The following is a 51,230-nucleotide window of genomic DNA, read 5'->3' on the forward strand; positions in this document are numbered from 1 at the left end:
GCGGCATCTCGCGCGATGTCGCGGAGGCGACGATCGCCGAGATGCCCGACGACGACGCCGAGCGAGCGTTGGACTTCGCTCGATCGAAGGTGCGGTCGGTGGGCGGCAAAGACTTCGACACCGATCTGCGCCGCCTGGTCGGCCAGCTCGCGCGACGCGGCTACCCCTCGTCGGTGGCGTTGACGGCGGCGCGGACGGCGCTCGACGAGGCCGGACTGGGTCGCAGCCGTTCGACGTTCCGGTCTTCGCCGTCGACGAGCGTTCGTTTCACACCCGACGACTGAGGCCCGCGCGTCGCCGGGCGGGTCCCGGACGCCGGATGTCGGCGGACCCGCTCAGCGCCCCCGGCGCGCCCGCTTACCGCATTCCGGCCTGCTGGCTTGCCGCTTTGCGGCGTACCGGTCACGGCACCGCGGCGTACCCGGTCACCCCACTCCGGCGTGCCGCACCGCGGCGTACCCGCTCCCCGCACTCCGGCGTGCCGGCTCACCGCACCCCGGCGTGCCCGCTCACCGCACCCCGGGCGGCACAGGCACCACGCCGGCGGCCACCATGCGGCCCAGATCGCGTCGACTCGCCGCCCCCACCTTCACGCGCGCCTGGTACACGTGCGATTCGACCGTGCGTACCGACAGGAACAGTCGCGTCGCGATCTCGCGGTTCGTCAAACCCTCGACGACCAGCATGGCGATCTCGTGTTCGCGTCGGGTCAGTTCTTCGCCCGAAGCCAGGGCCGGGGAGTGCGCGGGGAGCCGCTCGATGCCTCCCGGTTCCGCCGACCGCTCGCCGTGATCCGCGGTCCACAGGTTGTGCAAGCGCAACTCGTCGACGGGAGTCGATTCCTCTTCCGCCGAACGGGCCGACAACCGCCGCACCGCCTCGGCGGCGAGGGGGAGGTCTGTGGTGGCGGCGAGCTGGATCAGTTCGTCGGTCTCTTCCCGGGTGGCTGCTCCCAGGGTCGACAGGCGGAAGAGGTCGCGGATCCGCAGCGCTGCGGCGGTCGTCCCGGCCGTCACTTCGGCCGCCGCGCGAGCGGTCGCCCGCGCCTCCTCGTCTCGCCCTTCGGCCGCGAGGATGGTCGTTTCGACGTACCGCATGCCGTGAAGGAGCATCGGGCTGGCTTCCAGGTCGAGACTCGCCAAAGAGGCGCGTGCCTCCTTCGTGCGCCCGCTCATCGCGAGTTCCTCGGCGACGCCCAGCTCGATCATGGCGGCATTCGCGTCCGTGACGGCGAGCGGCTGCCGGCCGAGCGCCGCCTCCAACTCCCGCTGCGACTCCACCGGTCGGCCCTCGCCGGCGAAGGCGATGGAGGCGGCAGCCCCCGCGAGCGTCAGCTCGGCGGCCCCGCCCTCGCGTGCCGCGATGTGCAGCTCTTCGTCGAGCCGCTGGCGCACGTCGTTTCCATCGGCCCCCGCCACCTGGTATCCGGCGAGCATGAACATCACGGCTGACAATCGGTCCTTGGCGGAGATCCCCGTGACCTTCTGGCGGGAATCCAAGAGTCTTTCCGCGGCGCGGTAGTACCGGTAGGCGGCGCTCCACCCGCCGCGAAAGGCCGCCGAGGTTCCGGCGGTGATGAGTGCGCGCAGACGCGCCTCGGACGACGCGGCCTGCACCGCCACGGCTTGAGCCGCGAGGTCGGCGGCCGCAGCCCAGTCGAGGGCGTCGCCCGCTTGGCCGGATCGCACGAGCAAGACTTCGATCCGGGTGTCCGCGTCACCCTCGGCACGCGGGGCTGCGGAGTCCGGGGCGCTCGCGCGCCGTCGCGCGCGCAGCCGGGCGAGTCGCCGAAGGACGTCGCGATCCGACGCGTCGACGCCGGACTCGGAATCGCTCCATCCGCCGCTGGCCAGCACCGCCTCCAGTCGGAGGTCGGGGTGATCGTAGGCGCGCAGGCCCCGTGCGGCGTGTGCGGCCGCGTGAGCGGAATCGCCTCGATCGTTGGCGATCCTCGCCGCGTCGAGCGCGATCCGTGCGCGGACGAGGGGATCGACCTGCGGGGCGTCGGCCGACGAGGAACCGTCACGGTGCCACTTCTCGGCGACGTGGAGCGAGATCGGCAGGCTCCACCATTCGTCTGCCTCGGCCAGCATGCGCTCACAGGCGGCGTCGATGACCGCGCGCACGCACGCCGACCCGAGTTGACGTTCGCCCTCGCGCGCGATGAGATCGTTCGCCGTGAGGCGCCGAGCCGGAGTGCCGTCGGCGTGCATCAGTCCGCCGGCCACCAGACCGTCGACGGTGTCGGACGGGAACAGGCGTGTCGCCACGCTGAGCTCGAGGTGGGGGAGTCGGTGGACGACGGAGAGGCACATGAGGTCGTCGGGGGCGATGTCGGCGACGTGACTCTCGACAGCGACGGCCAGGCGGCTCTGCGGTGCGATGTTCTCGAGCGCGCGGAGGGGATCACGTCCCGCGGCCACGGCCGAGAGGGCCTCGAGAAGGAGGTGCCGCAGAAGCGTGCGGGAGCCGTCGGCGCGCCACACGAGCCCCGCGCGGGTGGCGCTGTCGAGAGCCTCACTCCCGGGGAAGAGGGCCGCGAGTTCCTCGGCGTCGACGGAGATGAGTTCGCCGAGATCGATCCGCTTCGCGAAGCCGTCGTGCCACAGCCCCAGGGCGAGGCGCTGCGCGTCGGATTCTGCGGTGGGGCGGGCTGCCCGTGCACGCGCGGTGCGCACGCCGATGAGGACGGTGACCCGCCGCGCGGCCGCCGCGCGGACGATCGCGGTCGTGGAGGCGGTATCGAGCGCGTCGACGTCGTCGACGATCACGATGGTGCGGGCGGAGTCGGGTGGCGGGCCGTCCCGCAGAGCGGCCGCCCGAGGATCGTCGGTGGCGTCGATCGCGCCGAACGGGATGTCGCTCAGGAGGGTGGACGGACGCAGCACGACGGGCGCAGACCCCCAGCGTTCGAGCTCGGCGGCGACGGTGCGGAGCAGGTAGCTCCGTCCACTTCCTCGTGGCCCCGCCACCACGAGAGAGGTCCCCTCTCGCAGTCGGGATGCCAGCGCGCCGGCATTCCTGTCTGCCCCCACGAGGGCTTTCGCCCACTCCCTCGATCGTTCTTTCCGCATGCCCATCTCCCCCCGGAAAAACCCGCAGGCGGACGGGTTATGGCGTACGACCGAAAGGCTACCTACTGAGCGCAGCATCTTCCGGCCTCTATCCGCAGCGTATTGCGCCTTTTGCGCCGAAGGCGGCAGACAGGTAGTCCCCATCTCTCGAGACCAGTAGTGCCCCCCAGTAGTCTCCGGCGACGAAGGTCGCTCCGATCCTGTCCTCGTGGCGCCGAGATCCCGCCCGAGGCTCGTCCCGCCCCGGCGCTTAGACTTGCTCGCATCATGACGACCCCCGTTTCCTCCCCGACGCTCATCGCTCCCTCTCCCGCCGCACAGGGCGAGACGGGCGCCCGCACCTACGAGGTGCGCACCTTCGGATGCCAGATGAACGTCCACGATTCGGAGCGCCTGTCGGGATCGCTCGAGAGCGCGGGGTACGTCCGCGCCGATGTCGGGTCCGAGGCTGACGTCGTCGTGATCAACACGTGCGCCGTGCGCGACAACGCTGCCGGCAAGCTGTACGGGACGTTGGGGCACCTGAAGTCCCGCAAGGACGCCCACGCGGGCATGCAGATCGCGGTCGGGGGGTGCCTGGCGCAGATGGACAAGGACGCCGTGCAGCAGAAGGCGCCGTGGGTCGATGTCGTCTTCGGCACGCACAACATGGGATCGCTGCCCGGAATGCTCGAGCGCGCCCGCCACAACGGCGAGGCCGAGCTCGAGATCCTCGAGTCGCTCGAGATCTTCCCTTCCACCCTCCCCACCAAGCGCGATTCGGTGCACAGCGGCTGGGTGTCGATCTCGGTGGGATGCAACAACACCTGCACGTTCTGCATCGTGCCGAGCCTGCGCGGCAAAGAGAAGGACCGTCGCCCCGGCGACATCCTGAACGAGATCCGCCTGCTGGTCGACGACGGTGCCATCGAGGTCACCCTCCTGGGCCAGAACGTCAATTCCTACGGCGTCGAATTCGGCGACCGCCTCGCCTTCGGCAAGCTCCTGCGCGCGGCCGGCGAGATCGAGGGCCTCGAGCGCATCCGGTTCACGAGCCCGCACCCCGCCGCGTTCACCGACGACGTCATCGCGGCGATGGCCGAGACGCCCGCCGTCATGCCGCAGTTGCACATGCCGTTGCAGTCCGGGTCCGACCGCGTGCTCAAGGCGATGCGCCGGTCCTATCGGAGCGAGAAGTTCCTCGGCATCCTGGATCGGGTGCGCGAGCGCATGCCGCACGCGGCGATCACCACCGACATCATCGTGGGCTTCCCCGGCGAGACCGAGGAGGACTTCCTCGAGACGTTGCGGGTCGTCGAGGCATCCAGGTTCGCGACCGCCTTCACGTTCCAGTACTCCATCCGCGAGGGGACGCCGGCGGCCACCATGCCCGACCAGGTCCCGAAGGCGGTCGTGCAGGAGCGCTACGAGCGGCTCATGGCGCTGCAGGACCGCATCGCGGCCGAAGAGAACCAGAAGCAGCTCGGGCGCACGCTCGAGGTGCTCGTGTCGGCGGGTGAGGGCAAGAAGGACGCCGCGACGCACCGCCTCACCGGTCGCTCCGAAGACAATCGTCTCGTGCACTTCGAGGTGCCGGCGGGCTCTCCCGTCCCGCGCCCCGGCGACGTGGTCTCGGTCACCGTGACGCACGCCGCGCCCTTCCACCTGCTGGCCGACGCGCCCGATGCCGCCCCCCTGCGCATCCGTCGGACGCGCGCGGGAGATGCCTGGGACCGTTCGCAGGCCGAGTCCTGCGGCGTCCCGGCGCCGGCGGGCGACGCCGCGACCCCGCGCGCGGTCTCGCTCGGTCTGCCGTCCCTGCGCGTCGGAGTGTGAGTTCCGCCGCACCGCGCCTGTGGGCCGTCGTCGGGGCCACGGGCACCGGCAAGACGGGGCTCTCACTCGATCTCGCCGAGGCCCTCGCCGCCCGGGGGCGCGCGGCCGAGATCGTGAACGCCGACGCCATGCAGCTGTACCGGGGCATGGACATCGGGACCGCGAAGCTCCCGGTCGGTGACCGACGCGGCATTGCGCATCACCTCTTCGACGCTCTCGCCGTCACTGACGAGGCGGCGGTGGCCTGGTATCAGGATGCCGCCCGCGCGGCGATCGCCGAGATCCACGGGCGCGGAGCCGACGCGATCCTCGTGGGCGGCTCCGGCCTGTACGTCTCGGGAGTGCTGTGGGACTTCCGGTTCCCCCCGCGCGACGAGGCCGTCCGGGCGCGGCTCGAGGCGGAGCTCGACCGTCTCGGCGCGGGTGCGCTCTACGCGCGGCTGCGCGAGGCCGATCCCGCCGCCGCCGAGCGCATCGATCCGCGCAACGGTCGCCGGGTGGTGCGGGCGCTCGAGGTGCTGGCACAGGGCGGCGAGACGCACGGCGGCGCCCTTCCCTCCGCGCCGGAGTTCTGGCATCCCGATACCCGGATCATCGCGACGACGGTCGACCGCGAACAGCTCGTGCCGCTCCTCGACGCCCGCGTCGAGGGCATGTGGGCGGCCGGGATGCTCGACGAGGTCGAGCGGCTGCGCGGTGACGGGCTCGAGCGCGGCGTCACCGCGGCACGGGCGATCGGGTACGCACAGGCCCTCGCTCAGCTCCGCGGCGACCTGACGCGCGACGACGCCGTGGCCGAGACGCAGGCCCTCACTCGCCGGTACGCGCGGCGACAGGTGTCGTGGTTCCGCCGCTACGCCCAGGCGCGATGGGTCGACGCCCGCACCGTGGATGCCACGACCCTGGTGTCCGCGGGGGAGGCGGGGGAGTGAGCGTCGTCGTGCGGAGCTTCGAGCTCGGCGACGAGGACGCCGTCGTCGCCCTCTGGGAGGAGGCGGGCCTCACGCGACCGTGGAACGACCCCCGAGCCGACATCCGCCGCAAGCTCACGGTGCAGCCGGAGTTGTTCCTCGTGGCCGTCGACGGCGACACCGTGGTCGGCAGCGTCATGTCGGGCTACGACGGCCACCGCGGGTGGCTCTACTACCTGGCCGCGGCGGCGTCGCACCGTGGTCGGGGCGTCGGTCGCCTGCTCGTGGCCGAGGCGGAGCGGCTGCTCGAGGCGCTCGGCTGCCCGAAGGTGCAGCTCATGGTGCGTCCCGACAACACGGGCGCCCGGGGCTTCTACGACGCCCTGGGGTACGAACCGTTCGAGACGTGGGCCACCGGCAAGAGGCTCGTTGTCGACGGACCGGGCGGACCGCCGCCACCCGGCTGAGCGCGGCGGTCAGCTCTCCCGGCGCCGGCTTCACGCGTCGGGCTCACGGCCGATCGCCGACCCGCGCCCGCTCGTGTCAGTCCCGGACGGTGATGCCGCGGTCCGCGGCCAGGAGCGGGGCCAGCTGCTGCACCTGCATCGACGAGATGGTCGCGCCCCGCAGCGCCGACAGACCCGCGAGGCCTTCCAGCTCGGCGCCGCGGAGGTCGGTGTGCTGCAGCGTCGCCTGCTCGACGATGAGCTGCGAGATCCGGGTGCCGTTCGCGGCGAAGCGCGTGAGCTTGGACTGCCCCAGGTCGAGTTCGTCGATCGTGCAGTCGGTGAAGGCGACGTCTTGCAGGTGGGACCCGCGCAGGTTCACGAATCCGAGTCGGCAGTTGACGAAATGCACGCCGTTCCAGGTCGACTCGTAGGCCTCGAGGGATCCCGTACGCGAACCCTCGATCTCGACGTCGCGCCACGTGGTCCGGGCCGACCGCACGATCGGCACGTCCCAGCCCGACAGAGCGGATTCGGACACGTGCGCGTACCGCAGAGTGACCTCGGGCGCGCGGAGGCCCTCGATGCGGCACAGCGTCAGCTCCGCGCTCTCGAGGTCGAGACCGTCGAGCCGCAGATCGCGGAACGACAGCCCCTCCAGGGCCGCCCGAGGAACGAGTGCCGCGGGCTCTCCCGGATCGAGATCGTCCAGCGGAGGGCGATCGAACGAGGGCGCGACCAGGGCGGGGGGCTTCGGCATGGGTCTCCTCGAAACGGAAGGGGCGGAGGGCTGGGACAGCCTAGCGACCGCCTCGAGGAGCGCGCGCCGTCACCCGCGCGGCGCCGTTTCGCGGACGCCCCGGGAAACGACCCCGACGCCCGCTCCTAGACTGGTCGCATGGCGACTCTCGCGTTCACCAAAGGCCACGGCACCGGCAACGATTTCGTGGTCGTGGCCGACCCCGACGGCGAGCTCGACCTGTCCGCCGCGCAGATCGCCACGCTCTGCGACCGCCACTTCGGCATCGGTGCCGACGGCCTGCTGCGCGTGGTGCGCTCCTCGGCGATCGACGAGGGGGCGGATGCCATGGCATCCGGTGCCGAGTGGTTCATGGACTATCGCAACGCCGACGGGTCCGCGGCGGAGATGTGCGGCAACGGCACGCGCGTGTTCGCCCGCTACCTCACCGACACCGGCCTCGCCTCGATCGAGGGAGGTCTGCGCATCGGCACCCGCGCGGGAGTGAAGACCCTCACCCGCAGCGATCGAGGCTTCGAGGTCGATCTGGGGGCCTACGCGATCGAGGCGGAAGAGACACTCGTCCGCGCGAAGGGGCTCCCGGTGGCGCGACCGGGCGTGGGCATCGACGTGGGCAACCCGCACGTCGTCGTCGCGCTGTCGTCCGAGGCCGAGCTCGAGGGTCTCGAGCTCGGCTACCAGCCGGTGCTCGATCCCGCGCCGCGGCACGGCGCGAACGTGGAGTTCGTCGTTCCCGCCGATCCGCTCGTGCGTGACGGCGTCGGCGCGATCCGGCTGCGCGTCTTCGAGCGCGGCGTCGGCGAGACGCTCAGCTGCGGAACCGGCGTCGCGGCCGCCGCCCTGGCCGTGCGGCATTGGGCGGGGGCGGCTGCTCCCGACTCGTGGGTCGTGGACACCCCCGGCGGCACGCTCGGGGTACGGGTCGCCGAGGGGCGCGTGTTCTTGTCGGGGCCGGCGGCGCTGGTGTTCACCGGCGAGGTCGCGCTGGCCTGAGCCCGTCGGTGGGCCGCGGTCCGGTGCGAGCCGAGGAGTCGTGGGCGTCCGGCCGGCGGTCTGGTCGTCCGGTGCGCGCGAACGGCGGCGACTCAGGCGATGATGTCGATCGGCTCGCTCGGCGGCGAGCCGTGACGGCGCACCCGGAGCACGCGGAAACCGCGCCCGGTGGCGGCCCGCTGCACGCTGTAGCCGTTCTCGAACGTCGTGGACAGCCAGCGCTGCAGCGAGTCGGAGCCGAGGTTGCGCTGCACGACGAACCACCCGTCGCTGCGCTCGGTGAGCCGCGGGATCCAGTGCTCGAGCATGCCGTGCAGTTCGCTCTTGCCCACGCGGATCGGCGGGTTCGACCGGATGGTCCGGAACGACACGTCGTCGGGAACATCTTCCGGTCGCACCGCGTTGATGTTCGTGAGGCCGAGGGACTGTGCGTTCCGCCTCACGAGATCGAGAGCACGTTCGTTGACGTCGACCGCCCAGATGGTCGCGTGCGGTGAAGCGAGCGCGAGCGACAACGAGATCGGACCCCACCCGCACCCCAGGTCGAGGAAGTCCCCGCCGGCGGGAGGGGGAGGAGTGTTGTGCAGCAGCACCGAGGTTCCGGCATCCACGTGATCGGGACTGAAGACGCCACCCGCCGTCACGGCCTCGAATTCGCGCCCCGCGAGTGTCACTCGGATACGGCGGAGCTGTTCGGGACTCGACGGCGCCGCGCTGAAGTAGTGCTCGCTCCCCATCCCCACAGAATATCCGACCCGGCCGCGCGACGCCGCGGGCGGCTAAAGTGCGAGAACACCAGGAAAAACCGCGGGAACACCCGCGGACGGAAGGAACACATGACCGAACAGACCACACCCCCGAGCACGGACGCGACGCCGGTCGACCCGGTGGACCGCGTGCTGTCGCGCGCCGAAGCGCACCGCGGGGTCCGGGTCTTCGGTGCAGCGCAGGCGCTCCAAGACGCCTCCACGGCGTACGGCGGCGACGCCGACGGCGACCAGTGGGACCGCGAGGAACGCGCAGCGCTGCGCCGCGTGGCCGGTTTGTCGACCGAGCTCGAAGACGTCACCGAGGTCGAGTACCGCCAGCTGCGCCTCGAGAACGTCGTTCTCGTCGGCGTGCACCCGCAGGGCGAGCAGGCCGATGCCGAGAACTCCCTGCGCGAGCTGTCGGCGCTGGCCGAGACCGCCGGGGCCGTCGTGCTCGACGGCGTTCTGCAGCGTCGTCCCCATCCCGACCCGGCGACGTACGTCGGCCGCGGCAAGGCCGCCGAACTGCGCGACATCGTCGCCGCCGTCGGCGCCGACACCGTGATCGCCGACACCGAGCTCGCCCCCAGCCAGCGTCGCGCGCTCGAGGACGTCGTGAAGGTGAAGGTGATCGACCGCACCACGGTGATCCTCGACATCTTCAGCCAGCACGCCAAGAGCCGCGAGGGCAAGGCGCAGGTCGAGCTCGCGCAGCTCGAATACCTGCTGCCGCGTCTTCGCGGCTGGGGTGACTCGATGTCGCGCCAGGCCGGTGGACAGGTCGGTGCCGGAGGCGCGGGCATGGGCTCGCGCGGTCCGGGTGAGACGAAGATCGAGCTCGATCGTCGTCGCATCCGCACGAAGATGGCTCTGCTGCGCAAGCAGCTGCGCGACTTCGCCCCTGCGCGCGAAGCCAAGCGTGCCGAGCGCAAGCGCCACACCATCCCGTCGGTCGCGATCGCCGGGTACACCAACGCCGGAAAGTCCAGCCTGCTCAACCGCCTCACCAGCGCGGGTGTGCTGGTCGAGAACGCGCTGTTCGCGACCCTGGATGCCACGGTCCGCCGTTCCGAGACGACCGACGGCCGCGTGTACACGCTGACCGACACGGTCGGCTTCGTGCGCAACCTGCCGCACCAGCTCGTCGAGGCGTTCCGCTCGACGTTGGAAGAGGTCGGCGACGCCGACGTCATCCTGCACGTCGTCGACGCGTCGCATCCCGATCCGGCCGCGCAGCTGATGACGGTGCGCGACGTGATGGGCGATGTCGACGCGAACTTCGGTCAGGAGATCGTCGTCTTCAACAAGGCCGACCTCGTGACCGAGGACGAACGCCTGGTGCTGCGCGGCCTCGCCCCGAACGCGAAGTTCGTCTCGTCGCGCACGGGCGAGGGGATCGAGGAGCTTCGCGCCGCCATCGAGGACGCTCTGCCCCTGCCCGCCGTCGAGGTGCAGGCGGTCGTCCCGTACGACCGTGGTGACCTCGTGTCGGCCGTGCACGAGAGCGGACTCATCGTGGCGCAGGAGCACCGCGACACGGGGACGTTCCTGCACGCTCACGTGGGGGCGCGCCTGGCGGCCGAGCTGGAGCAGTTCGCGGCCTGACGGCCGTCGCACGACGGGCCCCCTCCGATCGCGGTGGGGGCCTGTCGGCGTGCGGTTCGGGGGCGCGCACCGTCGACGCCGACCTCGCCCCCGACGCTGTCCCGACGCGCGCGCCGACGCCTCGGCTTCTTCCGCACCGAGAGCCTGCATCGCCCGCTTCAGCCGCGCGACAGCCTCAGCTCAGCTCCAGCGACGGAATACCGGGGGTCTCGAAGCCGAAAACCGCCCCGAGGAAGCCCAGTTCGCGTCGGAGGGAGTCGACTACCGTCTCGGCGCGGCGGAAGCCGTGGCCCTCGCCCTCGTACAGGACGTACGCGTGGGGAATCTCGTGCGCCGCGAGGGCGTCACGGATCGCCTCGGCCTGCGACGGCGGCACGACCCGGTCCTCGCTTCCCTGCAGGATGAGCAGGGGAACGCGGAAGCGCTCGGGATGGCTCAGAGGCGAGCGCTCCACGTACACCGCTTCGGCCTCGGGCAGCGGTCCGATCAGGCCGTCGAGATACCGGGCCTCGAAGTCGTGAGTGTCTTCGGCGAGGGCACGGGCGTCGCCCACGCCGTAGCGCGAGATCCCGGCCGAGAACACGTCGGTGTTCGTCACGGCGGCGAGCACCGTCCATCCGCCGGCGGAGCCCCCGGCGATCGCCAGGCGCTCGCGGTCGGCCAGACCCGCCTCGGCGAGGGCGGAGGCCGCGGCGGCGACGTCATCGACATCGACCACGCCCCACTGACCCTTCAGCCGGTCACGGTAGTCGCGACCGTATCCGGTGGAACCGCCGTAGTTCACGTCGAGCACGCCGATGCCGCGGCTCGTGAAGAACGCCGTCTTGGCTGACGGCGCCGGACCCACGTGCGAGGTGGGGCCACCGTGCACGAGCACGACGTAAGGCGGGCGCTCGTTCTCGGGCGCGGCGACGTCGGGGTTCGTGGGCGCGTAGGCGAAAGCGTGCACGGGTCCGTGCGGCCCCTCGGTCTCGAGGGCACGGGCCGTCGGCATCCATTCGTCGCCCCAGGCCCCGGATCCACCGGTCACCAGGTCGACGGTGCCGGCGTCGAGGTCGACCGCCCACAGCCCCGAGCGGCCGCCGGCGTCGGAGCCCGACACGAGCACGCGGTGCCCGCGCACGTCATCGATCGCCGCGCCGGCCACGACGGGCACGTCCACCGGGCGCACGCCGGACGGCGCGATCTCGACGATCTCGTCGGCACCGTCGGTGCGGACGGCGACGATGCGCCCGTCGTCGGTCGCTCCGAACCACCGCGTCCCGAGCACCCACAGCCCGCCGCCCGTGTCGGCGTCGACCGGCGACACCGGCTGCGGCTCGCCGTCGAGGGGACGGCGGAACAGGTTCCACCGGCCGTCGGGGTCGTCGGCGTACAACAGCTCGTCGTCGCCGAGCCACACGGGCTGGAGCGGGGCGCGGCGCGGGGTGTCGGCGATCTCGCGCACCTCGCCGGTGCCGATCTCGGTCACGCGCAGGGTCGTGGCATCCCAGGGCATGTCGGGGTGGCTCCACGCCACCCACGCGAGAGACCGGCCGTCGGGCGACAGCGCGGGCTGCGCGACGAAGTCGCTGCCCTCGGCGAGCACGTCGACGGCGCCGTCGAGCGAGATGCGCACGATGGCGCGGGCGGGAACGCGGTCACTCCCGTGCGTCTCGCGGACGGCGAGCAGGGTGCCGTGCTCGAACCGCAACCCGCCGTGGCGCACCGTGTCGTCGGCCGGCGTCAGCGCGCGCGCCTCGCCGCCCGGGCGAAGGGCGTAGACGCGCTGGTCGGTCTTCTCGACGTAGAACAGCTCCCCGTCGTCGGAGGCGGTCCAGGCCCCGCCGCCGTATTCGTGAACGGCGGAACGGGCGTTGGCGGGTGCGGGCAGCACCGTCTCGACCGCACCGTCGGTGCGGCGCCGTTTCACCGCGACGCGACCCGCCTCGGCGGGCACGGATTCCGCCCACCACACCTCATCGCCGACGAACAGCGCGCCGTCGATGCGGGGGGAGGACTGCGCCACCGACTCGGGAGTGATCGGGGAGGGCCAGGAACCGTAGGGGAGGGTGTCTGCCATCACTCCAGCGTAGGCCGGGGCTCCGACATCCGTCGGGGTCGGGCACGCCGGACGAGCAGGACGCCCGCGATGCCCGCGACGAAGCCGATGCCCAGAACCGCGCTCGCGGTGCCCACGAGACCGGACGACAGCTGCCGCACCACGGCGTCGATCCCCGCGGCGTCGAAGCCCCGCAGAACGGCGGTGCGGTGCGCCTGCGCCGCGCCCACGGCGACCGCCACGAGCACCGTGGCCGAGCCGACGGCGACCGCGATGCCGGCGCCGATCAGTGCGCGTCGCCGGCGGGGAGCGATGACGACCCCGCCGATCAGGAGCACGACCACGAGCAGGGGTGCCGCCACTCCCGCCGTGGTGGTGGCGGCGTACGCCGACCGCACGGCCTGCAGCGTCGTTCCGTCGCTCAGGACCACGACCCGGTCGATCGGGGGGACGAGGGCGGCCACGGGCGAGCCCTGCAGGTCCAGCTCGGCGACGATCGCCGAGACCACCCCGCCGATCTGCACGCCCAGGCCGTCCGGGGTCTGCACGATGATGCCGCCACCGTCGGAGGTGGCTCCGAAGACGAAGGCGCGGTGCGCGGTGCGCACGACCCCCGACCAGACGTCGGAGAACCGATCGGAGTGCACCACGTCGGTCACCGCCTGCTGCGTGATCGAGCGCAGCGAGTCGGCCGACGGCTGTGCCACCAGGCCGAGGACGCGCGCCGCCTCCTGCGGCACGCCGAGGGCGACGAGACCGTCGACGCCCGCGCCCGCGATCGCCGAGAAATCGACCGACGCCGAGATGGCGCTCGTCGTCTCGGCGATGACGAGGTCTTGCACGGCGGGGTCGGACGAGAGGGGCGCGAGCGTGGCGACGAAGGAGTCCTCATCGACGAGCTGCACGCGCGCCCACGAGGCGACGAGGGCCACCGGCGTGAGCAGGGCCACCACGATCAGCACCACGACGGATGCCGTGACGCGCACCACGGGCGACGGCTTCGCGACGCGTTTCGTCGAGGTCGATGCGGTCGAGGGCGGGCCGACGGTCATGGCGCCATTGTGGCGCGCCCGCCGCCGCGACGCACGGTTCACACCGCGCGCAGCACCGCCACGATGCGCCCGAGCACGACGGCCTCGTCGCCGAGGATGGGCTCGAACGCGCTGTTGCGGGGGAGCAGCCAGGTGTGGCCGTCACGGCGACGGAACGTCTTCACCGTGGCCTCGCCGTCGAGCATCGCGGCCACGATCTCGCCGTTCTCCGCATTCGCCTGCGAACGCACGACCACCCAGTCGCCGTCGCAGATCGCCGCGTCGATCATCGAGTCGCCCGAGACCTTGAGCATGAACAACTCGCCCTTGCCGACGAGCTGGCGGGGGAGGGGGAAGATCTCCTCCACGTGCTGGTCGGCGGTGATGGGCACGCCCGCCGCGATCCGGCCCACCAGGGGCACGAGGGCGGCGTCGCCCACCGCGGGGGCGGAGTCGGCGGGGTTCTCGGCGGCGGTGCCGGGAAGGTCGATCAGCACCTCCATGGCGCGGGTCTTACCCGGGTCGCGGCGCAGGTAGCCGCTGAGCTCGAGCTGGTTCAGCTGATGCGTGACGCTCGACAGCGACTTCAGGCCGACGGCGTCGCCGATCTCGCGCATGCTCGGCGGATAACCGTGCCGCGCGATCGATCGCTGGATGACTTCGAGGATCGCGAGCTGCTTGTCGCTGAGGTTCTTGCGCCGTCGCGTCTGCGGTCGTTCGCGCCCGGAGGCGGTCGTCGCGTCGGTCATCTGTGCTCCCCTCGCGCCGCGGGAAGGGCGGCGGAAATTCGAATGTCGGAGGTTGGTGATGAGGTCTCCGTGTCGAAACCGTATCCGGTAGAGGACACGAATGACACGGAGCCGCACGCGTGTCGCGTTCGATTCTTTTCCGACAACCGGTGTGTTGACACCGTCGCAGTATCGAAGATAGATTCGGAATACAGATTCGCACGCCGCCCTCCCGGCCGAGGGCGGGGTGCGAATCTCTCCCCACCAAGGAGCACACCATGAGCAGCATCACCTCCACCGCCTCGACGACCCGCCTGCGTATCACCGCCCGCGGGCGCCGTGTCGTCGCCTTCGTCGTCGCCCTCCCGCTCGCCGTCGCCCTCGGCGTCGCCGCCGTCGGTGGGGGAGCAGCACTCGCCTCGGGCGACGCCGGCGCACCGGCCGGTTCGTTCACGGAGATCACGGTCATGAGCGGCGAGACCCTGTGGTCGATCGCCGAAGACATCGCCCCCGCGGCCGATCCGCGCGACGTCGTCGCCGAGATCACGCGTCTGAACGCCCTCCAGGGCGGCTCGCTCGCGGCCGGTCAGCGCATCGCGATCCCCACCGAGTACATCCAGGCCGGCTGACCTCCGCGGGTGCGCGATGAGCCGCTCCTCGGCACGCCGCCTACGATGGGTGGGGTGACCGTACGCCTCGATGACCTGCCTCTTCGCGACGATCTGCGGGGGATGACCCCCTACGGAGCCCCGCAGGCCGCCCTGCCCGTGGCTCTCAACGTGAATGAGAACACGCATCCGGTTCCGCCCGAGGTGGCCGATGACATCCTCGACGCCGTGGCTCGGGCCCTGCGCGACGTCAACCGGTATCCCGACCGCGAGTTCACCGCTCTCCGAGAGAGCTTCGCCGCATACCTCGGTCATGGCCTGACGCGCGAGCAGATCTGGGCGGCCAACGGCTCCAACGAGGTGCTCCAGCACATCCTGCAGGCCTTCGGTGGACCGGGCCGGACGGCCATGGGCTTCGCACCCACCTACTCGATGTACCCGATCCTCACCCGCGCGACGGGCGCGCGATGGATCGCCGGGGAACGCGCGCACGACTTCTCGCTGAGCGCCGAGGCCGCCGCGGCCCAGGTGCGTGAGCACCGCCCCGACATCGTCTTCCTCTGCGCGCCGAACAACCCCACGGGTACCCCGCTGCGTCTCGATGTGATCGAGGCCGTGTACGCCGAGACCGATGGCATCGTGATCGTCGACGAGGCCTACCAGGAGTTCGCTCCGCGTGACGAGCCCTCGGCCGTGTCGCTGCTGCCCGGTCGCCCGCGTCTGGTGGTGTCGCGCACCATGAGCAAGGCCTTCGCCTTCGCCGGCGCACGCGTGGGGTACCTGGCCGCCGATCCTGCGCTGGTCGACGCGCTGCGACTCGTCCGTCTTCCGTACCACCTGAGCGCGCTCACGCAGGCCGCCGCGACGGCGGCCCTCGTGCACGCCGAGACGATGCTGTCGATGGTCGACGAGATCGTCGCGCAGCGCGACCGCATCTCGGCCACCGTGGCCGCCCTCGGGTACACCGCCCACGAGTCGTGGACGAACTTCGTGCTCTTCGGCGGCGTCGACGACCCCGCCGCCACGTGGAAGGCGCTGTACGACCGCGGTGTGCTCATCCGCGACGTCGGCATCGCGCACCACCTGCGTGTCACGGCCGGTACCGACGACGAGACCACCGCGTTCCTCGACGCCCTCGCCTCGGTAGGATCGCGGTCATGACCGGCCCCGCCACGCCCCGTACCGCCTCGATCACGCGCGAGACGAGCGAGTCGCGCATCGAACTCGAACTCGACCTCGACGGTCGCGGGGTCAGCGACATCCAGACCACGGTGCCGTTCTTCGACCACATGCTCACGGCCTTCGCCAAGCACTCGCTGACCGATCTGCGGGTGCGCGCGACGGGCGACACCCACATCGACGCCCACCACACGGTCGAGGACACCGCGATCGTGCTCGGTCAGGCGATTCGTCAGGCCCTGGGCGACAAGTCGGGCATCGCCCGCTACGGCGACGCGCTCGTTCCCCTCGACGAGGCGCTGGCCCAGGCGGTCGTCGACATCAGCGGTCGCCCGTACCTCGTGCACACCGGTGAGCCCGTGGGCTTCGAGCACCACCTCATCGGCGGACACTTCACCGGTTCGCTCGTGCGTCACACGTTCGAGGCCATCTCGATCCACGGCGGCCTCACCGTGCACGTGCGCGTTCTGGGTGGGCGCGACCCGCACCACATCGCCGAGGCCGAGTACAAGGCGTTCGCGCGCGCCTTCCGTCAGGCCAAGGCCCTCGACCCGCTGGTCGACGGCATCCCCAGCACCAAGGGTGCGTTGTGACGCGCAAGCCCATCGTCGCGGTCCTCGATTACGGTTCCGGCAACGTCCACTCGGCCGTCAAGGCGCTCATCGAAGCCGGTGCCGATGCGCGACTGACCTCCGACCGCGCGCTGCTCCTCGACGCCGACGGGCTCCTCGTGCCCGGCGTGGGTGCGTACAGCGCGGTCATGGGCGCCCTGAACGCCAGCCGCGGGGGAGAGATCATCGACCGGCGGCTCGCCGGAGGCCGCCCGGTGCTCGGTATCTGCGTCGGCATGCAGGTGATGTTCGAGCGGGGGGTCGAGCGCGGTGCCGACACCCCCGGGCTCGGTGAGTGGCCGGGCACGGTGGACGAGCTCGAAGCACCCGTACTGCCGCACATGGGCTGGAACACCGTGGCGTCCGGAGACGGGTCGCGCCTGTTCCAGGGCATCGAGAAGGAGCGCTTCTACTTCGTGCACTCGTACGCGGCGCAGCAGTGGTCGCTCGAGGTCACGCCGCCGTTCCCGGAGCCCGTTCTGACGTGGTGCACGTATGGTGCGCCGTTTCTCGCGGCGGTCGAGAACGGCCCGCTGTCGGCGACGCAGTTCCACCCCGAGAAGTCGGGCGAAGCCGGCATCCGGCTCCTGGCCAATTGGATCGACGGGCTGCGCACGACTACTGTGTGACCTCGTGCCCAGGCTCGGCGAAGTGCGCTGACGGGTGCGAGGAGCCATGAACGATTTCGCGTCGACGCCCGAACTTGTCCTGCTTCCCGCGGTCGATGTGGCCGACGGCAAGGCCGTCCGCCTGACCCAGGGTGAGGCCGGCACCGAGACCAGCTACGGCGACCCCGTCGACGCCGCCGCGGACTTCGCACGCCAGGGCGCGCAGTGGATCCACCTCGTCGACCTCGACGCCGCCTTCGGTCGCGGCAACAACGCCGCGGTGATGCGCAAGGTCATCAAGCAGGTCAAGGGCGTGCAGGTCGAGCTGTCGGGCGGCATCCGCGACGACCGCTCCCTCGAGGCCGCCCTCGAGAGCGGCGCGAGCCGCATCAACCTCGGCACGGCCGCGCTCGAGAACCCCGAGTGGGCCGCCGATGTCATCAATCGTTACGGCGAGGCGATCGCCGTCGGCCTCGACGTGCGCGGCACCACGCTCGCCGCGCGCGGCTGGACCCGCGACGGCGGCGACCTGTGGACCGTCCTCGACCGGCTCGAAGACGCCGGCTGCAGCCGCTACGTCGTCACCGACGTCACCAAAGACGGCACGCTCCGCGGCCCGAACATCGAACTGCTGCGCGAGATGACGCAGCGCACCCCGAAGCCGATCGTGGCGTCGGGCGGGGTGTCGAGCCTCGACGACATCGCGGCGCTGCGCGACCTGGTACCGCTCGGCGTCGAAGGCGCGATCGTGGGCAAGGCACTGTACGCGGGGCAGTTCACCCTCGCTGAGGCACTGGATGTCGCCGGACACTGACGGTCCGCACGGCCACGGCGCGCACGGGCACGACCAGCGTGCGCACGCTCCGCACACGGACGCCCTCCATTCGGATGCCGCGAACGCGGATTCCGCCGGCGTCCCGTGGGAGGGACGCAGCTTCCAGTCCAACCCGCACTCGGGTGACGACGGATCTGCCGACCCCGCCCTGCTCGCGGCTCTCCTGGCGTTCCGCGCCGGTGAGGGCGACGCGCGTGCGGTGGTCGACGCCTACCGCGAGGCCCGCCTGCTGATCCCGCTCGTCGCCGAGAAGGGCGACCACGGCATCGGCGCGCACGGCCTCGAGGTCGACAAGACGCAGGAGCTGTCGATCGTGACGGTCGCCGCTCCCGACGGCCGCAAGGTCCTGCCGGTATTCACGTCGGTGACGGCGCTGCAGACCTGGGACGCCCTGGCCCGACCGGTTCCCGCCGACGGGCGTCGCACGGCCCTGGCCGCAGCCTCCGAGGACACCGAGCTCATCGTCGTCGATCCGGGTTCGGAGACGGAGTTCGTCATCCGCCGCCCCGCCGTCTGGGCGATCGCACAGGGCGAGGCGTGGGAGCCCGCGCACACGTCTCCCACGATCTTCACCGGCCTGCAGGAGAGCATCTCGGGCGAGCTGGCCGTGCTCGACCTGGCCGTCGAGGCGGGAGACCCGACCGGACGCCTTCGCGGTCCCGAGCTGGTGGTGCATCTGCAGCTGATGTCGGGTCTCGCGCAGGAGGAACTGGATGCCGTGCTCGCCCGCGTCGCCCGCCGCTGGGCCGCCGACGACCGCATCGCCGTGCTCGTCGACTCCCTGACGGTCAAGCTGCACCGCAGCACCGAGGCCTGAGTCCCGCGTTCTTCCGGGAGCCCGCCTGCCGGGAGTGGGCGGCGTCGTCGATCAGCGTAGGGCCGCTGCCCCCCACCTCCCGGGTGTCACGGAGGAGTCGGCCTGCGGCACAGGGCGCAGGGATGCCATCCTCCCGAGGCAATCGGGGAAGGGGCAACGCCTCATACCCCTACGGGTGTCACGGTGGAGTCGGCCTACGGCGCAGGGCGCAGGGATGCCATCCTCCCGAGGCAATCGGGGAAGGGGCCCCGTTCTTGCCTCGGGAGGATGGCATCCCGGAGCCCGGTACCCCCCCAGAACGAACGACCTACGTGACGGGCCCCGTCCACTTCTCGCCCGGCCCCTTACCGATGGGGTCGGGGATCACCGACGCCTCGCGGAACGCGAGCTGCAGGGAGCGGAGGCCGTCGCGCAGGGAGCGGGCGTGCATGTCGCTGATCTCGGGGGCTCCGGCGGTGATGAGGCCGGCGAGGGAGTTGATGAGCTTGCGGGCCTCGTCGAGGTCGAGCTGCTGCGCGGGGTTGTCGGCCAGGCCGGTCTTCACGGCGGCGGCGCTCATGAGGTGCACGGCGGCGGTGGTGATGACTTCGACGGCGGGGACGTCGGCGATGTCGCGGGTGGCGGAGGCGGAGGCGCGCTCCTGCTCTTCCCAGCGGGCGAGGCGCTCGTCTTCGGCTCCGTGGCGGTGTGCGGCGCTGTCGTCGGCGGGCTGGTCGGGGGGGATCGTGTCCACGTGAATCTCTCTGCTAGACTATGGCGGGCTTCGGAGTGCTTCACTCCGGACGAAAGAGGATGACATCCCACCCGCGCTTGCCGCTCCAGGCTACCGGGTTCCCGCACTCCGCTCCGTTTCGCACGGGGTTGTCTGGGTGCAGAAGCCGGTGCTGTTAGCACTGTGCCGGGTGGCGTGTTTCTCCTCTTCGCCCGCGATTCCCTTGGATCGCGGCGGCCGTCATCCGTAGACAAGAGGAGTTCCGCATCAGCGATCCCCGCACCAACGAGCGCATCCGAGTCCCGGAGGTCCGTCTCGTCGGACCCAACGGCGAGCAGGTCGGCATCGTCCGCATCGAAGCTGCGCTGCGCCTGGCCCAGGAAGCGGACCTCGACCTGGTCGAGGTTGCGCCGAGCTCGAAGCCGCCCGTGGTCAAGATCATGGATTACGGCAAGTTCAAGTACGAGGCCGCTCAGAAGGCCAAGGAGACGCGCCGCAACCAGGCCAACACCGTGCTCAAAGAGGTTCGGTTCCGCCTGAAGATCGAAGCGCACGACTACATAACCAAGCTGAAGCGCGCCGAGGGCTTCCTCCAGGCGGGCGACAAGGTCAAGGCCATGATCCTGTTCCGTGGTCGCGAGCAGTCGCGTCCCGACCAGGGCGTGCGTCTGCTCCGCAAGTTCGCGGAAGACGTCGCCGAGTTCGGCACCGTGGAGTCCAGCCCCACGATCGACGGTCGCAACATGGTCATGGTGGTCGCGCCTCACAAGAACAAGTCCGAGGTCAAGACCGAGCAGAACGCGCAGCGCACGGCGAACCGTGAAGCAGCGCGGAGCGCCGCCCGTGGCGACTCGGACTCCGAGGGCGAGCCCACCGCGGCTCCCGCAGACCAGCCCACCTCGGCCCCCGCCGAGTAAGGCCCCCCAGACTCCCGCCCGGCGGGAAACACAACGAAGGAAGAGACATGCCGAAGCAGAAGACCCACTCCGGTGCCAAGAAGCGTTTCAAGTTGACCGGCAGCGGCAAGCTCATGAAGCAGCAGGCCGGCATGCGGCACAACCTCGAGGGCAAGGCGTCCAAGCGCACCCGTCGCCTGAACCAGGAGCAGGTCCTGGCCAAGGGTGACGCCAAGGTCGCCAAGAAGCTCCTCGGCCTCTGAGCGCCGACGCACGTTAGGAAGAAGAAGAAATGGCTAGAGTCAAGCGGGCAGTAAACGCCCACAAGAAGCGTCGCGTCATCCTCGAGCGCGCGTCCGGTTACCGCGGTCAGCGTTCGCGCCTGTACCGCAAGGCCAAGGAGCAGGTCACCCACTCCCTCGTCTACGCGTACCGTGACCGTCGCAAGCGCAAGGGCGACTTCCGTCGTCTGTGGATCCAGCGCATCAACGCGGCGTCCCGCCAGAACGGCATGACGTACAACCGCTTCATCCAGGGCCTCGGCCTCGCGGGTGTGCAGGTCGACCGTCGTATGCTCGCTGAGCTCGCCGTGAACGAGCCGGCCGTGTTCGCCTCGCTCGTCGCGACCGCGAAGGCGGCGCTGCCCAGCGACGTCAACGCCGCGAAGACCGCGTAATACGCAGTTCCTCGTCGAACGGGCGTCCTCTTCGGAGGGCGCCCGTTCGTCGTTCCTGCGCGGCGTCCGGAGCGCATACCGCAGACGCCATACACTGAGGACGTGCTCGAGAACCCCCGTTCGCCCCGGGTGCGCGCCGTGGCAAAACTCAGCAAGCGCGCCGCCCGTCAAGAGACCGGTCTGTTCCTCCTCGAGGGACCGCAGGCGGCCCGCGAGGCGTTGGCGTGGGCACCCGAGACGGTGATCGAGATGTACGCGACCCCGACAGCCCTCGAAAAGCACGGCGATCTGCGCGAGGCCGCCGAGGCCGCGGGCGTCGACCTGCAGTACACGACCGAAGCGGTCCTGGATGCCATGGCCGACACCGTCACGCCGCAGGGCATCGTCGCCGTGGCCCGCCAGTCGCCGACCGCCCTGAAGGACGTTCTGGCAGCGGGCCCCCGCCTCATCGCCATCTGCGAGGAGGTGCGCGACCCCGGCAACCTCGGCACCATCATCCGCGCGGCCGACGCGGCGGGAGCCGACGCGGTGATCCTGACCGGTCGCACGGTCGACCCGTACAACCCCAAGGTGGTCCGCTCGACCACGGGGTCGCTCTTCCACCTGCCCGTCGCCGTCGACCTCGAGCTGGCCGACGTCGTCGCGCGGGTGCACGAGGCGGGGATGCGGGTGGTGGCCGCCGACGTCGAAGGCGGCGACTTCTTGGCATCCCGCGACATGCTCGCCGAACCCACGGCATGGCTGTTCGGGAACGAGGCGCGCGGTCTCGACGACGAGGCGTTGGCGCACGCCGACATCGCGTTGCGGCTGCCGATCTACGGGCGTGCCGAGTCGCTCAACCTCGCCACCGCGGCCAGCGTCTGCCTCTACGAGACGGCGTTCGCGCAGCGCGATCGCTGAACCCCTGCTGTTACAGATCGGTTAAGGCGCGCGCCGGAATGTGGTCGGGCGCCCAGCATCCTCATAGGGTGTTGACATGGCATCCGTTCCCCCGAAGACCGAGCCCCTGGTCGTCGTCAGCGACGTCCAGAAGCACTATGGACAGTTCCAGGCTCTGAAAGACATCGACCTCACCGTCGACCGCGGCGAGGTCGTCGTCGTCATCGGACCCTCGGGTTCGGGCAAGTCGACGCTGTGCCGCACCATCAACCGCCTCGAGACCATCACGAGCGGGACGATCACCATCGACGGCAAGGAGCTTCCCAAAGAGGGGAAGGGCCTGGCCGAGCTGCGCGCCGACGTCGGCATGGTGTTCCAGTCGTTCAACCTGTTCGCCCATCTCACGATCCTCGAGAACGTCACGCTCGGCCCCCTCAAGGTCCGCAAGATGAAGAAGGCGGATGCCGAGAAAGAGGCGCGCGCGCTCCTCGAACGCGTGGGCGTCGGTCACCAGGCCGACAAGCTCCCCGCCCAGCTCTCGGGCGGTCAGCAGCAGCGTGTCGCGATCGCCCGTGCTCTGGCCATGAAGCCCAAGGTCATGCTCTTCGACGAGCCCACCTCGGCGCTCGACCCCGAGATGATCAACGAGGTGCTCGACGTGATGGTCGGTCTCGCCAAGGACGGCATGACGATGATCGTCGTGACGCACGAGATGGGCTTCGCGCGCAAGGCCGCGAACCGCGTGGTGTTCATGGCCGACGGGCAGATCGTCGAGCAGGCGACGCCCGAGCAGTTCTTCACGAAGCCCGAATCCGATCGGGCGAAGGACTTCCTGTCGAAGCTCATCACCCACTGACGCTCTTCCCTTGACGGCGATGAACGAGGAGGTTCTCCCGCCGACCGCATGGTTGCCGTTCCCCCCGGTCTATCTCGCGCGCCGTCACCGACGACCCTTATCCGCACAGCACACGTAACCAAGGAGACATCACATGCGTAAGACACGTTTTCTCGCCGGCGCGAGCATCGTCGCCGCCGGCCTTCTGGCCCTGACGGCCTGTAACAGCGGCACCCCGGGCGCGGCTCCCGGCGCCGACGGCGGCACCGACTCGACGCAGCTGTGGGAGGTCGCCTCCGACGTCTCGCTCGACGGCAGCCCCACCTACGACCGCATGGTCGCCGCCGACAAGGTCATCGTCGGTGTGAAGGAAGACCAGCCCGGTCTCGGCTTCAAGGACCCGGTCAGCAACGAGCGCGGAGGCTTCGACGTCGAGATCGCTCAGTGGATCGCGGCCTCGCTCGGCTTCGACGCGGACCAGATCGAGTACAAGACGATCCCCTCGGCCAACCGCGAGCAGGAGCTCGTGAACGGCAACGTCGACTACTACGTCGGCACCTACTCGATCACCGACAAGCGCAAGGCGCAGATCGACTTCGCCGGCCCCTACCTGATCACCGGTCAGGGCCTGCTCGTCGCCGCCGACAACGAAGACATCACCGGCCCCGACGACCTTGCCGGCAAGATCGTCTGCTCGGTCACCGGTTCGACGCCGCTGCAGCGCATCCGCGACGAGTACGCCCCCGGCGACACCGTCGAGTACGACACCTACACGCAGTGCCTCGAGCAGCTGCGCGCGGGTTCGGTCGACGCGGTGACCACCGACCAGGCGATCCTCGCCGGTTACGTCGCCCAGGAGCCCGACGCGTTCAAGATCGCTGGCGACACCTTCAGCGAGGAGCGCTACGGCGTCGGCCTGCCCAAGGGCGACACCGTCCTGAAGGACCACATCAACACCCTGTTCAACGACGGCGGCGACGTCTGGACGGCGCTGTTCGAGAAGAACCTCGCGCCCGCCGGTATCAAGGGCGACCAGCCCACCGCCGACGAGTGATCCGTTCGGGGGCGGTGCACCGCACCGCCCCCGAACCCCCGACCAAGATAAGGAGCACGCATGGGCGTCATCACCGACAACCTCGACGTGTGGAGCGAGGCGCTCGGCGGAACCCTTCTGCTGTTCTTCGCGGGCGGAGCGCTGGCCCTCGTGCTCGGCCTCATCGTGGGCGCCATGCGCGTCTCGCCCGTGCCGATCGCCCGCGGTGTCGGCACGTTCTATGTGAGCGCGATCCGCAACACCCCCCTCACGCTCGTCTTCTTCGCGTTCGTGTTCGCGCTGCCCCCGCTCCTGGGGCTGCGTCTGACGGGCGACGTCTCGCTGACGCTCGGGATCTGCGCCCTCGGCATCTACACGGCGACGTACGTCGCCGAGGCGATCCGGTCGGGCGTGAACACCGTCCCCGTCGGTCAGGCCGAGGCCGCTCGAGCGCTCGGCCTGGGCTTCGGCCAGGTCATGACGCTCGTCGTGCTGCCGCAGGCGTTCCGTTCCGTGATCCCCCCGATGATGAGCGTGTTCATCGCGCTGCTCAAGAACACGACCGTCGCCGCGGGCTTCTCGATCGTGAACCTGGGTTCGGTCCGCAACTACCTCAGTGAGCGCGGAGAGAACGCGTTCGTCGTCATCCTGTGGGTGATGGTCATCTTCGTCGCGCTCGTCCTGCTGCTGTCATGGCTGCAGCGAACGCTCGAGAACCGATGGAGGGTCGCACGATGAGCAGCGTCCTGTACGACGTCCCCGGTCCCAAGGCCGTCGCCCGCAACCGCGTCCTCGGTGTCGTCACGATCCTGGTCGTGCTCGGCATCATCGGATTCTTCGTCTGGCGTCTCGCCGACACCGGTCAGTTCACTGCCCAGAAGTGGTCGGCGTTCACCTACACGAACGTGTGGGCGCAGATCGGCGAGGCCACGATGCGTACCATCGCCGCCTTCGTCGTGGCCGCCCTCGGTGCGCTGGCCCTGGGCTTCGTGCTCGCGATCGGCCGCCTGTCCGATCACAAGTGGGTGCGCTGGCCGTTCACCGCCGTGATCGAGGTCTTCCGCGCGATCCCGGTGCTCGTGTTCATGTTCCTGCTCTACTACGGCTTCCCCGTCCTCGGCATCCGCATGGAGCCGTACTGGGCCGTCGTCATCGCCCTCATCTGCTACAACGGCTCGGTGCTCGCCGAGGTCATCCGCGCAGGTGTGGAGTCGCTGCCCAGCGGGCAGGCCGAGGCGGGCTACGCCGTCGGCCTGCGCAAGGCCGGGGTCATGCGCCTCGTGCTGCTGCCGCAGGCGATCCGCGCGATGATGCCCGTCATCATCGCCCAGCTCGTCGTGACCCTGAAGGACACGGCTCTCGGCTTCATCATCACGTACCCCGAGCTGTTGTTCTACGCGAAGTACATCGGTGCGCAGCCGAGCGTGGGCTCGCCCATCATCCCGGCGACGATCATCGTCGGTGCGATCTACATCGCGCTCTGCCTGCTGCTGTCGTACGTGGCGACCCTGGTCGAGAAGCGTCTGCGCCGGTCGCCGCGCGTCGGCCAGGTGGCCGCCCCCGTGCAGCCCCCGCAGCAGGGCGGCACCGACACGGCGCTCATCGTCGCCCAGCGAGGCGGTCCGTCGGTCTGATCGAATCCGCCGACGGGCGGGGGAGTGTCCCCGCCCGTCGGTAGACTCTCATCTCGTGTCCGACGCACCCGAGATCACCCCCGAGGCCGTCGCCTCCGCCGTCGAAGCCGCACTCGCGGCCATCGCCGCGGCCGCGACCACCGCCGACCTGAAAGCCGCCCGCTCCGCGCACACGGGGGAGCAATCCTCCCTCGCGCGACTGAACGCCCAGATGCGCGCCGTCGCCCCCGAGCACAAGGCCGCTTTCGGCAAGCTCGTGGGTCAGGCCCGCGGCCAGGTCACTCAGGCGCTCGCCGCCCGCGAGGCCGAGCTGGCCGAAGCCGAGACCGCCGCCCAGCTCGAGGCCGAGCGCATCGACGTCACCGCGCTGCCGCAGCGCGCACGCGTGGGGGCACGGCATCCGATCTCGCTCCTGCAGGAGCAGGTGTCCGACATCTTCGTCGGCATGGGATGGGAGATCGCCGAGGGACCCGAGCTCGAGCACGAGTGGTTCAACTTCGACGCCCTCAACTTCGACGTCGACCACCCGGCGCGCCAGATGCAGGACACGTTCTTCGTCGACCCGGTCGCGCGGCATCTGGTGCTGCGCACGCACACGAGCCCCGTGCAGGTGCGCTCCATGCTCGAGCGCGATCTGCCGATCTATGTGCTCTGCCCCGGCCGCGTGTACCGCACCGACGAGTTCGACGCGACGCATCTGCCGGTGTTCACGCAGTTCGAGGGCCTCGTCATCGACAAGGGCATCACGATGGCCCACCTCAAGGGCACCCTCGACCACGCCGCGCGCGTGCTGTTCGGGCCCGAGGCCAAGACGCGCTTCCGCGCGAACTTCTTCCCGTTCACCGAGCCGAGCGCCGAGCTCGACCTGTGGCACCCCACCTTCAAGGGCGGGGCGCGCTGGATCGAGTGGGGCGGGTGCGGAATGGTGAACCCCAATGTGCTGCGCGCCGCCGGCATCGACCCCGAGGAGTACTCGGGCTTCGCCTTCGGCATGGGCATCGAGCGCACGCTCATGTTCCGCAGCGACGTGCAGGACATGCGCGACATGGCCGAGGGCGATGTGCGCTTCAGCGAGCAGTTCGGAATGGTGGTCTGATGCGCGTCCCTCTCTCCTGGTTGCGCGAGTACGTCGACGTACCCGCGACGGCCACGCCCGAAGACGTCCTCGCGGCGTTGGTCTCGGTCGGATTCGAAGAAGAAGACGTGCACCGCTTCGAGCTGTCGGGCCCGATCGTCGTCGGCGAGGTGAAGGAGTTCACCGCCGAACCGCAGTCCAACGGCAAGACCATCCGCTGGTGCCAGGTCGACGTCGGTGCCGACAACGGGGGAGTGCGCGGCGTCGTCTGCGGTGCCGGCAACTTCTTCGAGGGCGACAAGGTCTTGGTGACCCTGCCCGGTTCGGTGCTGCCCGGCCCGTTCCCCATCGCCGCGCGCAAGACCTACGGCCACGTCTCCGACGGCATGATCGCCTCGGCGAAGGAGCTGGGGCTCGGCAGCGAGCACTCCGGCATCCTGCGTCTGATCGACCTCGGCATCGACGCGCCCGTGGGAACGGATGCCATCGCGCTGCTGGGGCTCGACGACCTCGCGGTCGAGATCAACGTCACCCCCGACCGCGGCTACGCCCTGTCGCTGCGCGGGGTCGCCCGCGAGTACTCGCACGCCACGGGTGCCGACTTCCGTGACCCCGGTGCCGGCCACGACGAGGCCGTCTCGCGCACGCCCTCGGGCTTCGAGATCACCGTCGACGATCAGGCGCCGATCCGTGGTCGTCACGGCGCCACCGAGTTCGTGGCGCGCATCGTGCGCGACGTCGACCCTTCGCGTCCGACTCCGCCGTGGATGATCACGCGGCTCTCGCTCGCCGGTATCCGCTCGCTCGGCGTGCTGGTCGACATCACGAACTACGTCATGCTCGAGCTCGGCCAGCCGATCCACGGCTACGACCTCGACCGCCTGCAGGGCGGCATCACGGTGCGCCGCGCCGCGCCCGGCGAGAAGCTCGAGACCCTCGACGGCCAGGTGCGCACCCTGAACGCCGAAGATCTGCTCATCACCGACGAGTCGGGCCCCATCGGCCTGGCCGGTGTCATGGGCGGTGGCCCCACCGAGATGAGCGACGCCACCCGCAACGTGCTGATCGAGGCGGCGACGTTCGACCAGGTCTCGATCGCGCGTACCGCGCGGCGGCACAAGCTGCCCTCCGAAGCGTCGCGGCGTTTCGAGCGCGGCGTCGACCCGCTCGTGCCGTACGTCGCCGCCGAGCGCGTCGCGTCGCTCATGGTGGAGCTCGCCGGCGGCACGCTCGACACCGAGCTCGGCGGTTCGCTGTCGTCGGAGTACCGTCGCGACGCGATCACCCTGCCGGCCGGGTTCGTCTCGGGCCTGATCGGCGTCGAGTACACCGACGACGAGATCGTCTCGGCGCTCCGGCTCATCGGATGCACCGTCGACGCGCGCGAGTCGGGCTGGTCGGTCGTCGCGCCCTCGTGGCGCCACGACCTCACCGACAAGTGGACACTGGCCGAAGAGGTCGCCCGCATCGAGGGATACCACCGCATCCCCTCGGTGCTGCCGACGCCTCCCTCGGGTCGGGGCCTCACCGCCGCGCAGCAGGGTCGTCGTCGGGTGACGAACGCCCTGGCCGCGGCCGGTTTCGTCGAGACGCCGTCGTTCCCGTTCACCACCGACGAGCAGAACGCCCTGCACGGCTCGCCCTCGGGCGACGCGCTGCCGAGCGTGAAGCTCGCCAATCCGCTCGACGGTCTCGCGCCCTACCTGCGTCGCTCCCTCGTGCCCGCGCTGCTGCAGGTCGCACACCGCAACGTCTCGCGCGGCATCGTCGATCTCGCGCTGTTCGAGATGGGCACCGTCTTCCTGCCGAAGCCGGGCGTGCAGTACGGGACCGCGTCGGTTCCGCCGCTGGCGGTGCGACCGGATGCCGCGACCCTCACCGCTCTGGACGCCTCGATCCCGCCGCAGCGCCGACACGTCGCCGTGCTGCTGGCCGGGAACACCGTCGCCAAGCAGCCCGGGCAGCCGGCCGTCGCGGCCGACCTGGCCGATGCGGTCGACGCCGTGCGCGTGCTGGCCTCGGCGGCGGGCCTCGACATCGAGCTCGTGCAGGCTCAGCGCGCAGCCCTGCACCCCGGCCGCACCGCACGCGTCCTCGCCGCGGGACAGGACATCGGCTACGTCGGCGAGCTGCTGCCCGCCGTCTCGGCCGACGCCGACCTGCCGGGCCGGGTGCTCGTGGCCGAACTCGACCTCGACGCGATGCTCGAGCTGGCGCAGGCGCGCGTGGTCGCGGCATCGCTCTCGGGCTTCCCGGCGGCGACGCAGGACGTCTCGCTGACGGTCCCGGTCGAGGTGTCGGCGGGATCGGTGCGTGCCGCCCTCATCGAGGGTGGAGCCCCGCTGCTCGAGGGGGCGCGTCTGGTCGACGACTACCGCGGCCCCGGGGTGACCGATGGCACGAAGAGCCTGACGTTCGCCCTGCGCTTCCGCGCCGACGACCGCACCCTGACCGCCGCCGAGGCGACGCAGGCCAAGCTCGCCGGCGTCGCGGTGGCCGCGGAGCGCTTCGGCGCGGCCATTCGCGACTGACGCCCTGATCGAACGGAGCGCCGCCGGCTCACGCCGTGCGGCGCTTCGTCGTCTCGGCGGGCTCCGCGAACGCGACGCCTTCGCGCGGCCGGTCATTCGCTACTGTCACGCGGGCGTGCACACGGTCGCTGATTTGCCCTCGCCCGGGCGCGGCGGATAACCTCGCCACATGTCGTCGACCGTCGTGTGCACCGAGGAGCTCTCCGTGAGCCCCGTTGCCGTGCGTCGACGTCGGGTCGCACGCCGAGTTTCGGCGACCTCGTAACCCGCCGACGGTCGGGCATGCGGGCGTCGCCGCCCCGGTTATCGCTGAGTTCAGCACCAGCCCCGACTCCTAAGGTGGACACATGACCCTCTCGGTCGCCGTTTCCGGCGCTTCCGGCTACGCGGGCGGCGAGATCCTCCGTCTGCTGGCCGATCATCCCGACGTCCAGGTGCGAACGGTCACGGCGCACTCCAGTGCCGGCCAGCCCCTCGTCGCCCATCAGCCGCACCTGCGCTCTCTCGCGCATCTCGAACTGAAGCCGACGACACCCGAGGTGCTCGCCGGTCACGACGTCGTCTTCCTCGCCCTCCCGCACGGCCAGTCCGCGCAGTACACCGACGCGCTGGCCGACACCCCGCTCGTCATCGACGCGGGTGCCGACCACCGCCTGACCTCGCCGGACGACTGGGCGGAGTTCTATGGCGGAGCGCACCCCGAGCCGTGGGCCTACGGCGTTCCCGAGCTGCCCGTCGGGCGCCGCAAGCAGCGTGAGCTGCTGCGGGGCGCCGCACGTATCGCCGCTCCGGGATGCAATGCCTCGACCGTCGCCCTCTCGCTCGCGCCGGGGATCGCGGCGGGGGTCATCGAGCCCGGCGACATCGTCTCGGTGCTCGCGGTGGGCCCGAGCGGGGCAGGAAAGTCGGCCAAGACGAACCTCCTCGCGAGCGAGATCCTCGGGACCGCCAACCCATATGCCGTCGGCGGCACACATCGTCACATCCCCGAGATCCGCCAGGCGCTGGCCGCCGCGGGCAGGCCTGCCGCCGGCATCCGCATCTCGTTCACCCCCGTCCTGGTTCCCATGGCGCGCGGGATCCTCGCGACGTCGTCGGCCCCGATCCGTGAGGGGGTCTCGGATGCCGAGATCCGCGCCGCGTGGGAGCAGGCCTATGCCGACGAGCCCTTCGTCGAGCTGCTTCCCGAGGGTGTGTTCCCGCGCACCGCCGACGTGCTCGGCGCCAACGTCGCCTCGCTGGGTCTCGCCATCGACCGCGCCGCGAACCGCGTGGTCGTGGTCGCCGCCGTCGACAACCTCGTCAAGGGCACCGCCGGTGCCGCCGTGCAATCCATGAACATCGCGCTGGGCCTCGCCGAGACCACCGCCCTCCCCTTGAACGGAGTCGCCCCGTGAGCGTGACCGTCCCCGCAGGATTCGAGGCAGCCGGAGTCGCTGTAGGCCTGAAGTCGACCGGTGCGCGCGATGTCGCCGTCGTCGTGAACCGCGGCCCTCTCAAGGTCGGTGCGGCCGTCTTCACGTCGAACCGTGCCAAGGCCAATCCGATCCTCTGGTCGGAGCAGGTCGTGAAGGACGGCGTCATCGAGGCCGTCGTGCTCAACTCGGGCGGGGCCAACTGCTTCACGGGCGCATTCGGGTTCCAGACGACGCACCAGACCGCCGAGCGTGCCGCCGAGCTGCTGGGTGTCGGCGCCGGAGACGTGGTGGTCTGCTCGACCGGGTTGATCGGCACGGGCGACGAGGTCTTCCGCGCCAAGGTGCTCGCCGGTGTCGACACGGGTATCGCCACTCTCTCGACCGACGGGGGAGAAGACGCGTCGCTGGCGATCATGACCACCGACTCCCGCCCCAAGCGCGCCGTGCACGTCGGCGACGGATGGAGCATCGGCGCGATGGCGAAGGGCGCCGGCATGCTGGCTCCGGGCCTCGCCACCATGCTCGTCGTCGTCACCACCGACGTCGTGCTCGACGCCGACGAAGCCGACGCGGCTCTGCGGGCGGCCACGCGCGTGAGCTTCGATCGTCTGGATTCCGACGGCTGCATGTCGACCAACGACCAGGTGACGCTGCTCGCCAGCGGGGCCAGTGGCATCCGTGTGCCCGCCGATCAGTTCGCCACGGCGCTGGCCGCGGTGTGCGACGACCTCGCCGCGCAGCTGCAGGGCGACGCCGAGGGGGCGAGTCACGACATCACGATCCGGGTGACCCAGGCCGCCTCCGAGGACGAGGCCGTCGAGGTGGGCCGCTCCATCGCGCGCAACAACCTGTTCAAGGCCGCCGTGTTCGGCAACGATCCCAACTGGGGGCGGGTCCTCGCGGCGATCGGCACGACCTCGGCCCGGTTCGACCCGTACGACGTCGACGTCTGGATGAACGGCGTGCGCGTGTGCACCGCGGGTGGCCCCGACCGCCCTCGCGAAGACGTCGACCTCACCCCGCGCGCGCTCGACCTCGTCGTCGACCTCCGTGCCGGCTCGGCCGAGGCCACGATCCGCACCAACGACCTGACGCACGATTACGTCCACGAGAACAGCGCCTACTCCTCATGACACACATCGACCTTCAAGACACCGATCCCGCCCAGGCCAGTGACCGGGCGGTCACGCTCGTCGAGTCGCTGCCGTGGGTGCGCAAGTACCGCGACCAGGTCGTGGTGGTGAAGTACGGCGGAAACGCGATGGTCAGCGACGAGCTGCAGGACGCTTTCGCGGCCGACATCGCCTACCTGCGTTACGTCGGGGTGAAGCCGGTCGTCGTGCACGGTGGCGGACCCCAGATCTCGTCGATGCTCGACCGCCTCGACATTCCGAGCGAGTTCCGCGGCGGCTACCGCGTGACCTCCACCGAGGCCATCGGTGTCGTGCGCATGGTGCTGACGGGCCAGATCAACCCGCAGCTCGTCGCGAAGGTCAACGCCCACGGTCCGCTGGCCACGGGGCTGAGCGGTGAAGACGCCGGCCTGTTCGGCGGTCGACGTCGCGGTGTGGTCGTCGACGGCGTCGAGCACGACCTGGGCCGCGTGGGCGATGTCGTCACGGTCGACCCGCAGCCGGGGCTCGACCACCTCGCCGCGGGTCGCGTGCCCATCGTCTCGAGCATCGCGCCCGACCTCGACCACCCCGGCGCGTCGTTGAACGTGAACGCGGATGCCGCGGCCGCGGCGCTTGCGGTGGCGTTGAACGCCAAGAAGCTCGTGGTGCTGACCGACGTGCCCGGCCTGTACGCCGACTGGCCCCACCGCGACTCGCTCGTGTCGCACCTGACCTCGACCGAGCTGCGCGAGATGGTGCCGCGTCTGGAATCGGGCATGATCCCCAAGATGCAGGCCTGCCTCGACGCGGTCGACGGGGGAGTGCCCTCCGCGGCCATCATCGACGGTCGCGTGCCGCACTCGGTGCTCGTCGAACTGTTCACCAGCAAGGGAATCGGAACGGAGGTGGTGGCATGACCACCGCAACCTGGCAAGAAGACGCCGGACGCGACCTCGTCCGCAGCTTCGGCGACCGCATGGCGTTGTTCGTGCGCGGCGAGGGGGCCTACGTCTGGGACGCCGACGACACGAAGTACCTCGACTTCTTGGCCGGAATCGCCGTCAACGCCCTCGGTCACGCCCACCCCACCTTCGTCGAGGCGCTGACCGCCCAGGCATCCACCCTGGCGCACGTGTCGAACTACTTCGCCACGCCGCCGCAGCTCGCGCTCGCCGCGCGTCTGAAGCGTCTCGCGGGCACGGGCGAATCGGGCCGGGTGTACTTCGGCAACTCGGGTGCCGAGGCGAACGAGGCGGCGCTCAAACTCGCGCGTCTGCACGGTCGCGGCACCGAGCGCACCCGCATCCTCACGCTCAAGGGCGGCTTCCACGGGCGCACCATGGGTGCCCTCGCGCTCACCGGCAAGCCCGCGCTGCAGGCCGACTTCCTGCCCATGGTCCCGGGCGTCGAGCACATCGACGCCACGATCGAGGCCCTCGAGAGCGCTGTCGATGACCGTGTCGCAGCCCTGCTCGTCGAGCCCATCCAGGGCGAGGCCGGCGTCGTCGAGCTGCCCGAGGGCTACCTGCAGGCGGCCCGCGAGATCACCGCCCGCCACGGCGCGCTGCTGATCATCGACGAGATCCAGACGGGCGCCGGTCGCACCGGTGCCTGGTTCGGCTTCCAACACTCCGGGATCGTGCCGGATGCCATCACCGTGGCCAAGGGCATCGGCGGCGGCTTCCCGATCGGCGCGCTCATCACCTTCGGGGCGGCCAGCGACCTGTTCTTCCCCGGTACGCACGGCTCGACCTTCGGCGGCAACGCGCTGGGGACCGCCGTCGGCGGCGCCGTGCTGCACGAGATCGAGTCGTCCGGCCTCGTCGAGAACGCCGCCCGCCGCGAGACCGAGCTGCGTGAGGGTATCGCCGGGCTGGGCTCGCCCCTGGTCGCCGGCGTCCGCGGGCGTGGCCTGCTGCTCGGCATCGGTCTCACCAGCCCCGTCGCGAAGGCCGTCGTCGCCGCGGCCCAGCAGCACGGGCTCATCGTCAACGCGGCGAACGACGACACCATCCGCATCGCGCCGCCCCTCACGATCGGCGATGCAGAAGTGGCCGAGTTCCTCTCGCTCTTCGGCGCCGCGCTCGCCACCGTTTCCGACGCCCTCATCCTCGAAGGAGCCCCCGCGTGACCCGCCACCTGCTGCGCGACGACGACCTGAGCCCGGCCGAACAGGCCGAGATCCTCGACCTCGCCATCGAGCTGAAGAAGGACCGCTGGGCGCAGAAGCCGCTCGCCGGCCCCCAGACCGTCGCGGTGATCTTCGACAAGTCGTCGACCCGCACGCGCGTGTCGTTCGCCGTGGGCATCGCCGACCTCGGCGGCTCGCCGCTCATCATCTCGACGGCCAACAGCCAGCTCGGCGGCAAGGAGACCCCCTCCGACACCGCCCGCGTGCTGGAGCGTCAGGTGGCGGCGATCGTCTGGCGCACCTACGCGCAGGCGGGCCTCGAAGAGATGGCGCGCGGCACGCGCGTTCCGGTGGTCAACGCGCTGAGCGACGATTTTCACCCGTGCCAGCTGCTCGCCGACCTGCTGACCATCCGTGAGCACAAGGGCGAGCTCGCGGGGCTGACGCTGTCGTTCTTCGGCGACGGGCAGAGCAACATGGCCCACTCGTACGTGCTCGCCGGCGTCACGGCCGGAATGCACGTCCGTGTCGCAGCTCCCGCCGACTACGCGCCCCGCGCCGACGTCATCGCCGATGCCGAGCGCATCGCCGCCACCACCGGCGGATCGGTGACTCTCACCAGCGACCCCGAGGCCGCGGCATCCGGAGCCGACGTCGTCGTCACCGACACGTGGGTGTCGATGGGCAAAGAAGAGGAGAAGCTCGCGCGCATCCGCGACCTGGGCGACTTCAAGGTCACGAGCGAGCTCATGACGCGCGCCGACGAGGGGGCGATCTTCATCCACTGCCTGCCCGCCGACCGCGGCTACGAGGTCGACGCCGAGGTCATCGACGGTCGCCAGAGCGTGGTGTGGGACGAGGCCGAGAACCGGCTCCACGCCCAGAAGGCGTTGCTGGTGTGGCTTCTGCGCCAGGGCTGACCACGCGGATCGGCCGCACCTGGACCCGCTTCGACGGGCCGGGGCGGCTGATCGGTGTCGACCTGGCCCGGGGCCTCGCGGTCCTGGGCATGCTGGCCGCGCACCTGCTCGACACCGAGGACTTCGTCGCGCGCGACCCGTCGTCGTGGCTCGACGTGGTCAACGGGCGCTCGTCCATCCTCTTCGCGGTGCTGGCGGGCGTGTCGATCGCGCTGGTGACCGGCGGTCCTCGTCCGCTCGAGGGACCCCGGCGCGCTCGCGCGGCCGCGCGATTGGCACTGCGCGGGGCGCTGCTGTGGGTGATCGGCATGCTGCTGGTGTTCACCGGGGTGCCGGTGTACGTGATCCTTCCCGCGTACGCGCTGCTGTTCGCGCTGTCGCTGCCGTTTCTGGGAATGCGTCCTCGCGGGCTGTTCCTCACGGCGGGGGCCGTCGCCCTCGTCATGCCGTGGATCCAACCCGTGCTCGATGCGGCCCCCCTCTGGAGCGGCCGGTTCGGCGAAGAGATCTCCGCCGCGCTCGGCTGGAACTACCCGTTCCCGGTGTGGATCGCGTTCCTGCTGGCGGGCATGGGGCTCGGACGCCTCGACCTGCGTCTGCTGCCCGAGCAGACCCTGATGCTGCTGTCGGGTGGCGCCCTCATGCTCGCGGGTTACGGCCTGGCCCTGGTGACGGAACCCGCCGTCGCCGACGATCGGTACCTGTCCACCGTCCTCACCGCCGAGGACCACTCGGCGGGGCTGTGGGAGGTCATCGGATCGGGCGGTTTCGCGATCGCGACGATCGGACTGTGCCTGCTGCTGTGCCGGACGCCGGTGCGGTGGCTCGCGATCCCTCTCCGCGCGGTCGGTTCCATGCCGCTCACGGCCTACGTGCTGCAGCTGGTCGTGTGGGCGTTCGTCGCGCTCGCGGTGCTGGGCGACACGTCGGACCTGTGGGGCATCCGCGCCCTGGGCCTCTTCGGGCCGCTGACCCTCGGCCTGGTCGTCGGCTGCACCGCGTGGGCGCTGACGGTGGGGCGCGGGCCCCTCGAGGCGCTCATCGACGCCGTGGTGCGCTTCGTCGTGGGCCGGGATGCCACGACCCCGGCCGCGGTTCGCTGAGACGCCTCGGTAGGCTGGGGGCATGAGTCACGAGAGCGGTCAGTCGACGAACGAGGGCGCCCTGTGGGGGGCCCGTTTCTCGGGCGGCCCCTCTCCCGAGCTGGCGGCCCTCAGCCGTTCCACGCACTTCGACTGGGACCTCGCCCTGTACGACATCGCGGGCTCGCACGCGCACACCGCCGCCCTCGAGGCGGCGGGCTACCTCGACGCCGATGAGGCCGCGGCCATGCACGCCGGTCTCGACGACCTGGCCGCGCGCCTGCGCGCGGGCACCCTGGTCGCCGCTCCCGGCGACGAAGACGTGCACGGCGCCCTCGAACGCGTGCTGATCGAGACCGTGGGGCCCGCGCTCGGGGGCAAGCTCCGCGCCGGCCGCAGCCGTAACGACCAGATCGCCACCCTCGTGCGGCTGTACCTGCTCGACCACGCACGCACGATCACCCGCGAGGTGCTGCGCCTCATCGACGCGCTCGTCGCCCAGGCCGAGGCGCACGACACCGCGATCATGCCGGGCCGCACCCACCTGCAGCACGCGCAGCCGGTGCTGCTGGCCCACCACCTGCAGGCCTACGGTTGGGCCTTCACACGCGGCATCGAACGCCTCCGCGACTGGTCGGTGCGCGCGTCGGTGTCGCCCTACGGCGGCGGGGCGCTCGCCGGGGCGACCCTGGGCCTCGACCCGCAGCTGGTCGCCGATCACCTGGGCCTGGCCCGACCGGCCGAGAACTCCCTCGACGGCACCGCGTCGCGCGACGTCGTGGCCGAGTTCGCGTTCATCACCGCCATGATCGGCGTCGACCTGTCGCGCCTGTCCGAAGACGTCATCCTGTGGAACACGCGCGAGTTCGGCTTCGTCACGCTCGACGACGCCTACTCGACGGGCTCGAGCATCATGCCGCAGAAGAAGAACCCCGACATCGCCGAGCTCGCGCGCGGCAAGGCCGGCCGCATGATCGGCAACCTGTCGGGCCTGCTGGCCACTCTCAAGGGTCTTCCGCTCGCGTACAACCGCGACCTGCAAGAAGACAAGGAGCCCGTGTTCGACTCGGTGCGCACGCTCGAGCTCGTGCTGCCGGCCTTCTCGGGCATGATCGCGACGCTGCGGTTCCACACCGAGCGCATGGCCGAGCTCGCCCCCCAGGGGTTCTCGCTGGCGACCGACGTGGCCGAGTGGCTCGTGCGTCAGGGCGTGGCCTTCCGCGACGCGCATGAGATCTCAGGGGAGCTCGTGCGCGCCTGCGAGGAGCGCGAGATCGGCCTCGAAGACGCCGATGACGCTCTGCTGGCCTCGGTCTCGCCCCGTCTCACTCCGGCGGTGCGCGAGGTGCTCTCGATCGAGGGGTCGGTGTCGAGCCGCACGGGCGCGGGGGGAACGGCGCCCGCACGCGTGAGCGAGCAGCGTCACGAGCTCGTCTCGCGCGCGCAGGCCGCCGCTCGCACACTCGTCGACTGAGTATCAGCCTTTCGCTTATCAAAACGTGAAGATAAGCGATACGCTTATGTCATGAGTATCGCCGTGATCGCTGACATCGTCGCCTCGAGGCAGCTCGTCGACCGCGCCGCCGCACAGCGACGCATCGCGCGGGTCGTCGGCGACGCCGACCGCGACCTGCCGGTCGCGAGGCAGCCCCTCGCGGCCGTCGTGGGCGATGAACTGCAGGGCGAGTACGACCGACTCGGCGACGCGCTCGCGTCGCTGCTGCTCGTGCGTCTGGCGCTCCCCGACGAGATCGACTGCCGCTTCGGCGTGGGAGTCGGCGCGGTACGACCCATCGAGCTCGACGGACGCACCGTGCCCGAGGGGCCGGCCTGGTGGGCGGCCCGCGCCGCGATCGAGAGAACCGCGCGACTGCAGCAACGCGCCGCGCCGTTCGCGCGCACGTGGATCGAGGCCGCCGAGGGAGAGGATGCCGCCATGGTCGACACCATCTCGCTCGCCAACGCCTACGCGCTCAGCCGCGACCAACTGGTCTCGACGATGAGCGAACGCACGCGCCGCCTCACCTACGGCCGGTGCCTGGGTCGCTCGCAGCGGGAACTTGCCGAGACCGAGGGCGTCAGCCAGTCGGCCGTCTCGCAGGCCCTGGCCTCCGCCGGCTCTGCCGCGATCGTCGAGGGCTTCGCCGCCCTCACCCGCGGAGCGCGCTCGTGATCGCCGCGGGACTCCTGCTGCTGGCCGTCGGGTCGGTCGACCTGGTGCGCCAGATGATCCGATCCCGCCGCTGGATCGCCTTCGCGGCGGCGGCGGTGGCGCTCGTCGTGGTGTCGGCGGGACTGGATGCCGTGATCGCGGGCCTGCTCGCCGTCGCCGTCGCCGCGATCTGGACGTGGGTCGTGCCCGAGCACGGTCCCGCGCGCGCGGGCCTCTGGCCCGTGGCCCTGCTGGCGCTCGCCGCGGCGGCCTGCGTGGTCATCGCCCCGGGCCGCGTCCGCCCCGGCATGTTGGGCGAGATGTGGACCACCTACCGACCGGCCGACGCCGTGTCGGTCGACGTGATCGTGCTGGTCGTCGGGTGCCTGGTCTTCCTGCTCGAGTCCGGCAACGCGGTCGTGCGCATCGCGCTCCGCTCCGAGATGGGTGGCCGCGTCGCCCCCGACGAGACGGCGACGCCGACGCTCAAGGGTGGACGCCTCATCGGACCGCTGGAGCGCATCCTGGTCTTCGTGCTGACGCTCGCCGGGGCGTACACGCTCATCGCCGCGGTGCTCGCCGCGAAGGGCATCGTGCGCTTCCCCGAGATCTCGCGCGACGGCGACGGGGGAGACCGCGCGGAGTACTTCCTGATCGGCAGCCTCGTGAGCTGGGTGACGTCATTGGCGGCGGCGTTCCTCGTGTGGTGGGGCGTGCACGCGGGCTGACGGCAGCGTGCGGCCGCGCGTGCGGACCGAGCGGCAGGGGGCGATCGCGCGGCACGCGGGGCGAGCGCGTCGGCGGCGGGGTCTCGGCATCCGGAGCCCCACGACCCCGCTGATACCCTGGGCCGGTGTCTGCACCGATCGACGCGGCGCCCGTGAGCGCCCTCACCCCCGCCAACGACCCGACCTTCGACAACGTCTGGGACGAGCTGGTCTATCGGGGGCTGATCCACGTGTCGACCGACGAGGGCGAGCTGCGCGAACTGCTCGGCGGAGACCCGATCGTGTTCTACTGCGGCTTCGACCCGACCGCGCCGAGCCTGCACCTGGGCAACCTCGTGCAGCTGCTCACGATGCGTCGCCTGCAGCTCGCCGGCCACCGCCCGCTGGGCCTCGTCGGCGGCTCCACCGGTCTGGTGGGCGACCCGCGCCCCACGGCCGAGCGCACGCTCAACACGCGCGAGACCGTCGCCGAGTGGGTCGCCAGCCTGCGGGCGCAGGTCGAGCGCTTCCTGAGCTTCGAGGGCGACAGCGCCGCCCGCATCGTCAACAACCTCGACTGGACGGCGCCGCTGAGCGCCATCGACTTCCTGCGCGAGATCGGCAAGTACTTCCGCGTCGGCACGATGCTCAAGAAAGACGCGGTGAGCGCGCGCCTGAACTCCGAGGCGGGCATCAGCTACACCGAGTTCAGCTACCAGATCCTGCAGGGGCTCGACTACCTCGAGCTGTACCGCGCCTACGGCTGCGTGCTGCAGACCGGCGGCAGCGACCAGTGGGGAAACCTCACCAGCGGCACCGACCTGGTGCGGCGCGCCGAGGGCGCCTCGGTGCACGCGATCGGCACGCCGCTGATCACCAACAGCGACGGCACCAAGTTCGGCAAGAGCGAGGGCAACGCCATCTGGCTGGATGCCGAGATGTGCAGCCCGTGGGCGATGTACCAGTTCTGGCTCAACACCGACGACCGCGACGTGCTCGAGCGCCTCAAGGTGTTCACGTTCCTCACGCGTGCCGAGATCGAAGGGTACGCCGCCCAGGTGGAGACCGAACCCTTCCGGCGCGCGGCGCAGAAGCGTCTCGCCCGCGAGGTCGTCACGACCGTGCACGGCGCCGAGGCGACCGAGGCCGTCATCGCCGCCACCGAGGCTCTGTTCGGTCAGGGGGATGTGACGGCCCTCGACGCCGCCGTGCTGCGCACCGCGCTCGAGGAGCTGCCGCACGCGACCGTCGCCCGGGGCACGACCGTGGTCGAGGCGCTCACCGCCACCGAGCTGTCGGGCAGCCTCAGCGAGGCCCGCCGCGCGATCGCGCAGGGCGGGGTGTCGCTCGACGGCCAGAAGGTGACCTCCGACGACGCCGTCGTCGAGGGGACGCTCCCGGGCGGTGTCTCGGTGCTGCGCCGCGGCAAGAAGACGCTCGCCGGCCTGTTCCTCGACTGACATGCCGTTCACGGTCAGTCACGCCGTCGTCGCGCTGCCGTTCCTGCGCACACCGCTCGTGCCGGCGGCCATCGCGATCGGCGCGATGACGCCCGACCTTCCGCTGTTCCTGCGCGGGATCGTGCCCCCGTACGCGGTGACGCACGATCTCGCGTGGCTACCGGTGACGGTGGTCATGGCGTTCGTGCTGCTGCTGGTGTGGAGGTGCGTCCTGCGCCCCGCGACGCGGGAGCTGACTCCCCGCGTCGTCGCGGACCGTCTTCCCGACGGGTGGGATGCCGGGGCTCGCGCCGCCGCCCGCGAGACGCTGAGCGGGGGAGTGCGCGGCATCGCGTGGCTCGTGCTCTCGCTCACGATCGGTGTGGTCACGCACGTCGTCTGGGACTTCTTCACGCACGAGGGACGGGCGGGCGAGGCGCTGCTGCCCGTGCTGGAGCAGCAGTGGGGGCCGCTGCTCGGCGTGAAGTGGCTGCAGTACGGCTCGGGGGTGTTCGGGCTGGCGGGTCTTGCGGCGTTCGGGCTGTGGTGGTGGTCGCGGCGCGCGGCGACGCCCGTGCGCCGCGTGCTTCCGGATGCCGTGCGCGTCGCGTGGTGGCTGTCGCTGCCGGCCGCCCTGGTCGTCGCGTCCATCGTTGCGCTCGCTGTCGCGGGCGGCTTCGACGCGGGCTACACCCCGACCCACCTCATCTACGGTGTGCTGGTGAAGGTCGCCGCCGCCTGGGGAGCGGCGACGCTGGTGCTCGCGCTCGCCGTGCAGGCCCGCGGCGCCGCGGTGCGTCGCAGCCGCTGACCCGCGCCCGGCGACCCCGCGCCCCCGCGCCCGGCACCGACCGGCGCCGAGACCGCATGCGATTGCCGAGGCCGCACGGCTTCGACGCCCATCCCGTGCGTCCTCGTCAATCGCGTGCGTCTTCGGCGGCTTCGCCCGCGTCCGGCGGCACGCCCCCGCCCGACGGCCGCCCCCTGCGGCCCGTCCAGCGGCCTCCATGCGGTCTCGGCACCGACCGGGCCGGCGTCCGGCGCGTGCATCGGGCGGGGGAGCGGGCGGCGGTTAGACTCGGGGGCGTTATGACGAAGGCGGGAGACTCGGTGTCGGCGAGCACGAAGGGCAAGAAGGCGGTCGCGGACGAGGTCATCCTCGGACCCACCGGTCGCCCCTACCAAGGGTTCCCCACTCCGGCCGCCCTCGACAGCCACGGTCCGGCGCGCATCATCGCGCTGTGCAACCAGAAGGGTGGCGTCGGTAAGACGACCACCACCATCAACCTGGCCGCCGCCCTCGCGGGCTACGGGCGCCGCGTGCTCGCCATCGACTTCGACCCGCAGGGTGCGCTGTCGGCGGGTCTCGGCATCCAGACCCACGACGTGCCGACCATCTACGACCTGCTGCTCGACACCAAGCGCGACCCGCGCGAGGTCATCGTGGCGACGCGCGTCGAGGGCCTCGACATCCTGCCGGCCAACATCGACCTGTCGGCGGCCGAGGTGCACCTCGTCAACGAGGTCGCCCGCGAGACGATCCTGGCGCGCGTGCTGCGCAAGGTCGCGGCCGACTACGACGTCATCCTCATCGACTGCCAGCCCTCGCTCGGCCTGCTGACCGTCAACGCGCTGACCGCGGCGCACGGCGTGCTGATCCCGCTCGAGTGCGAGTTCTTCGCCCTGCGCGGCGTCGCACTGCTGGTCGAGACGATCGACAAGGTGCGCGACCGCCTCAACCCGGCGATCGAGCTCGACGGCGTGCTGGCGACGATGTACGACCCCCGCACGCTGCACTCGCGCGAGGTGCTCGAGCGCGTGGTCGAGGCGTTCGGCAACGATGTGCTCGAGACGGTCATCGGCCGCACGGTCAAGTTCCCCGACGCCTCGGTGTCGGGCATGCCGATCACGGAGTTCGCACCCGAGCACGCCGCAGCCCAGGCCTACCTGCGGTTGGCGCGGGAACTGGTCGCCCGTGGCGCCGTCGCCTGACGACACCGCCTCCGCCGCGCCGCATGACGGCGCCCCCGCCGCGACGCTCGATGCTCCGGCCTCGGACTCCCAGCCGGCGTCGGTGCCCGAGCCCGCGCCGGTGACCGAGCCCGCCTCGGCCCCCGAGCCCGCGGGCTTCCGCGTCACCCTTCCCGATTTCGACGGTCCCTTCGACCTGCTGCTCACGCTCATCTCGCGGGCCGAGCTCGACATCACCGAGGTCGCCCTCAGCCGCGTGACCGACGAGTTCATCGCCTACCTGCGCGCGATGGGGCCCGACGGCGATCTCGATGAGGCGTCGGAGTTCCTGGTGGTCGCCGCGACCCTGCTCGACATGAAGATCGCGGGTCTGCTGCCGCAGGGCGAGCTGGTGGATGCCGAGTCCGTGGCGCTGTTGGAGGCACGCGACCTGCTGTTCGCCCGCCTGCTGCAGTACCGGGCGTTCAAAGAGGTGTCGGCGTGGTTCGCCCGCTGCCTGCAGCGTGAGGACCGCCGTCATACGCGCGCCGTGCGCCTCGACGAGAAGTACCGCAGCGCCGTGCCGGAGCTGAAGTGGACGCTGAACGCCGCGGACTTCGCGGCGCTGGCGGTCGTGGCGCTCGCCCCGAAGCAGATCCCCACCGTCGGCCTCGATCACCTGCACGCCCCGCTCGTGAGCATCCGCGAGCAGGCCGCCATCGTCGTGACCCTGCTGCGCTCCGCCGGTACCCTGAACTTCCGCGACCTCGTGGCCGGGGTCACCGAGACCGGGGTCGTCGTGGCACGCTTCCTGTCGATCCTCGAGCTGTACCGCCACGCCGCCCTGTCGTTCGAGCAGCTCGAACCCCTGGGAGAATTGACGCTGCGCTGGACCGCCGAACGGTGGTCGGAAGAGAACCTCGCCGCCCTCGGAGCCGACTATGACCGTTGATCCCCCCGCCGTCGCCGTCGACGCCGCGGCGACCCCCGTCGACGCCGCCGCGGCCGCGGAGCAACCGGCGCCCGTCGCCCGCCCGACCGATCCGGCATCCGTCGCCCGTCGCCTCGAGGCGATCCTGCTCGTGCTCGACGAGCCGCAGAGCCTCGTGAGTCTGGCCGCCGCGGTCGCCGCTCCCGTGCCCGCGGTGCGCCAGGCCGTCGCGGGCCTCGTCGCCGACTACGACGGAGAGACCGGCGGACCCGTGCGCGGCTTCGAACTGCGCGAGGTCGGCGGGGGATGGCGGTTGTACGTGCGCGAGGAGTACGACGACGTCGTCGGCGAGTTCGTCAACACCCAGGCGCCCTCGCGCCTGTCGCAGGCGGCGCTCGAGACCCTGGCCGTCATCGCGTACAAGCAGCCCGTCACGCGCGGGCAGGTGGCATCCATCCGCGCGGTGAACGTCGACTCGGTCGTTCGCACCCTGCTGTCGCGGGGGCTGATCGCCGAGGTCTTCACCGACCCCGACACGGGCGCCATCCACTATGGGACCACCGACCAGCTGCTGGTCAACCTCGGCATCAACTCGCTCGACGAGCTGCCGCACATCTCGCCGTTGCTCGACGACGGCGCCGACGGATTCGACGGAGAGGTACTGAAATGAGCGACGCTTCGACAGGCGCAGCGACCGGGGGCGCAGGCTCCGCGAGCGACGAGGGCATCCGGCTGCAGAAGGTGCTCGCCAATGCGGGCGTGGCCTCGCGGCGCGTGGCCGAGAACATGATCGTCGAGGGCCGCGTGCGCGTGAACGGCGAGACCGTCACCGAGCTGGGCTCGCGCATCCACCCCGAGACCGACCTCGTCGACGTCGACGGCGTCGCCATCCAGCTCGACGAGTCCAAGCGCTACGTGGTGCTGAACAAGCCGACCGGTGTCGTCAGTTCGATGAACGACGACCGCGGTCGCCCCGACCTGCGGGAGTGGGCCGACGAGTGGGAGGAACGCCTCTACAACGTCGGACGACTGGATGCCGACACGAGCGGCCTGCTCGTGCTGACCAACGACGGCGACCTCGCCCACGTGCTCGCCCACCCCTCGTTCGGGGTGACGAAGGTGTACATCGCCAAGGTCGAGGGGCTCGTCACGCCGCAGACCATCGCGAAGCTGACCCGGGGCGTCGACCTCGAGGACGGGCGGATCGCCGCCGACAAGGCACGCCTGCTCGACGCGTCGCGGGGCGAGAGCCTGGTCGAGCTCACGCTGCACTCGGGGAAGAACCGCATCGTGCGGCGCATGATGGACGAGGTCGGACACCCGGTCATCGAACTCGTGCGGCGGCAGTTCGGTCCCCTCCACCTGGGAACTCTCCCGGTGGGCAAGGCACGCGAGTTGACTACAGTAGAACGAGGCGCCCTTCTCACGCTGTCTCGTCGAGACGGCGACACCTCGGCCGATCCGGCTGAGTGACGTGCGGCGCGTCTCGCGGCGCGAGCGGCGCCGCCCAGGGCAGCAGGAGACCCGATGACCGAACCGAAGGAAACGTCCGCGCGCGCGGCCGGGCCTTTGGCGACCCGCACGAGCGGCACCGTCCGCATCGTCGGCTCGGGGCTCCTCGGCGCGAGCATCGGTCACGCGCTCACGGCACGCGGCGTCGACGTCGTGCTCGTCGACGCGTCTCCGTCGCAGCTGCGTCTGGCCATCGACTACGGCGCCGGCCGCGCCGAGCGCGCCGATGACGCGCCCTCGCTCATCGTCGTCGCCACGCCTCCCGACGTCGTCGCCGACGTCGTGCAGCGCGAGCTCGCGGCGTTCCCCGCTGCCGTGATCACCGACGTCGCGAGCGTGAAGCTCGAGCCGCTGCGCACCCTGCGCGAGCGCGGCGTCGACCTCACGCACTACATCGGCTCGCACCCCATGGCCGGGCGCGAGCGCGGGGGAGCCATCTCGGCCCGCGCCGACATCTTCGTGGGGCGTCCGTGGGTGGTCTGCCGCGACGGCGAGACCTCGGCCCACGACCTGTCGCTCGTCGAAGGGCTCGCGCTCGACCTCGGCGCGACGCTCATCGAGATGACGCCCGAAGAGCACGACGAGTCCGTCGCGCTCATGTCGCACGTGCCGCAGCTGGTGGCGAGCCTGCTCGCCGGGCGCTTCATCGAGGCCCCCGACGGCTCGCTGCGGCTCGCGGGCCAGGGCGTGCGCGACACGACACGCATCGCGGCGTCGGCCCCCGAGCTGTGGGTGCAGATCCTCGGCGCGAACGCCGCCCCCGTGGTCGAGGTGCTCGATCAGCTCGCCGCCGACCTCGGCGACGTCGCCGACGCCCTGCGCGACCCGGACGTACCGGGAGCCCGCCGCACGGTCGCCGACACGATCCGCCGGGGCAATGAGGGCGTCGAACGCCTGCCCGGCAAGCACGGCCAGAACCGCCGCTTCGATACTTTCGTCGTCATGGTCGACGACACCTCCGGCCAGCTGGGTCGCCTGTTCGGCGAACTCGGTGACCTCGACGTCAACGTCGAAGACCTACGCCTCGAGCACTCGCCCGGTGCCCCCTTCGGCTTGGCCGAGATCAGCGTCGTCCCCGACGCGGTCCGCCGTGCCGTCGATGGACTCCAGCAGCGCGGATGGCGGATTGCGAGCACCACCCATGACTGATTCCACCCCCTCGCTGACCACGACGCCCGCGGGAGCAGCAGCTCCCGTCGTCGTGGCCGTCGACGGCCCGGCCGGCAGCGGGAAGTCGAGCGTGTCGAAGGCCGCCGCGACCCGCCTCGGGTACGGCTTCCTCGACACCGGCGCCGCCTACCGCGCGCTCGCCTGGCACGCGCTGCAGCACGGGATCGACACCTCCGACGCCACGGCCGTGGTCGAGGTGTTCGGCGACTTCGACTACGCGATCTCGCTCGACGCGTCCGACCGCTGGGTGCGCGTCGGTGGCACCGACGTGACCGCCGCGATCCGCGAACCCCGCGTGACCGACGCCGTCAGCGGCGTCGCGCGGGTGGCCACCGTGCGGCACGCGGTGAACGAGCTGTTCCGCCGGCTTGTGGCATCCGCGGGTCTTCGTGGTGTCGTCGTCGAGGGCCGCGACATCACCACGGTCGTCTTCCCCGACGCGCCCGTGCGCATTCTTCTGACCGCGGCGCCCGAGGTGCGCGCCGCGCGTCGCAGCGCCGAGCTGACAGGGCACGACGCCGCCAAGGTCGCCGCAGCTCTGCACCAGCGCGACGCCGCAGATTCCACGGTCGTCGACTTCCTCACCGCCGCCCCCGGCGTGCAGGTCGTCGATTCGACCCACCTCGATTTCGAACAGACCGTCGACGCCGTGCTGAGCGTCGTCGACTCCACGATGGGAGCCCGCGATGGGCGTTGAAGACGAGTACGAAGGCGGGCCCGACCAGCTCGCCGAAAAGATGGAGCAGCTCGACGAGGTGCTCGCCGAACAGCGGGCCGAAGCGTTGCGCGCGGGACTCGAGGACTTCGACCTCGACGAAGAGGATGCCGCGCTGCTCGCGGGCCTCGCGTCGGGCGAAGGAGCCATCGAGTTCCTGCCGGCGCTGCCGGTCGTCGCGATCGTCGGCCGGCCGAACGTCGGCAAGTCGGCGTTGGTGAACCGCATCCTCGGGCGCCGTGAGGCGGTCGTCGAGGACACTCCCGGTGTCACCCGCGACCGCGTCACCTACAAGGCCGAGTGGCTCGACCGGCGGTTCTCGCTCGTCGACACCGGCGGCTGGGAGCCCGACGCAAAGGGCATCGACCGCTCGGTGGCAGCTCAAGCCGAGGTCGCGATCGACCTCGCCGACATCGTGCTGTTCGTGGTGGATGCCACGGTGGGGGCGACCTCGACCGACGAGCACGTCGTGAAGCTGCTGCGCAAGAGCGGCAAGCCGGTGTTCCTCATCGCGAACAAGGTCGACGACGCCCGCCACGAGCCCGAGGCCGCAGCCCTCTGGAACCTGGGTCTGGGTGAGCCGCACCCCGTCTCGGCCATCCACGGCCGCGGCGTGGCCGACCTGCTCGACGAGATAATGAAGGTGCTTCCCGAGGTCTCGGCCGTGGCACGGTACGAGATCGGCGGCCCGCGTCGCGTCGCGATCCTCGGACGCCCCAACGTCGGCAAGTCGTCGCTGCTCAACAAGGCGGCGGGCGAAGAGCGCGTCGTCGTCAACGAGCTCGCGGGCACCACCCGCGACCCCGTCGATGAGGTCGTCGAGCTCGGCGGCAAGCTCTGGACGCTGGTCGACACCGCCGGCATCCGTCGTCGCGTGCACCTTCAGCAGGGTGCCGACTTCTACGCGTCACTGCGCACCTCGACGGCGCTGGAGAAGTCGGAGGTCGCCGTCGTCGTGATCGACGTCTCGCAGCCGATCAGCGTGCAGGACCTGAACATCATCGACCTGGTGCTCGAATCGGGCCGCGCGCTCGTGCTGGCGTTCAACAAGTGGGACCGCCTGAATGACGACGACATGGAGAACCAGGACCGCCGCCGGTACCTCGAGCGTGAGATCGAGCAGGACCTCGCGCACGTCGCGTGGGCCCCGCGCGTGAACATCTCGGCCCGCACCGGCCGCCACCTCGACAAGCTGGTGCCGGCGCTCGAGACGGCCCTGGAATCGTGGGACACCCGCATTCCGACCGGCAAGTTCAACGCGTTCCTGTCGGAGCTCGTGGCCGAGCACCCGCACCCGCTGCGTGGCGGCAAGCAGCCCCGCATCCTGTTCGGCACCCAGGCGGCGACGCGTCCGCCGACATTCGTGCTGTTCACGACCGGATTCCTCGACCCGGGCTACCGCCGCTTCATCCAGCGTCGCCTGCGCGAGATCTACGGCTTCGACGGCACCCCGATCGTGCTGAACATGCGTATCCGCGAGAAGCGCCAGCGCTGACGCGCGTGTCGAATGCCCCGGTCCCCGCGAGGGGATCGGGGCATTCGGCGTCTGCGGCCGTGGTCCTGGCGAAGGGGACCGGCGTACAGCACACATGTGTCGTGTGCACAGCCAACACTCAGGTTCGATAAGGTTCATTCGCGGCGGTGCAATACCCGCCCGCACCGTCGTGATCGAAAATTCAGCCTGGGGGAACCATGAGCAATTCCACGATCGAGCCGCCTCTGGCTCAGCCGTACTACGGGGCGCCGATCGGCGCCGCCGTCAAGCGCTTCTTCAAGAAGTACGCCACCTTCTCGGGTCGCGCCAGCCGCAGCGAGTTCTGGTGGTGGGTGCTGGTCATGTTCATCGTCGGCGGCGTCCTGAACGTGCTCGCCGCGGCTACCGGCGGCGTGGGCACGGTCGACGAATACGGAATGATGGCCACTCCCTCGGGCGTCGGCCTCATCTTCTACATCGTCTACATCATCTGGTCGCTCGCGACGATCGTGCCGTACCTGGCCCTGGTCGTGCGTCGCCTGCACGACTCCGACAAGAGCGGCTTCTGGATCTTCATCGGTCTGGTCCCGTTGGTCGGTGGCATCGTGCTCTTGGTGTTCATGCTGATGGGCCCGAAGCCCGAGGGTGCGCGTTTCGACCGCTGATCCTCGCTCTCATCGCGCCCCGGTTCCCTCGTGGAGCCGGGGCGCGTGGCGTTTGCGGAGGAACGCCGGCCGATGACGGCGCCGTATGACGACCGAGGGTCCACGCGCGGCCGGGGTGTGTCAGGCTGGGGAGGATGACGATCCAGCCTCCCGCCCCGGGCGAACCGCGGCGCCCGCATGGGCCCCGCGACCCCGGCGATGCCTGGGTGGTCGCCCCGACGGGCGAGAAGTACTGGGGTCGTTTCGGTGCGGCGGGTCTGCTCGCGCTCGATCCGCGGCGGGGCGTGCTGCTGCAGCACCGGGTCTCGTGGAGTCACTTCGGCGACACCTGGGCTCTGCCCGGGGGTGCGCGCCACGAGAACGAATCGGCCCTCGACGGCGCCCTGCGCGAGTCGGGCGAAGAGGCCGGAGTGCCGGCGGATGCCGTGCGGGCACGTTTCGAGAGCGTCCTCGACCTCGGGATCTGGTCGTACTCGACCCTCGTCGCCGACGTCACGGTGCCGTTCGAGCCCGTGATCAGCGACCCCGAGAGCGTGGCCCTCGAGTGGGTCCCCGTCGACCGGGTCGACGCTCTGCCCCTGCATCCGGGCTTCGCCTCGGCGTGGCCCGCGCTGCGCACCGAGCTGTCGACGCGCCCCGCGGTGGTCGTCGACGTCGCCAACGTCGTCGGGTCGGTGCCCGACGGCTGGTGGAAAGATCGCGCGGGAGCAGCATCGCGACTGCTCGCGCGCGTCTCGGCGAGGGCTGTGGCGGGAATGGATGCCGACACCCTCGGCCTCTCGGCGACGCGCTGGTTCCCGCCGGTCACCGCGGTGCTGGAGGGCCAGGCGCGCTCCGCCGCCGTCGACGGGGCCGGCGTCTCGGTGCGCATCGCCGAGGGTTCCGGAGACGATGAGATCGTCGCCGTCACACACGAGCTGGTCGCGCTGCACAGCCCGGTGATCGTCGTGACGAGCGATCGGGGCCTCGCGGCGCGGGTGCAGGAGCTCGGCGCCATTGCGCAGGGCACGCGGTGGCTGTTGGAGCAGTTGGACTGAGCTCGCGCGTGCGTCGGGCTCGTTCGCCGGCGCTGCGGGGTTGTCGCTGGGGTCGTGGCGCGGTGCACGCTCAGCGATGCGCGCAACCTCCGTGCGATTCAGGCGTGGGTGGCGGAAGTTGTGCGCATCGCGGAGGTTGTGCGCGGGGTTGCGACCGCCGGGTCGTGTGTGTGGCTGGTTCGGCGCGGCGCGGCGGTGGGGTCGTGGCGCGGCGCACGCTTAGCGATGCGCGCAACCTCCGTGCGATTCAGGCGTGGGTGGCTGAAGTTGTGCGCATCGCGGAGGTTGTGCGCGGGGTTGCGACCGCCGGGTCGTGGCGGCTGATGCCTCACTCGCCGTCTCGACCGCGCAGCTTCTCGATGTCGCGACGATCACGCTTGGTCGGCCGACCGGCTCCCCTGTCGCGGACGGGAACGAACGGCACGCTCTCGCGCGGGGGCGGTGGGGGAGTGCGGTCGTCGACCGACTCGGCGACGAGGGCTGCTCCGACGCGCTTGGCGATCGTCTTCTTCACCACCAAAATGCGGTCGAAGCCCTGAACGCGCACCCGCAACTCGTCGCCCGGACGCACCGGCTGAGCCGCCTTGGCCCGGTCGCCGTTGACGCGCACGTGACCCGCGCGGCATGCGGTCGTCGCGGCCGACCGGGTCTTGTAGACGCGCACCGCCCACAGCCACGCGTCGACGCGGGCGCTGGTGGGGGCGTCGGTCATGTCAGGTCTTTCGTCGGGGGAACTCCCATCGTAAGTGGGGTGCTGCGGGTGGGCGTCTCGGGCGCCGTTACCGACACGGGCCGGTGCTGCTGGCGTACAGCGCGGGGGCTCATACGGGCACGGGCACGGGCACGGGCATGGGCGCGGGCGCGCGCGGGTCAGTCCCGCAGGGTGAGCGAGACGAGCGCGCGGTCGGGCTTCGGCCGGTCGACGATGGTGAACCCCGCGTCTTCGAACACCGACACCGTGCCGCGGAAGAGCTGGTTCGACGAGCGCTTCGCCGCTTTCGGGTCGAGGGGATACCCCTCGACCACCCGGGCGCCGGCTTCTCGGGCGGTGGAGATCGCGGCATCCAGCAGCTTCGCCGCGAGGCCCCGCCCGCGGTGCTGCGTGCGCACGACGAAGCACGAGACCGCCCAGACATCATCGGCGTCGAGGCTCTCGGCGGTCGACGAGGTCACGTCGCGTGTGCGCAGCAGACGGGGCTGCGCGACACGGGGGCCGACGCGCACCCATCCCGCGGGCTCGCCGTCGACGTAGGCGATGAGGCCCGGCGGACGGGGACCGTCGAGCTCGGCGCGGAACAGGTCGGTGCGCTGATCGACGGAGGCTTCCTTCCAGGGGCCGTTCGGCAGCAGCCACCACTGGCATTGGCACTCGGGGCCGTCACCGCTGTCGAGTGCCGTCTCGGCGTCGTCGAAGCGGTCGCCGGTCGCGGGGAGGATCTCGATGGTCATGACGCGACGGTAGCGAGGGGCTCCGACACCGACATCCTTCGCGCGCAAGAACGGGCCGCCGAGCCCCACACGCCCGGGGCGTGCGCTGGTTCGCGGCGGGGTCGGGGAGGGGCTAATATAGGGGAGTTGCCCGCTCGCGGGTAACGGGATGTGGCGCAGCTTGGTAGCGCACTTGACTGGGGGTCAAGGGGTCGCAGGTTCAAATCCTGTCATCCCGACAGATAGGGCTGTTGGCAAAACTGATTGCAAAACAGTTCGACAAGGTCGGAAAACACGAAAGG

General features: G+C 70.9%; 51 protein-coding genes and 1 tRNA gene (1 of these 52 running past the window's edge). 43 read left to right on the forward strand and 9 right to left on the reverse strand.

Annotation, left to right across the window (positions count from 1 at the left end; genetic code table 11):
- A protein-coding gene (locus IFR11_RS16285; protein ID WP_342030241.1) for a regulatory protein RecX crosses the window boundary here: on the forward strand, window positions 1–284 show its 3' portion. 223 nt of this gene lie to the left of the window's left edge; 284 of the gene's 507 nt are visible here — the last part of the coding sequence; the start codon falls outside the window, past its left edge; it ends in the stop codon at window positions 282–284.
- A gap of 225 nt (window positions 285–509) precedes the next feature.
- Here IFR11_RS16285 and IFR11_RS04495 read toward each other — a convergent pair whose 3' ends face one another.
- The gene (locus IFR11_RS04495) at window positions 510–3,074 is read right to left on the reverse strand and encodes a helix-turn-helix transcriptional regulator (RefSeq protein ID WP_191915346.1); all 2,565 of its coding nucleotides are present in this window, start codon (window positions 3,072–3,074) and stop codon (window positions 510–512) included.
- Between the two features lie 267 nt (window positions 3,075–3,341).
- Between IFR11_RS04495 and miaB the strand changes: the two genes are divergently transcribed.
- Genes miaB through IFR11_RS04510 form a run of 3 tightly spaced genes read left to right on the forward strand, consistent with a single transcriptional unit; the run spans window position 3,342 to window position 6,267 of the window.
- The gene (gene miaB, locus IFR11_RS04500; protein WP_191915347.1) at window positions 3,342–4,889 is read left to right on the forward strand and encodes a tRNA (N6-isopentenyl adenosine(37)-C2)-methylthiotransferase MiaB; all 1,548 of its coding nucleotides are present in this window, start codon (window positions 3,342–3,344) and stop codon (window positions 4,887–4,889) included.
- Window positions 4,886–5,821 (forward strand): tRNA (adenosine(37)-N6)-dimethylallyltransferase MiaA, encoded by a 936-nt coding sequence (gene miaA / locus IFR11_RS04505; RefSeq protein WP_191915348.1) that lies wholly within the window; start codon window positions 4,886–4,888, stop codon window positions 5,819–5,821. Before miaB ends, miaA begins: the two co-directional genes overlap by 4 nt.
- A complete protein-coding gene (locus IFR11_RS04510) occupies window positions 5,818–6,267 on the forward strand; it encodes a GNAT family acetyltransferase (protein ID WP_342030242.1) in 450 nt (149 codons plus the stop codon). The genes miaA and IFR11_RS04510 overlap by 4 nt, the downstream gene beginning before the upstream one ends.
- A gap of 76 nt (window positions 6,268–6,343) precedes the next feature.
- Here the strand turns inward: IFR11_RS04510 and IFR11_RS04515 are convergent, their stop codons facing one another.
- Entirely contained in the window at window positions 6,344–7,006 is a 663-nt protein-coding gene (locus IFR11_RS04515; protein WP_191915350.1) for a pentapeptide repeat-containing protein, read from the reverse strand.
- Between the two features lie 138 nt (window positions 7,007–7,144).
- On the opposite strand from IFR11_RS04515, the gene dapF reads away from it, so the two are divergent.
- A complete protein-coding gene (dapF, locus tag IFR11_RS04520) occupies window positions 7,145–7,999 on the forward strand; it encodes a diaminopimelate epimerase (protein ID WP_191915351.1) in 855 nt (284 codons plus the stop codon).
- 92 nt (window positions 8,000–8,091) lie between these two features.
- Here the strand turns inward: dapF and IFR11_RS04525 are convergent, their stop codons facing one another.
- The gene (locus IFR11_RS04525; RefSeq protein ID WP_191915352.1) at window positions 8,092–8,736 is read right to left on the reverse strand and encodes a class I SAM-dependent methyltransferase; all 645 of its coding nucleotides are present in this window, start codon (window positions 8,734–8,736) and stop codon (window positions 8,092–8,094) included.
- Window positions 8,737–8,835: 99 nt separating this feature from the next.
- Between IFR11_RS04525 and hflX the strand changes: the two genes are divergently transcribed.
- On the forward strand, window positions 8,836–10,353 hold the full coding sequence (gene hflX, locus IFR11_RS04530) for a GTPase HflX (RefSeq protein WP_055835183.1): 1,518 nt from the start codon (window positions 8,836–8,838) through the stop codon (window positions 10,351–10,353).
- Window positions 10,354–10,528: 175 nt separating this feature from the next.
- Here the strand turns inward: hflX and IFR11_RS04535 are convergent, their stop codons facing one another.
- From IFR11_RS04535 to lexA, 3 genes are read right to left on the reverse strand one after another with little or no spacing between them, the layout of a single operon-like run.
- On the reverse strand, window positions 10,529–12,415 hold the full coding sequence (locus tag IFR11_RS04535; protein WP_191915353.1) for a S9 family peptidase: 1,887 nt from the start codon (window positions 12,413–12,415) through the stop codon (window positions 10,529–10,531).
- Window positions 12,415–13,446, reverse strand: a complete 1,032-nt coding sequence (locus IFR11_RS04540) for a hypothetical protein (protein ID WP_191915354.1) — start codon at window positions 13,444–13,446, stop codon at window positions 12,415–12,417. Before IFR11_RS04540 ends, IFR11_RS04535 begins: the two co-directional genes overlap by 1 nt.
- Before the next feature lie 38 nt (window positions 13,447–13,484).
- Window positions 13,485–14,174 (reverse strand): transcriptional repressor LexA, encoded by a 690-nt coding sequence (gene lexA / locus IFR11_RS04545; RefSeq protein WP_191915355.1) that lies wholly within the window; start codon window positions 14,172–14,174, stop codon window positions 13,485–13,487.
- A 257-nt stretch (window positions 14,175–14,431) separates the two neighbouring features.
- Here lexA and IFR11_RS04550 point away from each other — a divergent pair, with 257 nt between their 5' ends.
- The 6 genes from IFR11_RS04550 to IFR11_RS04575 are packed head-to-tail and all read left to right on the forward strand — an operon-like array spanning window position 14,432 to window position 18,811.
- Complete coding sequence (locus IFR11_RS04550) at window positions 14,432–14,782, forward strand: LysM peptidoglycan-binding domain-containing protein (RefSeq protein ID WP_055835195.1); 351 nt, start codon at window positions 14,432–14,434, stop codon at window positions 14,780–14,782.
- A gap of 45 nt (window positions 14,783–14,827) precedes the next feature.
- Window positions 14,828–15,922, forward strand: a complete 1,095-nt coding sequence (locus tag IFR11_RS04555; RefSeq protein ID WP_082509313.1) for a histidinol-phosphate transaminase — start codon at window positions 14,828–14,830, stop codon at window positions 15,920–15,922.
- Complete coding sequence (gene hisB / locus IFR11_RS04560; RefSeq protein ID WP_055937123.1) at window positions 15,919–16,533, forward strand: imidazoleglycerol-phosphate dehydratase HisB; 615 nt, start codon at window positions 15,919–15,921, stop codon at window positions 16,531–16,533. Before IFR11_RS04555 ends, hisB begins: the two co-directional genes overlap by 4 nt.
- The gene (gene hisH, locus IFR11_RS04565) at window positions 16,530–17,180 is read left to right on the forward strand and encodes an imidazole glycerol phosphate synthase subunit HisH (protein WP_191915356.1); all 651 of its coding nucleotides are present in this window, start codon (window positions 16,530–16,532) and stop codon (window positions 17,178–17,180) included. Before hisB ends, hisH begins: the two co-directional genes overlap by 4 nt.
- 46 nt (window positions 17,181–17,226) lie before the next feature.
- The gene (gene priA / locus IFR11_RS04570) at window positions 17,227–17,973 is read left to right on the forward strand and encodes a bifunctional 1-(5-phosphoribosyl)-5-((5-phosphoribosylamino)methylideneamino)imidazole-4-carboxamide isomerase/phosphoribosylanthranilate isomerase PriA (RefSeq protein ID WP_055835208.1); all 747 of its coding nucleotides are present in this window, start codon (window positions 17,227–17,229) and stop codon (window positions 17,971–17,973) included.
- The gene (locus IFR11_RS04575) at window positions 17,957–18,811 is read left to right on the forward strand and encodes an SseB family protein (RefSeq protein ID WP_083285689.1); all 855 of its coding nucleotides are present in this window, start codon (window positions 17,957–17,959) and stop codon (window positions 18,809–18,811) included. Before priA ends, IFR11_RS04575 begins: the two co-directional genes overlap by 17 nt.
- A 307-nt stretch (window positions 18,812–19,118) precedes the next feature.
- Here the strand turns inward: IFR11_RS04575 and IFR11_RS04580 are convergent, their stop codons facing one another.
- Window positions 19,119–19,544, reverse strand: coding sequence for a DUF1844 domain-containing protein (locus IFR11_RS04580; protein ID WP_374754276.1), 426 nt, complete (start codon window positions 19,542–19,544; stop codon window positions 19,119–19,121).
- Between the two features lie 245 nt (window positions 19,545–19,789).
- Here IFR11_RS04580 and infC point away from each other — a divergent pair, with 245 nt between their 5' ends.
- The 30 genes from infC to IFR11_RS04730 all read left to right on the forward strand — a co-directional run bounded on the left by infC (window position 19,790) and on the right by IFR11_RS04730 (window position 49,500).
- Complete coding sequence (gene infC / locus IFR11_RS04585; RefSeq protein ID WP_374754282.1) at window positions 19,790–20,440, forward strand: translation initiation factor IF-3; 651 nt, start codon at window positions 19,790–19,792, stop codon at window positions 20,438–20,440.
- Between the two features lie 47 nt (window positions 20,441–20,487).
- On the forward strand, window positions 20,488–20,682 hold the full coding sequence (gene rpmI / locus IFR11_RS04590) for a 50S ribosomal protein L35 (RefSeq protein ID WP_055835219.1): 195 nt from the start codon (window positions 20,488–20,490) through the stop codon (window positions 20,680–20,682).
- 29 nt (window positions 20,683–20,711) lie between these two features.
- Window positions 20,712–21,095, forward strand: coding sequence for a 50S ribosomal protein L20 (rplT, locus tag IFR11_RS04595; protein WP_055835222.1), 384 nt, complete (start codon window positions 20,712–20,714; stop codon window positions 21,093–21,095).
- Between the two features lie 102 nt (window positions 21,096–21,197).
- Window positions 21,198–21,995: a TrmH family RNA methyltransferase gene (locus IFR11_RS04600; protein WP_055835225.1), complete on the forward strand. Its 798-nt coding sequence runs from the start codon at window positions 21,198–21,200 to the stop codon at window positions 21,993–21,995.
- 76 nt (window positions 21,996–22,071) lie between these two features.
- On the forward strand, window positions 22,072–22,830 hold the full coding sequence (locus IFR11_RS04605; RefSeq protein WP_055835228.1) for an amino acid ABC transporter ATP-binding protein: 759 nt from the start codon (window positions 22,072–22,074) through the stop codon (window positions 22,828–22,830).
- 133 nt (window positions 22,831–22,963) lie between these two features.
- Window positions 22,964–23,863 (forward strand): glutamate ABC transporter substrate-binding protein, encoded by a 900-nt coding sequence (locus tag IFR11_RS04610; protein WP_191915357.1) that lies wholly within the window; start codon window positions 22,964–22,966, stop codon window positions 23,861–23,863.
- 60 nt (window positions 23,864–23,923) lie between these two features.
- Window positions 23,924–24,580, forward strand: coding sequence for an amino acid ABC transporter permease (locus IFR11_RS04615; RefSeq protein ID WP_055835234.1), 657 nt, complete (start codon window positions 23,924–23,926; stop codon window positions 24,578–24,580).
- Window positions 24,577–25,476: an amino acid ABC transporter permease gene (locus tag IFR11_RS04620; protein WP_191915358.1), complete on the forward strand. Its 900-nt coding sequence runs from the start codon at window positions 24,577–24,579 to the stop codon at window positions 25,474–25,476. Before IFR11_RS04615 ends, IFR11_RS04620 begins: the two co-directional genes overlap by 4 nt.
- Before the next feature lie 55 nt (window positions 25,477–25,531).
- Complete coding sequence (gene pheS, locus IFR11_RS04625; RefSeq protein WP_055835237.1) at window positions 25,532–26,572, forward strand: phenylalanine--tRNA ligase subunit alpha; 1,041 nt, start codon at window positions 25,532–25,534, stop codon at window positions 26,570–26,572.
- Entirely contained in the window at window positions 26,572–29,082 is a 2,511-nt protein-coding gene (gene pheT, locus IFR11_RS04630; protein WP_191915359.1) for a phenylalanine--tRNA ligase subunit beta, read from the forward strand. The genes pheS and pheT overlap by 1 nt, the downstream gene beginning before the upstream one ends.
- A gap of 347 nt (window positions 29,083–29,429) precedes the next feature.
- The gene (gene argC, locus IFR11_RS04635) at window positions 29,430–30,479 is read left to right on the forward strand and encodes an N-acetyl-gamma-glutamyl-phosphate reductase (protein ID WP_191915360.1); all 1,050 of its coding nucleotides are present in this window, start codon (window positions 29,430–29,432) and stop codon (window positions 30,477–30,479) included.
- On the forward strand, window positions 30,476–31,633 hold the full coding sequence (argJ, locus tag IFR11_RS04640) for a bifunctional glutamate N-acetyltransferase/amino-acid acetyltransferase ArgJ (protein ID WP_055937151.1): 1,158 nt from the start codon (window positions 30,476–30,478) through the stop codon (window positions 31,631–31,633). The genes argC and argJ overlap by 4 nt, the downstream gene beginning before the upstream one ends.
- Complete coding sequence (argB, locus tag IFR11_RS04645) at window positions 31,630–32,532, forward strand: acetylglutamate kinase (RefSeq protein WP_191915361.1); 903 nt, start codon at window positions 31,630–31,632, stop codon at window positions 32,530–32,532. Before argJ ends, argB begins: the two co-directional genes overlap by 4 nt.
- A complete protein-coding gene (locus IFR11_RS04650) occupies window positions 32,529–33,746 on the forward strand; it encodes an acetylornithine transaminase (RefSeq protein WP_191915362.1) in 1,218 nt (405 codons plus the stop codon). The genes argB and IFR11_RS04650 overlap by 4 nt, the downstream gene beginning before the upstream one ends.
- Window positions 33,743–34,666, forward strand: coding sequence for an ornithine carbamoyltransferase (argF, locus tag IFR11_RS04655; protein WP_055835270.1), 924 nt, complete (start codon window positions 33,743–33,745; stop codon window positions 34,664–34,666). The genes IFR11_RS04650 and argF overlap by 4 nt, the downstream gene beginning before the upstream one ends.
- Entirely contained in the window at window positions 34,645–35,769 is a 1,125-nt protein-coding gene (locus IFR11_RS04660) for a heparan-alpha-glucosaminide N-acetyltransferase domain-containing protein (RefSeq protein WP_191915363.1), read from the forward strand. The genes argF and IFR11_RS04660 overlap by 22 nt, the downstream gene beginning before the upstream one ends.
- Before the next feature lie 22 nt (window positions 35,770–35,791).
- Window positions 35,792–37,222, forward strand: coding sequence for an argininosuccinate lyase (gene argH, locus IFR11_RS04665; RefSeq protein ID WP_191915364.1), 1,431 nt, complete (start codon window positions 35,792–35,794; stop codon window positions 37,220–37,222).
- A 51-nt stretch (window positions 37,223–37,273) separates the two neighbouring features.
- Window positions 37,274–37,921 carry a SatD family protein gene (locus IFR11_RS04670; RefSeq protein WP_191915365.1) on the forward strand — a complete coding sequence of 216 codons (648 nt, stop codon included), beginning with the start codon at window positions 37,274–37,276 and terminating at the stop codon, window positions 37,919–37,921.
- Entirely contained in the window at window positions 37,918–38,628 is a 711-nt protein-coding gene (locus IFR11_RS04675; protein WP_191915366.1) for a hypothetical protein, read from the forward strand. The genes IFR11_RS04670 and IFR11_RS04675 overlap by 4 nt, the downstream gene beginning before the upstream one ends.
- Before the next feature lie 125 nt (window positions 38,629–38,753).
- Complete coding sequence (gene tyrS, locus IFR11_RS04680) at window positions 38,754–40,067, forward strand: tyrosine--tRNA ligase (RefSeq protein WP_191915367.1); 1,314 nt, start codon at window positions 38,754–38,756, stop codon at window positions 40,065–40,067.
- A 1-nt stretch (window position 40,068) separates the two neighbouring features.
- Window positions 40,069–40,857, forward strand: coding sequence for a DUF4184 family protein (locus IFR11_RS04685; RefSeq protein WP_191915368.1), 789 nt, complete (start codon window positions 40,069–40,071; stop codon window positions 40,855–40,857).
- A 278-nt stretch (window positions 40,858–41,135) separates the two neighbouring features.
- The gene (locus IFR11_RS04690; RefSeq protein ID WP_191915369.1) at window positions 41,136–42,038 is read left to right on the forward strand and encodes a ParA family protein; all 903 of its coding nucleotides are present in this window, start codon (window positions 41,136–41,138) and stop codon (window positions 42,036–42,038) included.
- Window positions 42,039–42,120: 82 nt separating this feature from the next.
- Entirely contained in the window at window positions 42,121–42,948 is an 828-nt protein-coding gene (locus tag IFR11_RS04695) for a segregation and condensation protein A (protein WP_055835982.1), read from the forward strand.
- Window positions 42,938–43,597 carry an SMC-Scp complex subunit ScpB gene (gene scpB, locus IFR11_RS04700; protein ID WP_191915371.1) on the forward strand — a complete coding sequence of 220 codons (660 nt, stop codon included), beginning with the start codon at window positions 42,938–42,940 and terminating at the stop codon, window positions 43,595–43,597. Before IFR11_RS04695 ends, scpB begins: the two co-directional genes overlap by 11 nt.
- Complete coding sequence (locus IFR11_RS04705; RefSeq protein WP_055835286.1) at window positions 43,594–44,400, forward strand: pseudouridine synthase; 807 nt, start codon at window positions 43,594–43,596, stop codon at window positions 44,398–44,400. The genes scpB and IFR11_RS04705 overlap by 4 nt, the downstream gene beginning before the upstream one ends.
- Before the next feature lie 54 nt (window positions 44,401–44,454).
- The gene (locus tag IFR11_RS04710; RefSeq protein WP_055937181.1) at window positions 44,455–45,588 is read left to right on the forward strand and encodes a prephenate dehydrogenase; all 1,134 of its coding nucleotides are present in this window, start codon (window positions 44,455–44,457) and stop codon (window positions 45,586–45,588) included.
- The gene (gene cmk / locus IFR11_RS04715) at window positions 45,581–46,306 is read left to right on the forward strand and encodes a (d)CMP kinase (RefSeq protein ID WP_055937184.1); all 726 of its coding nucleotides are present in this window, start codon (window positions 45,581–45,583) and stop codon (window positions 46,304–46,306) included. The genes IFR11_RS04710 and cmk overlap by 8 nt, the downstream gene beginning before the upstream one ends.
- On the forward strand, window positions 46,296–47,819 hold the full coding sequence (der, locus tag IFR11_RS04720; RefSeq protein WP_191915372.1) for a ribosome biogenesis GTPase Der: 1,524 nt from the start codon (window positions 46,296–46,298) through the stop codon (window positions 47,817–47,819). The genes cmk and der overlap by 11 nt, the downstream gene beginning before the upstream one ends.
- 197 nt (window positions 47,820–48,016) lie before the next feature.
- Window positions 48,017–48,463 (forward strand): DUF805 domain-containing protein, encoded by a 447-nt coding sequence (locus IFR11_RS04725; RefSeq protein WP_191915373.1) that lies wholly within the window; start codon window positions 48,017–48,019, stop codon window positions 48,461–48,463.
- A gap of 134 nt (window positions 48,464–48,597) precedes the next feature.
- Window positions 48,598–49,500: an NUDIX domain-containing protein gene (locus IFR11_RS04730; protein ID WP_191915374.1), complete on the forward strand. Its 903-nt coding sequence runs from the start codon at window positions 48,598–48,600 to the stop codon at window positions 49,498–49,500.
- A 328-nt stretch (window positions 49,501–49,828) separates the two neighbouring features.
- On the opposite strand, the gene IFR11_RS04735 is transcribed toward IFR11_RS04730, so the two are convergent.
- Window positions 49,829–50,212 carry an RNA-binding S4 domain-containing protein gene (locus IFR11_RS04735; protein WP_070408197.1) on the reverse strand — a complete coding sequence of 128 codons (384 nt, stop codon included), beginning with the start codon at window positions 50,210–50,212 and terminating at the stop codon, window positions 49,829–49,831.
- Window positions 50,213–50,370: 158 nt separating this feature from the next.
- Window positions 50,371–50,949 (reverse strand): GNAT family N-acetyltransferase, encoded by a 579-nt coding sequence (locus IFR11_RS04740; RefSeq protein WP_191915375.1) that lies wholly within the window; start codon window positions 50,947–50,949, stop codon window positions 50,371–50,373.
- 144 nt (window positions 50,950–51,093) lie between these two features.
- On the opposite strand from IFR11_RS04740, the gene IFR11_RS04745 reads away from it, so the two are divergent.
- Window positions 51,094–51,167, forward strand: a tRNA-Pro gene (locus tag IFR11_RS04745).
- Window positions 51,168–51,230 lie beyond the last annotated feature (63 nt).

It is taken from the genome of Microbacterium sp. CFBP 8801 (assembly GCF_014839455.1).
Lineage (GTDB): Bacteria > Actinomycetota > Actinomycetes > Actinomycetales > Microbacteriaceae > Microbacterium.

Coding starts and splice junctions, on each gene's coding strand:
- IFR11_RS04525 (WP_191915352.1), bottom strand. CDS start 8,736: ATGGGGAGCGAGCACTACTTCAGCGCGGCGCCGTCGAGTCCCGAACAG.
- IFR11_RS04705 (WP_055835286.1), top strand. CDS start 43,594: ATGAGCGACGCTTCGACAGGCGCAGCGACCGGGGGCGCAGGCTCCGCG.
- IFR11_RS04555 (WP_082509313.1), top strand. CDS start 14,828: ATGGGTGGGGTGACCGTACGCCTCGATGACCTGCCTCTTCGCGACGAT.
- IFR11_RS04610 (WP_191915357.1), top strand. CDS start 22,964: ATGCGTAAGACACGTTTTCTCGCCGGCGCGAGCATCGTCGCCGCCGGC.
- lexA (WP_191915355.1), bottom strand. CDS start 14,174: ATGACCGACGCGACGACCGCCTCCGGGCGCGAACGACCGCAGACGCGA.
- IFR11_RS04650 (WP_191915362.1), top strand. CDS start 32,529: ATGACCACCGCAACCTGGCAAGAAGACGCCGGACGCGACCTCGTCCGC.
- hflX (WP_055835183.1), top strand. CDS start 8,836: ATGACCGAACAGACCACACCCCCGAGCACGGACGCGACGCCGGTCGAC.
- hisB (WP_055937123.1), top strand. CDS start 15,919: ATGACCGGCCCCGCCACGCCCCGTACCGCCTCGATCACGCGCGAGACG.
- IFR11_RS04740 (WP_191915375.1), bottom strand. CDS start 50,949: ATGACCATCGAGATCCTCCCCGCGACCGGCGACCGCTTCGACGACGCC.
- IFR11_RS04620 (WP_191915358.1), top strand. CDS start 24,577: ATGAGCAGCGTCCTGTACGACGTCCCCGGTCCCAAGGCCGTCGCCCGC.
- IFR11_RS04685 (WP_191915368.1), top strand. CDS start 40,069: ATGCCGTTCACGGTCAGTCACGCCGTCGTCGCGCTGCCGTTCCTGCGC.
- IFR11_RS04540 (WP_191915354.1), bottom strand. CDS start 13,446: ATGACCGTCGGCCCGCCCTCGACCGCATCGACCTCGACGAAACGCGTC.
- priA (WP_055835208.1), top strand. CDS start 17,227: ATGAACGATTTCGCGTCGACGCCCGAACTTGTCCTGCTTCCCGCGGTC.
- IFR11_RS04690 (WP_191915369.1), top strand. CDS start 41,136: ATGACGAAGGCGGGAGACTCGGTGTCGGCGAGCACGAAGGGCAAGAAG.
- IFR11_RS04575 (WP_083285689.1), top strand. CDS start 17,957: ATGTCGCCGGACACTGACGGTCCGCACGGCCACGGCGCGCACGGGCAC.
- IFR11_RS04730 (WP_191915374.1), top strand. CDS start 48,598: ATGACGATCCAGCCTCCCGCCCCGGGCGAACCGCGGCGCCCGCATGGG.
- rpmI (WP_055835219.1), top strand. CDS start 20,488: ATGCCGAAGCAGAAGACCCACTCCGGTGCCAAGAAGCGTTTCAAGTTG.
- IFR11_RS04710 (WP_055937181.1), top strand. CDS start 44,455: ATGACCGAACCGAAGGAAACGTCCGCGCGCGCGGCCGGGCCTTTGGCG.
- pheT (WP_191915359.1), top strand. CDS start 26,572: ATGCGCGTCCCTCTCTCCTGGTTGCGCGAGTACGTCGACGTACCCGCG.
- cmk (WP_055937184.1), top strand. CDS start 45,581: ATGACTGATTCCACCCCCTCGCTGACCACGACGCCCGCGGGAGCAGCA.
- argH (WP_191915364.1), top strand. CDS start 35,792: ATGAGTCACGAGAGCGGTCAGTCGACGAACGAGGGCGCCCTGTGGGGG.
- IFR11_RS04670 (WP_191915365.1), top strand. CDS start 37,274: ATGAGTATCGCCGTGATCGCTGACATCGTCGCCTCGAGGCAGCTCGTC.
- IFR11_RS04725 (WP_191915373.1), top strand. CDS start 48,017: ATGAGCAATTCCACGATCGAGCCGCCTCTGGCTCAGCCGTACTACGGG.
- miaB (WP_191915347.1), top strand. CDS start 3,342: ATGACGACCCCCGTTTCCTCCCCGACGCTCATCGCTCCCTCTCCCGCC.
- IFR11_RS04615 (WP_055835234.1), top strand. CDS start 23,924: ATGGGCGTCATCACCGACAACCTCGACGTGTGGAGCGAGGCGCTCGGC.
- scpB (WP_191915371.1), top strand. CDS start 42,938: ATGACCGTTGATCCCCCCGCCGTCGCCGTCGACGCCGCGGCGACCCCC.
- argB (WP_191915361.1), top strand. CDS start 31,630: ATGACACACATCGACCTTCAAGACACCGATCCCGCCCAGGCCAGTGAC.
- IFR11_RS04535 (WP_191915353.1), bottom strand. CDS start 12,415: ATGGCAGACACCCTCCCCTACGGTTCCTGGCCCTCCCCGATCACTCCC.
- IFR11_RS04515 (WP_191915350.1), bottom strand. CDS start 7,006: ATGCCGAAGCCCCCCGCCCTGGTCGCGCCCTCGTTCGATCGCCCTCCG.
- IFR11_RS04550 (WP_055835195.1), top strand. CDS start 14,432: ATGAGCAGCATCACCTCCACCGCCTCGACGACCCGCCTGCGTATCACC.
- dapF (WP_191915351.1), top strand. CDS start 7,145: ATGGCGACTCTCGCGTTCACCAAAGGCCACGGCACCGGCAACGATTTC.
- der (WP_191915372.1), top strand. CDS start 46,296: ATGGGCGTTGAAGACGAGTACGAAGGCGGGCCCGACCAGCTCGCCGAA.
- rplT (WP_055835222.1), top strand. CDS start 20,712: ATGGCTAGAGTCAAGCGGGCAGTAAACGCCCACAAGAAGCGTCGCGTC.
- IFR11_RS04495 (WP_191915346.1), bottom strand. CDS start 3,074: ATGCGGAAAGAACGATCGAGGGAGTGGGCGAAAGCCCTCGTGGGGGCA.
- IFR11_RS04735 (WP_070408197.1), bottom strand. CDS start 50,212: ATGACCGACGCCCCCACCAGCGCCCGCGTCGACGCGTGGCTGTGGGCG.
- IFR11_RS04605 (WP_055835228.1), top strand. CDS start 22,072: ATGGCATCCGTTCCCCCGAAGACCGAGCCCCTGGTCGTCGTCAGCGAC.
- argC (WP_191915360.1), top strand. CDS start 29,430: ATGACCCTCTCGGTCGCCGTTTCCGGCGCTTCCGGCTACGCGGGCGGC.